Genomic DNA, 41,609 nt, shown 5'->3' with positions numbered 1-41,609 from the left:
CGGACAACCATTAGGTCGAGACCCCCCAACCCACACCGGGTTGGGGGGTCTCCCACATTAACCAACACAACACCGCTGCAGGCCTCCCCCAAGGGAGGCCTTCAGCCGTTAAAACCCCACTAACCCGAGAAGAACTCCGACAATTCCGAGATCAGCTTGTCCGGAGCCTTATTCGGGCCGTCATGGCCGAAGCCAGGCAGGATGGTGTAGCTGGATCCGGAGAGGACGTCGTGGATCTGCCCGCAGGCCACGCCGAAGTACGCGGGGCTCTTCTCCCCCACCACGATCAACGTTTCAAGGGGGAGGGCCAGGAACGGCTCGGCAGGCATATCGGCGGCAATGACCGCCTTGATTTCGCGGACACCACAAGTCATGAGCTCGCGCAGCTGCTTGCCCAGGGGAGTTCCTGCTGCAAGCTTGTTGGCCAGGGTCAGCATGGACAGCGGCATCCTCGCGAAGGCGCCGCCCGTCTCGACTCCCTTGATGAGAACGGCGAGGGCGCGATCATAGTCTCCTGCCGCCGTCGCGCGTTCATAGTCGTCCGTCCACTCAGCCTTGACGCTGTGGTTGACCGATACCGCGGGATCGTAGACGGCCAAGCGTTCCACGGGCAGCGTGCGCGCTGCGTGCAATGCCACGGCGCCGCCGAAACTGTGGCCGAACACATCCGTACTGGACGTGTGCTCCATGACGGTCTGGAGATCGCGGATGTCGGCTTCCAGGGTGTAGTCCTCGGCCTGCGGGGATGAATCGCCGCGCCCACGCCTGTTGAACGTGTGGACTGGCCGGCCGAGGGCGTCACTGAGTTTCTGGGCAAACCGCGTGTAGTCCGAGGCCGTCACCATCGAGGCGGGAACCACCACGACACCAGAGCCCGGCGATGCCTGCTCACCGCCGGTAGTGAATACTTCGAGGTGTCCGCCGTCGTGGGTCATGATGATGTCGCGCGTCATGTCACGAGCCTAGCCGAGCCACCTGACAGCACGCCGCATACCGGTCCCGTATGTGAATAAAGATAAGAAGTCAGCGTGTGAAGTAGTTCGAAATGTCCGTCACAAGCTCATTGACTGCCGCGGGAACCGAACCATGGAAACCTTTGGGGGAGACTTCCAGGGTGCTCCCGGGAACGGCCCTGTTCAGCCGGGCCGCGGTGACCTTGTAGAACTGCGGGCTCTTCTTGCCCACCATGAAATGGGTGTTCGAGGGCAGCACGGAGAAGTCCTGCGGCGTGTCTGCATCCTCGAACGCGGCCTTCAGCTCGCCCACTCCGGATGGCAGCAGCTGCCGGAACAACTTGTTCACCTTGGTGCGGGAAACCACGGCCATAAGACCAGCCAGGATGGGCTCCGGTACGCGTGCCAGCGCAGTCCCAGGCTCCATGCCGCGCCGCATCTTTGCCATGGCCCGGTTGATGTCGCCTTGGTTTACCGCCTCTGCGAAACCATCAACCCAGCCGGTGTCCATGCTCCCGTCGATATTTACCGCGGCATCGTAGACAGCAAGCTTGCCGGGTTCGTGCCGGGTTCCGGCGAACGCCTGCGCGGCGTTCAAGGCAACGGAACCGCCGAGGCTATGGCCAAGGATATTGCGGGCGCCGGTAGCGTCCATGATCGTACGGACGTCCTCGATTTCCGTTTCCATGGAGTAGTTGTGCGGCTGGTCTGTGGACTTTCCCCGGCCGCGGCGGTCGTACACGTCCACGGCCCAGCCATCGCCAAGGCCCTTCGCGAGGGCGACGGAGAAGGGTCGGTAGATCAGGGCCGTGAGAAACGCGCCGCCGATCAGCACCACCCTGCGCTCCCCGGGCGCGTCTTCGGCGCCGTAGCTGTACAAGGCGAGGCTGCCGCCGTCGTGCGTCTTGATTCCACGTTCCTTCACCGGAACATCTTAGGTGGCGTCAGCCCGTTCTTCCGGGAGGCGGTTCGCTGAAAGGAACCGCGCGATCCGTGCAGCCAGACGCCGTCCAGGCCGCAGCGGACCTTCGTGGAATTGCCGCGGCACCACTGCGAACTCGATCGCGGGAACGGCGCCGGCCAGTGCCCGCCCTGTCTCGCCGAAGTATGAAGGACTCCATCCACCACTGAGCATGAGGGTGGGCGTGGAAAGTTTCATGAAGTCGTGAAGGTGCGCGTCGGCGTCGAGGACCGCCCGCATTTCCACGACGGCGGTGGGCAGCAGGGAGCGCATCTCCAGTCCCAGCCTGGTTTGGGCCGACAGCACGCTCAAGGTGCGGAGGGCACGCAGCGGGAGGTAGGAGATGGGCCCGGCAGTACCCAATCCCTGCACCAGATGCGCCCACGCGTGGTCCAGTTGGCCCGCGGTAACTGCTTCCTCAAGCTCGGGCCGCCAACGGCTGCTCAGGTTGCCGGACAAGGACACCGCGGCGTCGTAGGTCACCAAGCGGTCGATGCTGATCTCCCGGGCTGCCTGCAGTGCCACGAAGCCGCCGTAGCTGTGCGCCACGACGTCGGTGGACCCGCTCTTCTCCATGACTGCCTGGAGGTCCGCAATCTCAGTCTCAACGGAGTAGCCCGCAGGTTGCGGGGCGGAATTGCCGCGGCCCCTCCTGTTGTAACTGTGGACCGGGCGCCCCAGCAGAACGCTCAAGGTCCGCGCAAAGGACCAGTACAGGGAATCGGTCACCAAAGTGCCATGGACAAGCACGACGCCGGCTGGTTCCGCGGGCGCTTGGGCGCCGGGAATCGAGGCAGCGGCCGCCGGCCTGAAGCTGTGCACCTCAAGCTGCCCGCCGCCGTCGTGCGTTTCAACCATCCATGTCTCCACTGTCCGAGTCTATGCTTTTCCCCCTTGGGTAAGTCCGGAAGTGGAGGTCGGTAATCAACGGTAAACTTAAGGATTGTGACTTCCGCAAACACCCCAGCCCCGAACACCTCCGCAGAACCCATCGACGCCAGCGAGCAGATGCGCATCCGCATGGACAAGCGCGCCAAGCTGATCGAGCGCGGCACGGAGGCCTATCCCGTGGGCGTAGAACGGACCCACTCCCTCGGCGAAATCCGCGAAAAGTACGCACACCTCGAAGCTGACGAGACGACGGGCGACATTGTCGGCGTCACCGGACGCGTGGTGTTTGTCCGCAACACCGGCAAGCTCTGCTTCGCTACCCTTCAGGAGGGCGGCGTGGATGGCAAGGGTGTGCGCCTGCAGGCCATGCTGAGCCTGGCGAATGTCGGCGAGGAAGCGCTGGCCGACTGGAAGGCCCTGGTGGACCTCGGCGACCACGTGTTCATCAAGGGCGAGGTCATTTCCTCCCGTCGCGGAGAGCTGTCCGTGATGGCCGATTCCTGGTCCATGGCGTCCAAGGCGCTGCGTCCGCTGCCCGTGCTGCATGCGGAGCTCAACGAGGAAACCCGCGTCCGCCAGCGCTACGTGGACCTCATGGTCCGCGATGAAGCCCGCGAGATGGTTTACAAGCGAGCGGCCATCACCCGGTCGGTCCGCGACACCCTTGACCGCCATGGGTACGTCGAGGTGGAAACGCCCATTCTGCAGCTGGTCCACGGCGGTGCAACGGCCCGTCCGTTCGAAACGCACATGAATGCTTTCGATCAGAAAATGACCCTTCGTATTGCCACCGAACTTTTCCTGAAGCGTGCGGTCGTGGGTGGAATTGACCGTGTCTACGACATGGGCAGGGTGTTCCGCAACGAGGGCGTGGACTCCACCCACAGCCCCGAATTCACCACGCTTGAATGCTATGAGGCGTGGGCGGACCAGTTCGTCATGGCTGAACGCATGAAGGAAATCATCCTGAATGTGGCTGACGTTGTGGGTACGCGTACCATCCAAACGGAAGCCGGTGAGATTAATCTCGACGGCGAATGGGCGTGGCTTGCGGTATACCCCGGTATTTCAGAAGCCGTGGGCGTGGAAATTACCCCGGACACCACTGTGGAGGAGTTGTTGGCGATCGCCGCCAAGCACGACGTCAAAGTGGACCCGAAATGGGATGCCGAGAAGATTGTGGTTGAACTCTTCGGCGAAATCGTCGAGCCCACGCTGCTCAACCCGACTTTTGTGTACGACTACCCGCCGTCGGCCCAGCCATTGGCCCGCCCGCACCGCGAGGACGGGCGTTTGATCGAGGCGTGGGACCTCATTATTGGCGGCATGGAGCGCGGCACGGCATTCTCCGAGTTGATTGACCCTGTCATTCAGCGTGAACGCCTCACGGAACAATCGCGCAGGTCCGCTGCCGGTGATGAAGAAGCCATGCAGCTCGATGAGGACTTCCTCCGTGCCCTCGAATACGGTGCGCCGCCCATGGGCGGAATCGGACTCGGCATCGACCGTTTGGTCATGTTGTTTACCGGGGCCGGTATCCGCGAAACCATTCTTTTCCCCTTGTTGAAGCCTGAAGGGCACTGATCATGGAGTACATCGCAGTCCTGGCGCCATCAGTGGTGGTCGGTTTGATTTTCTGGTTTGCCATGAAGTCCATCTTCAATGCGGACAAATCCGAGCGCCAGGCGGAAGCCCGCGCCCAGGAGGAAGCCAATATGAGAAATCAGGGCCCGGCTCCCGAAGGCCCAGCCGCTGAATAGCCGAAAATTGGGTTCCGCTAAGCAGCGGAATCTAATTGTGCTTTGACGCGCGCGCTTGCCGTGACAGATAATCAAGAAAGAAACCCGGGGAATTTCTGATTATCCAAACCCTCCGAATGAGAGGCAACTCATGGCACAGAAAGTAAAAATCATCCTCGTCGATGACCTGGATGAAGGGTCTGCGGACGAAACTGTCCGCTTTGGCCTCGACGGCGTGAGCTACGAGATGGACCTGTCCACAGCCAACGCGGCTTCCCTTCGGAAAGCCCTGGAGCCGTATGTAGCCAAAGCCCGGAAGACCTCCGGTCGGGCGACCCGTGGCCGCGCTACTGCAGCCCGCAACCAGGACTCCGCACAGATCCGGCAGTGGGCCCGTGACAACGGGTACACGGTCAACAGCCGCGGACGTATTCAGGCCGAAATTCAGGAAGCTTATCAAAAGGCCAATTCCTGATTCATCACTTCAATGCCCCGGCAGTTGCTGCCGGGGCATTCGTTGTTTAAGCGTGCTTTTTTCGTCCGGCGGCATCCGTGACTGGGAATTCTCTGTGATCCGCGCCCGGTGGAAAGTACCGGGGGTTCCATTGTGATCCCATTGAAGCCCGGGTGCATCCGCTCCGGCAGTTCGGCCCGGCATCCTCGCGGCCACCGGGCCGGCCTGCTACCGGGCCGGCCTGCGGAGGATGTCACCGCCGTCGTTCCCGGTCAAGGGTTCCAAACGGATTTATTCCGCAACAGCGTCATGTTTCCCCTGTGGCGAACACGCTCCAAAAGTCTTCTCCGGGCACGTAGCATCAAAGTACGTCGTAGCTAGGAGTGTGGCGAAATGTTTGAGAGATTTACGGACCGTGCCCGTCGCGTGGTCGTCCTTGCCCAAGAAGAGGCAAGGATGCTCAACCACAATTACATCGGTACCGAGCACATCCTCTTGGGTCTGATCCACGAGGGTGAAGGCGTTGCAGCCAAGGCGCTCGAGTCCCTGAGCATTTCGCTCGATGGCGTCCGCGAGCAAGTGCAGGAGATCATCGGCCAGGGCCAGCAAGCCCCGTCCGGTCACATCCCCTTCACGCCGCGCGCCAAGAAGGTGCTTGAGCTTTCGCTCCGCGAAGCACTGCAGCTCGGCCACAACTACATCGGTACCGAGCACATCCTGCTCGGCCTCATTCGTGAAGGCGAAGGCGTGGCCGCCCAGGTGCTGGTCAAGCTTGGCGCCGACCTGAACCGGGTCCGCCAGCAGGTTATCCAGCTGCTTTCCGGCTACCAGGGCAAGGAGACCGCAGGAAGCGGCTCCGGCCAGGGCCAGCCCGAAGGTACCCCGGCCGGTTCGGTGGTGCTGGACCAGTTCGGCCGCAACCTCACCCAGGCTGCCCGCGAAAACAAGCTCGATCCTGTGATCGGCCGCGAGCAGGAGATGGAACGCGTCATGCAGGTCCTCTCCCGCCGTACCAAGAACAACCCCGTGCTGATCGGTGAGCCCGGCGTTGGTAAGACAGCCGTCGTCGAAGGCCTCGCCCAGGCGATCGTCCGCGGCGATGTCCCGGAGACCATCAAGGACAAGCAGCTCTACACGCTGGACCTTGGTTCCCTGGTTGCCGGCTCCCGTTACCGCGGTGACTTCGAAGAGCGCCTGAAGAAGGTCCTCAAGGAGATCCGCACCCGCGGCGACATCATCCTGTTCATTGACGAGATCCACACCCTCGTCGGTGCAGGTGCCGCAGAAGGTGCAATCGATGCTGCGTCTATCCTGAAGCCGATGCTCGCCCGTGGCGAACTCCAGACCATTGGTGCCACCACCCTGGACGAGTACCGGAAGCACATCGAGAAGGATGCTGCCCTTGAGCGCCGCTTCCAGCCGATCCAGGTCAAGGAACCTTCCGTTGCGCACGCGATCGAGATCCTCAAGGGCTTGCGGGACCGTTACGAGGCACACCACCGCGTGACGATTACCGACGGCGCCCTGGCCTCGGCCGCGCAGCTCGCCGAACGCTACATCTCGGACCGCTTCCTGCCGGACAAGGCAATCGACCTCATCGATGAAGCCGGCGCACGCCTGCGCATCCGCCGCATGACCGCTCCGCCGGAGCTCAAGGCCATGGACGAGCGCATCGCCGACGTCAAGATGGAGAAGGAATCCGCCATCGACGCCCAGGACTTTGAGGGTGCTGCCTCGCTGCGCGACAAGGAGCAGAAGCTCATTGCCGAACGCGCGGAGAAGGAGCGCACCTGGAAGTCCGGCGGCATGGACGACATCTCCGAGGTTGACGAAGACCTGATCGCCGAGGTTCTCGCGAACTCCACCGGCATCCCGGTCTTCAAGCTCACCGAGGAAGAGTCTTCGCGGCTCCTCAAGATGGAAGACGAACTGCACAAGCGCGTCGTCGGCCAGGACGAGGCCATCAAGGCCCTGTCGCAGGCTATCCGCCGTACCCGTGCAGGCCTGAAGGACCCCAAGCGTCCTGGTGGCTCGTTCATCTTCGCCGGCCCCACCGGCGTCGGAAAGACCGAGCTCGCCAAGGCCCTGGCCGAGTTCCTGTTCGGTGAAGAGGACGCCCTCATCACGCTGGACATGTCCGAGTACTCCGAGAAGCACACGGTTTCCCGTCTCTTCGGTGCACCTCCGGGCTACGTTGGCTACGAAGAAGGCGGCCAGCTGACCGAGAAGGTCCGTCGTCGTCCGTTCTCCGTGGTGCTGTTCGACGAAGTTGAGAAGGCACACGCCGATCTCTTCAACTCGCTGCTGCAGATTCTGGAAGACGGCCGCCTGACCGACTCCCAGGGCCGCGTTGTGGACTTCAAGAACACCGTGATCATCATGACCACCAACCTGGGTACCCGCGACATCTCCAAGAGCGTCGCAACCGGCTTCCAGTCCGGCACGGACACCCAGACCGGCTACAACCGGATGCGTGCACGGGTTACCGAAGAGCTCAAGCAGCACTTCCGCCCCGAGTTCCTGAACCGTGTTGACGACGTCGTGGTGTTCCCGCAGCTGACGCAGGACGAGATCATCGAGATCGTGGACCTGTTCGTTACCCGACTGGAGCGCCGCCTCAAGGACAAGGACATGGGCATCGAGCTCACCAAGGCCGCCAAGGTCCTGCTCGCTACCCGTGGTTACGACCCCGCAATGGGTGCCCGGCCCCTGCGCCGCACCATCCAGCGCGAGATCGAGGACCAGTTGTCCGAGAAGATCCTGTTCGGCGACATCCACACCGGCGACATCGTTGTGGTGGACGTCGAGGGTGAAGGTGACGACGCCAAGTTCACGTTCGAAGGCAACGCCAAGCCGCGGATCCCGGAGATCGCTCCTACCGCGTAAGTTATCTGGCCTGGCCCAACGAAAGCCCCGTTCATTCCGAAAGGAGTGGGCGGGGCTTTCGCTTGCCCCAGGCCCACTTCCCATCCCCACCCCTAAAGTGGAGTTTTTGTACACCTATTGCGGCTAAGGTGGCTTGATAAGGGCATTATCTGTACAAAAACTCCAGTGGGGGAGGGGAGCTTGCGCGTTTTGATGGTGGCCCCCGGTACCAGGGGTGACGTTGCGCCCGTGGCGGGCCTCGGATGCCGCCTGCAGCACTTGGGCTATGAGGTCGCTATTGCCGCCAACCCTGCGTACGCTGCACTGGTTGTCGAGTCCGGCTGTGAATTCAGGCCGCTGCAGGGGGACTTGGCCCGGCTCATCAGGCGACCGGCTCCCGGGACGAAGCCGGAACCGGGCAACCTCGTGGAGTTCTGGCGCCAGCTGGGCCAGTACATGGAGAATGCCGCGATCGGCACGCTGGCCGCAGCCGAGGCCGGAGCCGACGTCATTCTGACGAACTCGGTAGCGCCCTACGCGTACGACGTTGCTGAAGCCTTCGGCATCCCAGCCATCGGGGCCCATCTGCAGCCCACGGAACCCAGCTCTGCCTACCCTCCGGTGATCATGAACTCGGCGCGAAGCCTTGGCCCGTGGGGCAACAGGCTTATTGGCGAGCGTGCTGCAGCAGGGCCGGCTCCCTACGACGGTCCCAGCAGGCGGCTTCGCAAGACCCTGGGGCTCGCAAAGGAAAGCCGTGCGGCGGGCGAGAGACGCAGAAGGACGGCACGGGCAATCACGCTCCACGGCATCAGTCCAACGGTGCTGCCGCGCCCTGCCGATTGGCACGATGGCTTGGTCATGGCCGGATACTGGTGGCCTGCAACGAGGCAGGACTGGCAGCCGCCGGAGGATTTGGTGGACTTCCTTGGGGATGGGCCACCGCCGGTCTTCGTGGGCTTCGGCAGCAGCGCCCACATTGACCCCGACTTCATCCTCGAGGCTACGCGGCGCGCCGGCACGCGGGCTGTGGTGCAGGGGGTGGAGGGGCCCCTTGGCGATGACGCTATCGGCGTCGGGGATGTTCCCCATGAGTGGCTGTTTCCGCGTATGGCCGCGGTGGTGCATCACGCGGGGGCTGGAACGACGGCGGCCGGGTTCCGGGCAGGTGTCCCTGCGGTAGCTGTCCCCGTGTACACCGACCAACCACTGTGGGCCTCTAGGATTGCCGCGCTCGGGGTTGGTCCCGGCCCACTTCCGCACAAGACGCTGACTCCGGAGCGCCTCGGCGAGGCTATTGCGAAAGCCGCCCACACGCCGTCGTACGGTGTGCGGGCAGAAGAAATGGCGGCAGCCGTCGCCGAAGAAGACGGGACCCTTCCCGTGGTCGAGGCGCTGCGGCGGGTTGAAACCCGCGCCAATATCTGAAAGTACTGTTTCACTGTAAGTGAACCAGGCTGTGATGACGAACACATTCGGTGTTGAATCGGAGCATGGACTCAGCTGATACCTCGGGCGCACAGCCCGAAACCCCCTTTCATGACCTGGACCACTACCTCGCCATCCCGCGGGTTGGTGGCCTGACCCTTAGCCCGGATGGAAAACGCCTGGTCACTACCGTGACGACGTTGGACACCAAAGGAACCGCGTTCACTACCGCCCTGTGGGAGCTGGACCCAGCAGGCCAAAGCCGTGCGCGCCGGATCACCCGCAGTTCCAAGGGCGAAACCGGTGCTGCCTTCGCGGCCAACGGCGACCTCTACTTCACTTCGGCCCGCCCGGACCCTGAAAGCCCCGACGCTGACCCCGTCAACGCGCTGTGGCTGCTCCCGTCCGACGGCGGTGAAGCGCGCGTGGTTCACTCGCGTCCCGGGGGCATCAGTTCGGTCATGACGGCCAAGAGCGCCGACGCAACGTTCATCAACGCAGAGGTCCTTGCCGGCTCAACCGACGAGGAAAACGATGAAGAACGCAGGAAGGCCCGCAAGGACAACAAGGTCTCGGCCATCCTGCACAGCGGCTACCCTGTCCGGTACTGGGATGCCGACCTCGGCCCTGCAGAGCCGCGCATCTTCGCAGTGGAGCCGGGGGAGGAGAAGGAGCCCGGCAAGCCGGCAACAGTGGATGCTGCCGCGCCGCTCACGTTGCGGAACCTGACATCCGGCGTCGGCGCCTCGCTTCGGGAAGCAAAAACCGTGGTGAGCCCCGACGGCAAAACCATCTACACCAGCATGGCCAAGGCGCTGGCCAAAGCCGATAGCCGTGAGGTCCTGGCTGCCATCGACGTGGCTACCGGTGCGGTCAAGGTGCTGCTCGACCATGAAGGGATGAGTTACTTCCCTGGCCCCGTCAGCCCGGACAACCGGACGCTGGTGGTGAAGAGCGAGAGCGACACAACGCCCACCCAGGCGCCCCAGGTGAAGCTGCACCTGCTGAACGTGGCGGGTGGCGAGACCGCTGACCTGGAGCCCCTGGCCCACCAGTGGGACCGATGGGCCACCGCGCTCGCATGGCTCCCCGACGGTTCGGCCATCCTCGCGAAAGCGGACGACGACGGCGCGTCGCCGGTTTTCCGGATCGACGTCGCCGACGGTGGTGTCACGCAGGTGACGCAGGACGGTGCGGCGTATACCGACGTCGTGGTGTCTCCCGACGGGAGCGCCGCGTATGCGCTTCGCAGCTCGTACGAGTTCCCTGCCGAAGCTGTGCGGATCGACCTCGCCACGGGAGAAGTGCTCCGCTTGCAGGCACCTGCGGAGCGGCCAGCGTACAAGGGCCGCCTTGAGCGCGTGGAGGCAACAGCCGACGACGGCGCGCGGGTACCTGCCTACCTCGCCCTTCCGGAGGGGGCCTCAGCGGAAGATCCGGCGCCACTCCTGCTCTGGATCCATGGTGGACCCTTGGGCTCGTGGAACGCCTGGACCTGGCGATGGAACCCCTGGCTGTTGGTGGCCAAGGGTTACGCGGTCCTGCTGCCGGATCCGGCCCTGTCTACCGGCTACGGGCAGGAATTCATCCAGCGCGGATGGGGTGAATGGGGAAAGAAGCCCTTTACCGACCTGATGGCCATTACTGATGCGGTGGTGTCGCGACCGGATATTGACGAAACGCGGACCGCGGCCATGGGTGGCTCGTTCGGTGGTTACATGGCGAACTGGGTGGCCGGGCAAACGGACCGATTCAAGGCGATTGTCACGCATGCCAGCCTGTGGGCGCTGGACCAGTTCGGGCCTACCACGGATGCTGCGCAGTACTGGCTCAAGGAAATGACCGCTGAGATGGCCATGGCGAATTCACCGCACCTGAATGTAGGCAACATCAAGACGCCCATGCTGGTGATCCACGGCGACAAGGATTACCGGGTGCCGATCGGCGAAGGCCTGCGGCTTTGGTACGAGCTCCTGTCCTCCTCGCAGTTGCCCGCGGATGACAACGGCCAGAGCCCTCACCGCTTCCTGTACTTCCCGGACGAGAACCACTGGATCCTGCAACCGCAGCACGCCAAGGTTTGGTACGGCGTCGTGGAGCACTTCCTGGCCAAGCAGGTCCTGGGCACGGAGGTGGCGCTCCCGGAAGAGTTGGGAGTGTAGCTGTGTCGGGAGGCTGACGGATCAGCCTCCCGACATCCGTCGGATGTCGGCGGCGTAGGAGTCGAGGACATCGAGTATTCCGCGGTGCTGCCAAACCCGCTTGCGGCCGTGGCCTGAAGTCTCGTTGAGCACGCCACGGCCACTGAGCGTGTCCAGTGCGCGAAGCGCCGCCATCTCGCCGAGACCGAGTTCGCTCATTAGGAACTTTGTGTTGACCGCGGGCTGCCCGATCAGTGCGGGCAGCACCTTCCAGGCCGCCGCGTCTGCCCGAAGACCAGCCAACTTTGCCCGGGACTCTTCGAGCTCGGCGACAAGGTCGTCTACAAGTCGTGATCCAGTAGTGGCCGCAATCCGGGCTGCTCCCGCGAACTGACGAACTATTGGTCCGGCGTCGCCCTCCCGGAATGCGCCAAGCGCGGCGAAGTAGCGTGCTGTGTCCACCAGAAGACCGGCGGAGATTGGCACAGCTGTGGAGCCGACCAGGCCCTTGTTGCGGAGAATCGACTGAGCCAGCGCCCTACCCGTCCTGCCGTTTCCATCGGGGAATGGGTGCACCGTTTCGAACTGCGCATGACTGACCGCCACCTGAACCAGTACGGAGACATCCTGGCGGTGGATGAACTTGACCAAATCCGTGATCGCCCCGTGAATACGGCCATGGTGCGGAGCGACGAACTCGGCCACTCGTGGTCCGGCTTGGCCAGGGCCGATCCACACCTGCTCTTCTCTGAAGCGACCAGCGCCTGCCGGATCGAAGCCGGGCTGGTGGAGCATCAGCGCCTTGTGCATCGCCAGTATGGAGTCTTCGCTGATATTGTCGGCCAGCCGAAGAGCTGCTTCCATGGCGCGGACATTTCCGACGACGGTCAGCGCGTTGGCCTTGTGGCCGGCGTCAATCTCGGCGAGGGCAAGTTGTTTCGCCGATGTGGTCAATTGCTCGATTTGCGAACTTGAGGCTGATTCCGTGCGCAAGAGGATCGCAGTCATGGGTCCAAGCGCGGGGTTGTCCGTGCCCAGCGTCTGTTGAGCGTGTTTGTCGAATTTCACGAGCTCACGAGTCGCGTCCTCGACATCCGCGGAATCTTCCCCGGAAATTTCGGGAGTCCAGTGCTCAATATTCGCCGTCAAGGCTGCTTGATAAGGGCCGGTCTGTCGCTCAACCTCGGCGCGCGAGAACATCGCGGGCGCGCGAGGCTGCCAGTCGAAAGTCTCGAAGGAGACAGGAGCAACCGGAATGCGTTGGGACGGAGACGTGGGCATGTTTCCACCATACCAACACTTAAGCCCATAAGTGTTGGTTAATTCCCGCCATACCAACACTTAGCGATATAAGTGTTGATTACCGTGAGCGGAACCCACACCTGCCTTCACGAAGCAGTGAGGGGTGGCCATCTCGTTAGGATGGGGGAGTGACTTCCTCCTTCAGCCTTCGCCCTGCCCGCACCAGCGACGTGGCGGCCATCAAGAGGCTCGTTGCCCCCCTGGCGGAGGAGCGGATCCTGATGGCCAAGGAGACAGTGGCCTATTACGAGAGCCTCCAGGAGTTCCGGATTGCCGAGTCCGACGCCGGCGAGGTCATTGGCTGCGGCGCGCTGCATGTGATGTGGGAGGACCTGGCCGAGATCCGCACGCTGGCAGCGGCTGATTCCTGGCGTGGGCGCGGTGTCGGCCACACCCTGGTGGAGAACCTCCTGGAGGAGGCGCGCGCCCTGGGCGTGAGCCGGGTATTCTGCCTCACCTTCGAGGTGGACTTCTTCAAGCGGCATGGATTCGAGGTCATGGAGGACCAGTCCGCGGTGGATCCGCAGGTGTACTCGGAGTTGCTGCGCTCGCACGATGAGGGCGTGGCGGAGTTCCTGGACCTTGCGCGGGTCAAGCCCAACACCTTGGGCAACACCCGCATGATCAAGCAGCTGTAGGCCTCCAAGGCCCTCGCCCGATTATGGGTGATTTAAAAACTCTTCTCGTATATCCAGTTGATGGATAAACTGATCACGGCTTGCTGGGGAAGCTTCCACTACTCGGTCAATGTGAGAGAAGATCATGCAGTCCCACGCGTCCATTTCAGATGTTTCAGAACTCCAACTCAGCGTCCGCGGTCCAGTGTTCACGCCTGCCGATCCCGGATTCGCCGCAGAAGTAGCGGCCTTCAACCTATCTACCCAGCACCAGCCGGACCTTGCTTTCGGCGCCCTCGATGCAGAGGACGTCGCGGCGGCGGTCCGTTGGGCTGCAGAACGTCGAATGCCGGTTTCCGTGCAATCCACGGGCCACGGTGCCACCAATGCCATTGAAGGTGGCCTGCTCATCAGTACGCGCCGCATGCTGGAGCTCAGCATAGATCCCCTCGAGAAGACTGCCCGTGTCGGAGCGGGCGTCCGTTGGAGGGCAGTGGTCGACCACGCCGCCACGTTCGGTTTGATGGGACTCTGCGGTTCAACCACCGACGTTGGCGTGGTGGGCTACACGCTGGGCGGCGGTTTGCCCATCCTTGGCCGCAAGTACGGCTTCGCTTCGGACCACGTGATTGCCTTTGAACTTGTCACCGCCGATGGCACCCAGCGTCGGGTAAGCAAAGACGAGAACTCCGAGCTGTTCTACCTCTTGAGGGGCGGAAAAGGGAACCTCGGCATTGTCACGGCCATGGAATTCCACCTCTTCCCCAGCTCGGACCTGTTCGCCGGCGGCCTGTACTACGACGGCGAGCACGCCCCGGCCGTTCTCGAGCAGTTCAGCGAATGGGTGCCCGGGCTGCCCAAGGAGGCATCGGCGTCGTTGGCTTTCCTTCGCCTGCCGGACATGGACATCGTCCCCGAGCCGTTGCGCGGAAAGTTCGTAGTGCACCTTCGGTATGCCTACCAGGGCGATGCCGAGGTGGCCACGCGGCTGCTGGAACCCATGCGCCGGAGCGCTCCCTTCATGATGGACGGCACCGGCCCCTTGGATTCAACCCAAATGGACATGGTCCATCAGGACCCTGAGCAGCCCGTGCCTGTGCGGGAGCGGGGATTCCTGTTGGATCGCTTGGACCAGGATGCCAGGGACGCCATTCTTCGGCATTTCGGCCCCGGCGTCCCAAGCCCCGTGCTCATGGCGGAAATCCGTCTCCTTGGTGGAGCCCTGGCCGTCTGCGCTGACGGTGAAGACATGGTGGGAGCGCGCGATGCAGCGTTCAGCTTCTTCATGGCCGGCATGGTCGTCCCGCCCGTGGCGGAGCTGCTTCCAGGAGTGTTCGACGCCGTCCGCGAGGACCTGCGTCCGGCCTCCAGCGGCGGGACTTTCGTCAACCTGCATGGACACTTTGTGGACGCCGAGGACAGGGAACGGCCCTGGGAGCCAAGTGTCCGTGAGCGTCTGCGCAAGGCGAAAGCCGAGTTGGATCCGCAGAATATGTTCAGTTTTGGGCACGTTGTAGGGCTGCCGGTCATTGATCAGACCGTCCTGCTGGAAGACGTTGCCACTGCCGGCGGCGACGCCGTGCTGAACAGCTGAAGGGGATGCGGGCGATGGACCACAGGGTCACATTTCCGGATTTCTCCGCGTTCCAGATCGATCTTCCCTACGGGCCGTGGCCGAATGATGCTTCCTGGTCGGGCGACCGGCACAGCGACCCGGATCTCTACTCGGCTTTCTGGCCCGAGTTCCCGGTGCGGCAGGAGGGCGGCGAAGTGACGCAACCGGCCGGCGAGGAGTAGCCCGGAAGCGCGCTGCACTTAGGTCGCGGATACATTCCACGACAGATCTGATTATCTGTCGTAGAATGTATCCATGAAAGGACGAAGCCAGCTCCTGGATCGGCTTCCACACGGGGCCGCCTTTAGCGTTAAGGAGGCGAGTCATTACGGCGTGCCCAAAGCAAGCCTCTACCGGCTGCGCGATTCGGGACTAATTGATCAGATCGGGCCAGGTCTCTACGTGACGGCGGAAGGTCTGGATGCGGACCTCGACTTGGTTGAGGCTGCGCACAAGGCGCCCTTGGCTACTCTGTGCCTGAACAGTGCGCTGGCACGTCATGGTCTGATCGACGAGATTCCGTCATCCATCGATTTGGCGATCCCTCGAGGAAAAACTCCGCCCCAGGTGTTGGCGCCGGTAAATTGGCATATCTTCGACCTGGCGACGTTCGAGGTAGGGCGAACAGCCGTGCCTATCGACGGTGCGGACAGCGCAAGTATCGGAATCTACTCCCCTGAGCGTTCAATAGTCGATGCGTTTCGCCTCCGTGCTACCGCTGGCTACGAAACCGGCATTGAAGCTCTTCGCAACTGGCTGAAGCGTCCAGACTCCCACCCGGCGCGACTGATGCAAGTGGCATCTGTTGTTCCCCGATCCAGCGGACCGCTTCGCCGCGCGTTGGAGGTCCTTCTATGACCGCCTCCAAGATTTACAATCAACTGCAGGCCCTCGCGCGCGACCGGGCTCGCCCCTTTGATGAAATTCTGGTCTTTTACGCCCTTGAGCGATTCCTGTACCGCCTCGGGGGCACACCCTATGCCAGGGATTTCTGCCTCAAAGGCGGAGTCCTCCTGGCTGCCCATTCACTTCGTCGGCCCACCCGTGACATCGATATCCAGGCGCTCGACTTTGAGCTGGACGTCGCCCACGTCACCAATGTAGTGGCAGCGGTCGCGGCTGTGGACACTGAGGACGGTCTTTCGTTTCACGCCGGATCTCTGGACATCGAGCAGATCCGTGATGAGGACGAGTACACGGGCCTTAGGGTTACGCTGCCGACGACGCTTCATAGGGCAAAACCCACAATCAAGCTGGACATCAGCACTGGGGACCCAATCTGGCCCGCTCCCGAGCAAATCGAACTTCCGTTACTACTGGGCGGTTCAGTGAAGATGCAAGGCCATCCTCTTGTAACGGTAATTGCTGAGAAAACGGTCACCATGCTGCAAAGAGGCACAACCAGCACCAGATGGCGCGACCTTCTGGATGTTGCGGCCCTGTCAGATAGATACTCTTTTGCGGCAGCACACCTGAGGGAGGCAGCGCGGCAAGTTGCTCAGCACCGAAGTGTAGAGCTGGAACCTCTCCGCGCTCTCCTCAGCGGCTACGGGCAGATTGGGCAAGCCAAGTGGGCTGCCTGGCGCGCAAAAAACAGGGCGGAAGACCTATGCGCGAAAGACCTCGATGATCAGGTCGAACGCGTCCTGGCTTTCATGGATCCAATTTTCGATGGAACCGCGGAAGAGCACCACGTGTGGAGCCCTGATCAGAGATCTTGGGCATAGCTCAGGCGACGACGGCAGGGAAGCTTCGTCCCCGGCACCGTGACCCAGTTCGCTGAGCGCAAGCGGCCGGCGAGGAGTAGCCCGGAAGGCCTACCGGGGCTGCGGCCCCGGTAGTAGGGTCAGAGCACCAGCCACACCACGCCAGGAGCATCCAATGAAAAAGCTCATTAATGATCCACGGGCCGTGGTGGACGAGTCCGTTGAAGGGTTCGGCATGGCGCATGCCGACATCGTGGACGTCCACCCCGAGCCGAAGTTCGTCGTCCGGAAAGGTGCACCGGTACAGGGCAAGGTCGCCCTCGTCTCCGGCGGAGGCAGCGGCCACGAGCCCCTGCACGCGGGTTTCGTCGGGCTCGGCATGCTCGACGCCGCTGTCCCCGGCGCAGTCTTCACCTCGCCAACTCCTGACCAGATCATTCCGGCCACCGTCGCCGTCGACTCAGGTGCCGGCGTCGTCCATATCGTGAAGAACTACACCGGCGATGTCCTGAACTTTGAAACCGCGGCCGAGATGGCGCAGGCCGAAGGCGTCCGCGTGCGTTCCGTCCTGGTCAACGACGACGTCGCCGTGGAGGACTCGCTGTACACGGCCGGACGCCGCGGCGTCGGCGGAACTGTGCTGGTGGAGAAGATCGCCGGTGCTGCAGCGGAACGCGGAGACGATCTTGACGCCGTCACGGCCATCGCCGAAAGGGTGGTGGCCAACGTGCGGACAATGGGCGTGGCCCTGTCCGGATGCACGGTGCCGCACGCGGGAACGCCGAGTTTCGAACTCGCCGACGACGAAATCGAAATCGGCATCGGTATCCACGGAGAGCCGGGCCGCCACAGGATCGCCCTGGAAAACGCCGATGCCATCACCGACCGGCTGCTGGAGCCCGTGCTGGAGGACCTTGGCCTGAGCGCCGGCGACAAGGTGCTGCTGTTGGTCAACGGCATGGGTGGGACCCCGCAAAGCGAGCTGTACATTGTGTACCGGCGGGCTGCGCAGGTCTTGACCGAGCGTGGCGTCACAGTGGAGCGCTCGTTGGTGGGCAACTACGTGACGTCGCTGGAGATGCAGGGCTGCTCAGTGTCGGTACTCCGCTTGGACGACGAGATGACGGGGCTCTGGGATGCTCCCGTCCACACTGCCGCGCTGCGGTGGGGAGCCTGAGCATGGGCCTGGACGTCACGTGGGCGCAGGAGTGGCTGAGGTTGTCCGCCAAGGCAATGGCTGAGCACAGGGTCGAGCTGATTGAGCTGGACCGCGCCATCGGGGATTCCGATCACGGCGAGAACATGGACCGGGGTTTCCAGGCCGTGCTGCATAAGCTCGATGAAAGCCCGCCGGAAACTCCGGGTGCCGCGTTGAAGGCCGCGGCCATGGCGCTCATGTCAAAAGTGGGTGGAGCTGCCGGACCGCTTTACGGAACGGCCTACCTGCGGGCGGCCACGTCGTTGGGGGAGGCGGTCGACGTCGACTCCGAGGCGCTCGCGGCAGCCCTCGCCGCGGCGCGGGACGGGGTTGTGGCGCGTGGCAAGGCCGAGCCTGGCGACAAGACAATGATCGACGCCTGGACACCGGCGGTGGAGGCGGCAATGAAGGCGGCATCCGACGGCGGAGAACCCTCGGCCGTGCTGGAAGCGGCCGCGAAAGCCGCGGAGGAAGGTGCCGAGACGACGGATCCCCTGGTGGCTCGTAAGGGACGGGCCAGCTACCTCGGCGACCGTAGTGCCGGCCACCGCGACCCGGGGGCGGCATCAACCGCGCTGCTGCTGCGCGCTGCGGCCGAAGCAGCGGCCGGATCCGGCGGTACGGGAGCGGCCGGATGACGGTTGGGATTGTGGTGGTGTCGCACAGCAGCAAGATCGCTGAAGGAGCCGTTGAACTCGCCGCCCAGATGGCGCCCGACGTCGGACTCGTCGCCGCCGGGGGGACTGACGACGACCGGATCGGGACCAGCCTGGAGAAGGTGCTGGCCGCCGTCGAACAGTCGCTGGTCGACTCCGGTGGCGACGGCGTGGTGGTGCTGACGGACCTGGGCTCGGCGGTAATGACTGCTGAGTCCGCGATGGAGTTCGCCAGCAATCCCGACGCCGTGCGGCTGGCCGACGCACCCTTGGTGGAGGGGCTCGTGGCGGCTGCGGTTGCCGCGCAGGGTGGTGCCGGCGTCGAGGATGTGCGCAAGGCTGCCGAGGCGGCTGGCAGCGCCAGCAGTCCCGAAGCGGCCAAGCGCACTGACTTGCCGGACCCGTACGGTCAGGATGACCCGGACGCGAGCGGCGACTTCGAACTCATCAACCCCATGGGCATGCACGCGCGGCCGGCCGCGAAGATCGCCGGCGGCCTGTCGGGGCTGGACGCTGAGGTAACGGTGAACGGCGTCGACGGCATGTCCATCATGGCGCTCATGGCGCTGGCCGCCGGGCAAGGCTCCAGCCTCCACGTCGAGGCGCGGGGCAAGGACGCATCCAAGGCCGTGGAGTACGTGGGGCGGTTGGTCAAGGAAGGCTTCGGGGAGCTCTAGGATGAACCGATTTTGGCCCAAATATTGCTAAGTACACTGATTAGTGATGTGGTAGAGGTACAAGGTTCCTACGACGAAAGAGGTGCGACATGGGTGCTGACGACAAGTTGGAGAACACTGGCGAGAAGCTTGGCGGCAAGGCCAAGGAAGCTGCCGGAAAGCTGACGGACGACAAGGGCCTCGAAGCTGAAGGCAAAGGCGACCAGGTCAAGGCTGACCTGAAGAACGCCGGCGAAAAGGTGAAGGACGCCTTCAAGAAGGACTAGGAATGTGGACAGGGCCGCTGCACTTGCAGCGGCCCTGTCGCGTTGTGTGAACTTCTTGTGCGAAGCACTGCTCCCGCGGTGCGCTGATTGATGGAGGATCGTCGTGAACATAGTGGTAAAGCTGTTTGGACTCGCCGTGAGCCTCGGCGCCGGTGCGCTCGCCAACAAGACGTTGGAGGGGCTCTGGGAAAAGAAGACCGGCAAGCCCGCGCCCAAGGACGGCACGGACCTCGACGACTCCTTGCCAGGTGTCCTGGTGTTCGCCGTTGTGTCCGCCGCTGTTGGCGCAGTGGTTCACGTACTCACCCAGCGGGGCACCAAGAGTGCCCTGGCCCGCATGCAAAAGACGGCTGACGAGGTCTGAACCATGGCTATAGCTAAATTCCCCAACGTAGTTCTTGATTGCCCCGACGCGGCCGCCTTGGCCGCCTTCTACGGCGAACTTTTCGGCTGGGAAGTCAAAGGCAAGGAAGACTGGTACGAGATCCGCCCCAGTGACGGCAGCAACTGCATCTCCTTCCAGCAGGTGGAGGTGTACCAGGCTCCTGTATGGCCCGGGCAGACCATCCCGCAGCAAATGCACCTGGACATGGTGGTGGAGGACCTGGACAAGGGCGAGGAGGCTGTGCTGGCCCTTGGCGCGACCAAGGCCGACCACCAGCCGGGCGAAACATTCCGGGTTTTCCTTGACCCGGCCGGCCACCCCTTCTGCCTCTGCCTCAGCTAGCCGCTTGGGTCGGCCGGCCCGCTGGGCCGGTCAGCCCTGCTGGGCTGCCCACTCTTCCACCCGGCGGTTGCTTTCTTCCTCGGAAAGGTCTTCAACGCGGGTCATGATGGACCAGCGAACGCCGAAGGGATCACGGATGCTGGCGTAGCGGTCACCTGAAACAAAGGTGGTCAGCGGCTCGCGGACGGTGGCGCCGGCTTGCTCCGCCTTTCGGACCAAACCATCCGCGTCCGCGCAGTACAGGCCCATGGAGTAGCAGTCGTCTTCACCGTCCGGTGCCGGTACCAGGTGATACTCCGGGTTCGGTTCGCCGAGCTGGAGGTGGCCGTTTCCGAAGTCCAGCTCCGCGTGCACCACCACTCCGCCCATGTCGGTCTGGCCCACAACGCGGGCTCCGAAGACGTCGCGGTAGAACGCTATGGCTTCCCGGGCGTTGGGCACGGCGAGGAAGGGCGTGAGGCTGGTCAGCCCGTTGGGGACGCCGCGGGTGGTGTACTGCCCATCGGCTGCCGTGGTTGATTCTGTGCTTGTAGTATCGGTCATGGCTACGACGCTACGCTCCGGCCATGCAGTGCGCCTTGCAGATTCGCGACAGTTTTGGAGGTCTGTTGGAGAGCTCCTTCAAGGGAATCCTGTACCCGGCGCGGTTGCCGACCTTCCATAGGCTTCCGGCCCCCGACGCGGTCGCGGAGCTCGTGGAGTGGTTCTGGATCCCCGAATGGGACATCGAGCCTGGCCGTTCATCCCGGCAGCACGTGATCGCCTACCCCGCCTCCAACCTCGTGGTCCAAGGCGGGGGAGTCGGACTTTCCGGACCGGCAACCCGCGCGGGTTTCCGTGACCTGAGCGGCAAAGGCTGGGCTGTGGGTGCCTTGCTCCGGCCTGCTGCAGTGCCGCTGTTCACGGATAACCCCGAGGCCTTGCGCGACCAGGAAGTCGCCTTACCGCTGGATGACCTGCATGCTGCGGTTTCGGCCGCCATGGACCCGCTTCCCGCCGCGGCAACGCCCGACGACGGCGCTCGCCGGGAGCGTGCAGTGGCCGCCTTTGCTGCGTGGCTGGCTTCCAGGGATGTTGTTCCCACAGAGGAGGCGTTGCTCGCCAACCGCATGGTGGACGTGATCGCCTCGGACCGCGAGGTACTCCTGATCGAGGATGCCGCACGGCGCTTGGCGGTATCTTCCAGGACCTTGCAACGGGTTGCGAAGAAGTACGTGGGGCTCAGCCCGTCGGCGCTCATTCGGCGTCGACGATTGCAGGACGCCGCCGAGCGCGCAAGGTCCGATCCAACAGCGGACCTTGCGGCGATCGCCGTCGAACTTGGCTACGCGGACCATGCGCACCTGACGAACGACTTCCGGAAGTACCTGGGCTTTACGCCGAGTACGTATCGGAGGATTGTTGATGGCTAGCGGATCTCTTCGGGTTCGCCGGAGTCGGGTTCGCTGAAGTGCCTGCCGAAGGCGGTGTCTGACGCCGGTGTCCTTCGGATCGTTACGCTGCGCCTGTCCGAACGACTGAAGGAATGCCTTGCACGCTCCATAGATTGCCTGGAGCGGCGCAGGAGTGCGGGCAATGACTGACGAGGTTAACAGGATCCGGCCTGCATTCCGCGCCACCATGTCCCTGGCGACACACTTGGCGATGCTGATCGTGGACGCGACGTTAAGGTCAATGATCCACAGTTCCTGCGCCAGGTCCGTCTCGATGAACGGGCCACCCACTCCAATGTCCGACCATGACGGTATCGAAGCCGTTGCTAAGGAATTGCCGGGCCAACTCGTAGCCGATGCCGGAGGAGGCGCCGGTGACGAGGGCGACAGGGTTGGCTGTTGGATGCCGCGACCAACAGCTGACTTACTATGTACCTCCAGGGGCAGGACGGTCTTGAAACTCGACCGCCAAAATCGCCCGGGACAGAGTGACCGCACGGTCCGCCAACACCTCAAGTTCGGTGTCGGTGCAATCAGTGGGAGCCCAGCGCGTAGCTCCCTCGAGGAGCGTGACCACCACCCTCACATGCTCCGCCGGCTCCGGGCACCCCATGTCACGCGCGGCTGCCTCATACATTTGCTCGTGTAGTGCCACCCAATCGTCCACCTGTGCCCGTAGATCCTTGGGCAGCACCTCTGCCATCCTGTCTGTGGCGACGAGCAAATCCCAGAGGTTGCTTTCGGGAAGCCGCACCTGGCGTGTGAAGTGAAGCCTGACCATCGCATCCCAGAACTCTTCCGCATTGCGCGCCGGTGCAACGGCTTCGAGCAGGGCGACGCCGAACCTGTGGAAGTGCCAGCGCAGGGATTCGGCGACGATTTCGTCCCGGCCATCGGGGAAGTGGGAGTAGAGGCTGGGAGGCTTGATATTTACGGCATTCGCAATGGTCCGCATCGAGACGGAGTTGAAACCGTTGGCAATGGCGAGCTGCAGGAAGGCCTCAAGGATGTTCTGGCGGCCAGCCTTCTGGCCTGTCCAATTCCATTCCTCCAGCCGCGATTCGAAGGCCTGGGTGGCAGCTTCATAGGACGTCACGCTCATAATCGGTCATCCTAACAGTCGTTAGGTAAATGGAAGCCGAAGTCTTCCCTAACGTCTGTTAGTTAGGTATTCTGAAAGTGGCACGGAGCACATGCACCGGCCATCCGAATGGTTTGAGCGGAAGAGCACGCAATGGTCACCCAAAACACGAGCGTGGGGGCCGCTCGGAACAACAACGTCATCCTCGGAAGCGGTCTTTCGGGAATGGTCGCCGCGTATATCGCCGCACGGGCGCTGGAGGACGACGCTTCACACGATAAGAACTGGAGTGCGGAACGGGCGTTCCGTCCCAAGCTGCCGAGGTGGCGGCCACGAAGGACCACGCCTGAAGGACCTGGCCCGGCATTGGCGTCCTGAACCGAATACCCAGAGAGAACCTCCCATGTCAGCAGAAGTATTGTCATCGTGGCCCTACGAGACACCACGCGAAACCAACCGCCTCCGGGAGATCTTCCTGATGCAACCCCATGCCGACCTCAGTGGTATCCGTCCGATGGTGGCCCGCTCGTGGTACCGGAGCCGGGCAGCGGGCGTCGACGCGTTTGCCGACCGCGGGTTCTACGACGAAGGGCGGGTTGACGAGTACACCATCGCGGCGGCCGGCACGCACCTGCGGAAACTGGATGAGGTGGCCGCCGACCTGGGCGGTTATGTGAACATCACCGCCCCCAACGGTGTGCTTGTCAAAGCCAGTTTCCTCCGGGACGACGGATTCCCCGCCGGCTACTCCCTTCTGGAGGAGAGCTGCGGCAGCAACGGCGAAGGCCTGGCGCTCGAAGAAGGGCGTGGTGTGTGGCTGGCCCCGGAAGAACATTTCCGTGAGGACATGAGGGGCAATTGGTGCTTTGCGTCCTTGGTACGCGACCCGTTCCATAACCGGGTGAGGGCCGTGATCGGATTGACGCTCCCGGCAAACAGGGTCAGCACACTGGAACCGTCATCAACACTGCTCATGCTGGAAGGTGTTGCTTCGCGGATTGAGCGGGACATCGAGGTCCGTACCTCCTCAAAAGAGCGGGCATTGCTCAGTGAGTACCTCAGGGTCTCCCGCCGAAGGGGCAACCGGGCGGTCATCGCCGTCGACGGTAAAAACGCGCTCCAGAACGCCTCGGCGACGGCGACGCTGGTGGACAGCGATTTTTCGGTTGTTTGCGGCTACGCCAAGGCGGTCATGTCCTCCGGCCGTGACATGAACTGCGAAGTCATGCTGCAAGGGCCAGGGCTTTCGACCTTGGAGATAGCGCCTGTGTCGCTTTCATCGGCCAACGTGGGAGCAATCGTGGTGGTCCGGCCGCACGCACCCGCCAAAGAGCGGTCGAATGCTGCCTCAGGTGCTGCCATAGCGCTGGAGTCAGCACCAAAGGGGACCGCGGAGCGGTTGTTGAAGCACGTGGATGGCACCAGCACTGAGTTCAAGCGCACCCTCAACCTGGCCCAGAAAGCCGTGGACCAGGACAGGTCCGTGGTGATGTTCGGTGAAGTCGGCAGCGGAAAGTTGCGGTTGGCCGGTGCCATCGCCGCCCTGCGGGGTGGGCAGATGGTGGTGGACGCCCGCAACGGAGACCTCAGGAACACCTCGCTCCGGGACATCCTGCACAGGGTGGCCACCGAGCTTCCCTCAACATTGATCGTGGAGCACGCCGATGAGCTCTCCCAGAACGAAGCCAGCGAGATCGCCCGCAACCTTCGGGGCATCGCCGCCACCAGGCTGATTTTCACCATCACGCGCCCCACGGAGGCCACCCTCCTGCTTTCCGAAGCCTTCGATGTCCTGGAGATTTCCGTGGCGCCCTTGCGCAACAGGCGCGAGGATATCCCCCAACTGGCCAACGCCATCGCGAAAGAGCTGGGGGAGCGGAAGCTGTCCCGGCGGCTCATCACCACCCTGACCCACGCTGATTGGCCCCGAAACATCGACCAGCTGCGCGCGGTGGTTTCCAACGCCGTCGAACGTGCAGAAGGTGCGGAGGTCACCCTGGACGACCTGCCGCAGGGTTTCCACCGCGTGCTGACCAAGGGCAGGCTGTCCCGCCTGGAGGACGCGGAACTCAGCGAACTGCGTACGGCGCTCCAGGAAGCGGGCGGCAACCGCAGCCTTGCTGCCGAAACCCTGCAGATCGGCCGTTCCACACTGTACCGGCGCATGGACTACTTCCGCAGCCGCGGCTTCGACCTCTGATTCAACGCAGCAGCAGCCGACCTCCCAAGGGGTCGGCTGCTGTGCGCTGCCCACCAACTGAAGAGGCCCGACGGCGGGTGGCCGCTTTGCGCGTCCGGGGCCCAGACACCCAGGCGCTGGGACAGTGTCCCACCGAGGTGTCTCGATCTGGCACGGATGGCCGCCCCGATATCGCGTTGTACTGGAAATCACCCGACACCGGCACCCGTCCCAAGGAGTTTCCGGCAGGACCGAGGGTACCAACACGAACAGGACGACTGACTATGACCCGCGATGCCCAGGGAACCATTCTTGTGGCCCCTCACCATTTCCCGGACCTGGACCGTGAGCACGCGCTCGCGGAGGAGTTCGGTTACACACTCAACCCCGCGGCGGACACTGACGCCTTCCGCGACGGGCTGGCCGAAGCCGATATTGTGATGATCACTCCCTACGCCAAGCTCACTGCGGCGGACTTCCCGCTGATGGCCAAGTGCCGTGCAGTCATCCGGTACGGGATCGGCTACGACAACATCGACGTCGCCGCGGCCACCGAGGCGGGCATCCCGGTCTCGATCGTTCCCGGCACGGCGTCGGAGGAAGTTGCCTCCCACGCCTTCGCGATGGGCCTGGCGCTGGCCCGCCGCCTGCCCGCCGGCAACGCAGCGATCAACAACCTCGGCTGGGCCGGAACCATCGGCTACGACACCCCTGTCCTCTCCGAGCTGGAGGTAGGCGTCCTGGGCATGGGACGCATCGGCCAGCACGTAGCCCGCATGTACTCGGCCGTCGGCGCCCGGGTCCGCGCCTACGATCCCTTCGTGACGGACAGCTTCGTGGAGATGGCCGGGCTGGAACACATCCTGGAGAATTCCGACGTCGTTTCCCTCCACCTGCCGCTGAACGACGAGACGGCGAACCTCATTTCCACCGGAGTCCTCGCCAGGATGCGCAAAGGTACCGTGATCGTCAACGTATCCCGCGGCGGACTCATCGACGAGGCCGCGCTCGCCGAGGCCCTGACCTCGGATCACATCGCAGGCGCCGGCATCGACACCTTCGCCCAGGAACCGCTCGCCGCTGACCACCCCCTGCGCACGGCGCCCAACGCCATCCTCACCCCGCACATTGCCTGGCGTTCCAACCGGTCGACGGGCGCCCTGCAGGACGGCGCTGTGGAGCGGGTCCGCCTCGCGCTGACCGGCCAGCCACTCATCGACCTCGTGAACTGAAACGACCTGTGAACTGAAGAGACTGGAGAAACCCGACTTGGCAACCACCAATCATCTTGAAGACCTCGCTGCTTTACAGAACCCTGTAGAAGATCCGCACCTGCGCCGTGGACCGCGTGGTTTCCCGCTGCTTCCCGGCGGCTACGGCCGCTCAACGTACTACACCGGCGCTCCGAGCCCCTACGCCATCAAGGGTGAGGGCTACCGGGTGTGGGACGACCGCGGGCGTGAACTGATCGACGCGAACAACAACTTCACCTCGCTGATCCACGGCAACGCCCACCCGGAAATCACCGAGGCCGCCACCAAGGCCCTTACCACCGGGGCGAGCTGGGGCATCCCGAACCTAAACGAATGGGAACTTGCCGAACTCCTGCTCGGCCGCCTTCCGGAGTTGGACCAGGTCCGCTTCGCGAATTCCGGCACCGAGGCCGTCATGTCCGCGATCCGCATCGCCCGTGCGTCGACGGGGCGCGAGCGCGTTATCGTCACCAAAGGTGGTTACCACGGAACGTCCGAGGTTGCCCTGGTCCCGGGCGGGCCGTCCTACCAGCGCGGCGTGACCCGCGGCGTGATCGACGACGTCACTGCGGTGCCGCTGAACGACGTCGAATTCCTGCGCCAGGCGGTTGAAGCCGCTCCGGACGCCTATGCCGCCATCATCCTGGACCTGCTGCCCAACCGTGCCGGCCTGCTCACCATCAACGAGGAATTCGTCCGGACCGCCCGGGAGCTGGCTACCCGCTACGGCATTGTGCTGATCATCGACGAGGTCATCAGCCTCCGACTTGGCTACAGCGGCTTCAGCGGTGAGTACGGGGTTTCCCCGGATTTGCTGACCACTGGAAAGCTCATCGGCGGCGGATTCCCCGTCGGTGCGGTCTGCGGCAGGGCCGAGCTCATGGCTGAAGTGGACCCCACCCGTCCGGGCAGCCTGCCCCACGGCGGAACGTTCTCCGGCAACCCGGTCAGCATGGCCGCCGGTTCCGTTGCCCTGCGCCTCTACACCGAGGACGAGGTCAAGCGACTGAATCATCTGGGCGACACCGCCCGCGAAACGGTCAACGCCAGGATTGCCGACGCCGGCTGGGAGATCCGTGGCCACGGCTCGCTCCTCCGCGCGGTTCCTGCCGGTGCGGAGAAAGTGGACGAGCACACCCAGCACAAGCTGTGGTGGGCCTCCTACGAGCGCGGACTGCTCGGCTCCCCGGCCAACCTGCTCTCCCTGTCCACGCCCATGGACGAAAAGGTGGTGGCCGACATTACCGACCGCTTGGCCGACGCTGTCCTGGCAGTCGCCTCGGAGGCTCCCACTACGGAAGGTGCCAAGTAACCATGAAGATCGTTTCCTACGAACACGAATCCGGTATCCGCGGCGGCGTCCTGATCGAAGACACCGTCTATGACCTGGAACTGCTCCTGCAGGGTTCCCGCCAGGCAGTGCACGGAGCCACCACGTCCGTCCGGGAATTCCTGGAACTTTACGGCGACCGGCTGGAGGCCATCTCCGCCGAGGTCAGCGTCTTGGCCGGACAGGATCCGGAAGCACACGTTGGTGCCCGGGCCGATGTCCGCCTGGCCACTCCGGTGCCCAATCCCTCCAAGGTGCTCTGCATTGGCCTGAACTACAAGGACCATGTTGCCGAGACCGGCCGCGCGTTCCCGGATTACCCTGACGTCTTCGCCAAGTTCGCCTCCACCATGGTTGGGCCCGAGGACGAAATCGGCGGTGCAAAGGTCAGCGAAAACCTCGACTTCGAGGGAGAACTGGCAGTAGTCATCGGGCGCAAGGCCAGTGAAGTCACGGAAGAAGAAGCGCTGAACTATGTGGCCGCACTTGCCCCGCTGAACGATGTCACGGCCCGCGACCTGCAGTACCGCGGCACCCAGTGGTTGGCAGGCAAAGCCGTGGACGGGTCAACCCCGTGGGGTCCTGCCCTGGTCACCCTGGACGAAGTGGGCGATCCCCAGAACCTGGACCTCGCAACCCGCGTGAACGGCATCGAAGTGCAGCGCTCCAACACGAGCTACCAGATCTTCCCGATCGCGCGGATCATCTCCTACCTCTCAAGCTTCCTCACCCTGGAACCCGGCGACGTCATTGCCACAGGAACCCCGCAGGGCATCGGTGCCAAGCGGAACCCGCCTGTCTGGCTGGAACCGGGAGACACCGTGGAAATCGAAATCGACAAGGTAGGTCTGCTCCGCAACACCGTGGGCAAGCCCCAGCTCTAACCCCCTGCAAGCTCTACGAAAGTAATGAAGACCATGAGTGATGTACAAACACAACCAGGCGAGGCACGATACCGCATCGCCGTCGACACCGGCGGTACCTTTACCGACGTCGTGGTCGGTTCCAACAGCGGCGACATGGCAGTCGGCAAGGCGCTGACCACCTACGACCGCGTGTTCACCGGCTTCGAAGCCTCGGTCCGCCGCGCGGCCGAGTCCGTTGGCTGGAGCGGCGACGATGTTCTCCGCAATGCCGACGTCATCGTCTACGGCACCACCCACGCCACCAACGCAGTGCTCACCGGCAAAGTTGCCAAGACGGCGCTGCTGACCACGGACGGTTTCGCCGACACGCTGCTGCTCCGCGAAGGTGGCCGCCGTGACGCCTTCGATTCCAAGGCTGCCTACCCACCGCCTTACATTCCCCGTCACCTGACTTTTGAAATCACCGAGCGCATCTCTGCCGAGGGTGACGTCCTGGTGGAGCTGGACGAAGAGCAGGTCCGCGAAGTCCTCGGTTCCTTCAAGGAACAGGGCATCGAAGCCGTTGCGGTCTCCTTCCTTTGGTCCATCATCAACGACGCCCACGAGAAGCGGGTTGCCGAGCTGATCCAGGAGATCCTTCCCGGCGTTCCGTACACGCTCTCCAACGCGGCCAACCCCACCATCCGCGAATACCGACGCTCCTCGGCAGCCTCGATCGACGCTTCCCTGAAGCCGCTCATGGCCGACCACCTGGGTAAGCTGCGCTCGGACCTGCAGGAATACGGCTTCGCCGGCGACCTCCTGGTAGTGACCTCCGAAGGTGCCGTGCTCGACGTCGCCGATGTCCTTGACCGTCCCGTCCTGCTGCTGAACTCCGGCCCGTCCATGGCACCGCTGGTGGGTGCGGCAGCAGCCCCGGACCACGACACCGTGGTTGTCTGCGACATGGGCGGCACCACCTTCGATGTGTCGCTGGTGGAGAACGGCGTGGTCCGCCACACCCGCGAAGCCTGGCTGGGGGAGCCGTTCGTCGGGCACCTCACCGGCTTGTCTTCCGTTGCGGTTTCCAGCATCGGCGCTGGTGGCGGCAGCATCGCCTGGATCGACGGCGGTGGCCTCCTTCGCGTGGGCCCGCAGAGTGCGCGCAGCACTCCCGGTCCCGCAGCGTACGGCCGCGGCGGCGAAGAACCAACCGTCACCGACGCCTGCGTGGCGCTTGGCTACCTCGATACGGAGGGCTTCGAAGGCGGGTTTACCTTGAACCGCGAGGCCGCCGTCAAGGCCATCGATACCCGCATCGCCGGGCCTTTGAAGATGGACACCCTGCAGGCCGCCCAGGCCATCCTGGATGTCTCCGCCAACCACATGGCTACCGCCATCCGGCAGTCTGCCCTGGAACAGGGCGTTGACCCCCGGGGTGCGCTTATTGTTGCCGGCGGCGGCGCAGGCGCCATGGTCGCAGCGATCATTGGCAGGCTCCTGGAAGCGGACACCGTCCTGATCCCGGCGACTGCCGGCGTCCTGGCCGCGTACGGTGCCCACCGTGCCCCAATCGCCACCGAGTTCCTCTCCCCGCTGCACAACGACACCCGCAGTTTCGACGCCGGTTCGGCCTCCCGCGCCGTGGAGGACCTGACAGCCAAGGCTGAGCTCTTCGTGAAGCGCTTCGACGGCGTAGGCGAAGCGCCCAAGGTCACCTACTTCGTGGATGCCCGGTACCCCGGCCAGGCCTGGGACCTCCGCGTCTACCTCGACGCCGCCCCGGACACCTCCGGTGACGCGGCAGGCATCATCGAGCGCGCCTTCCACGAAGAGCACGACCGCCGCAACGGCACCCACGATCCGGACAGCCGCGTGGAGATCATCACCTGGGGCGTCCGCGTGGAAATCCCGCGTCCGGAGCACATCAGGTCCGAAGGCGAACTCAGCCGGACCGCGGAAATCCACCGCACTGACAGCATTGTCTTTGGCGGCGAACCCTTCAGCACCCAGCGCTACCGCGGCGTGACGCTCGCTCCGCGCGACAAGATCGTGGGACCGGCCGTCATCGACCAGCCCACCACCACCATCGTCGTACCACCGGAGTGGGACGCGACGCTCGATGAACGATCCAACATCTACCTCACCCGTAAGGAGGCGTAACCGTGACCCGCGAATTCGATCCCGTAAAGCTCTCGGTCCTTGCCAACGCATTCGACGGCATTGTCCGCGAGATGACCAGCGGACTGCTCCGCTCCGCCCGCTCTTCCGTGATCAACACGGCCCGCGACTTCTCCTGTGCCGTGCTGACCGCGGACAACCAGTTGCTTGCCGCGGCTGAAGGTGTTCCCGTGCACGTCTTCGGTGCCGGCCCGCTGGGCGAGGACATGGTGGAACTCCACAAGGACATCCGCGAAGGCGACGCGTTCCTGCACAACGACCCCTACATGGGTAACTCACACGCAGCAGACCACGTGATCCTGGTGCCCATCTTCATCCAGGGCCGCCACCTCTTCACCGCCGTGACCAAGGCCCACCAGGCCGACTGCGGCAACTCGCTTCCCACCACGTTCTTCGCCACCGCGCGGGACGTGTACGAGGAAGGCGCGTTGATCTTCCCCTGCGTGCGGATCCAGCGCGACTACACGGACATCGACGACATCATCCGCATGTGCCGGTCCCGCATCCGTGTTCCGGACCAGTGGTACGGCGACTACCTGGCCTCCGTCGGCGCCTCGCGCATCGCCGAGCGCCGCATCCATGAACTCGCCGAGAAGTTCGGCGTGGATGACCTGGTGGACTTCGTGGACGCCTGGTTCGACTACTCCGAGCGCCTCACCGCCAGCGCGATCGAGAAGCTGCCCGAGTACGTCCTCCACGGCGCGTCCGCTCACGATCCGTTCCCCGGAACCGGCCCGGAGGGCGTGCAGCTGCAGGCAACCCTCGAGGTGAAGCCCAAGCAGGGCAAGGTGGTGATCGACCTGCGCGACAACCCGGACAACCTGCCCAACGGCCTGAACCTCACCAAGGCAACTGCCACCGGCGCCGCCCTGGCCGGCATCCTTTCCGGCATCCCGGAGAATCTGCCGAGCAATGCGGGAACCTTCCGTCGCGTCGAGGTGCTGCTGCGGGACGGCTGCGCCGTCGGTGTTCCCAAGCACCCGTACTCTTGTTCCTCCGGCACCACGAACCTCGCTGACCGCGTGGTCAACATCGTCCAGGCCGCTTTCTCCCAGATCGACGACGGCTACGGCACCGCCGAGGGTGCGGCCGGCCAGGCACCCGCCAAGTCGGTCATCTCAGGAACGGACGAACGCAATGGCAACCCCTACGTCAACCAGATCCTGGTAGGCGGCGTCGGTGGTCCGGCGACCCCCTATGTAGACGGCTGGCCCACCTACCAGCGTCCCGTATGCGGCGCCCTGCTGTACCACGACAGCGTGGAAGTGGACGAGCAGCGCTACCCGATCCTGGTCCACGAGCGCACCTTGGTTGCCGACTCCGGCGGAGCCGGCCGCCAGCGTGGCGGACTCGCCACACGCGTCACCATGGAGCCCCGCGGCGAGAGCGTCACCCTTACCTATGGCATCGAAGGCAAGATCAACCCGCCGAAGGGTGTCCGCGGTGGCCACGACGGAGCGGAACCGTCCGCGTGGGTGGAGGACCTCAAGACCGGCGAACGCCGCGAAATTCCCGTAGTGGGCCGCTACGACCTGCAGTCGGGCGAGAAGGTCGTTTCCATCACCCCCGGCGGCGGCGGATACGGCGACCCGCTCGAACGCGACGTGCTGGCCGTCCTGGACGACTACCGCGAGTCCCGGGTGACCCTTGAGGCCGCGGCAGCCCACTACGGCGTGGTCATCACCGACGGTGCCATCGACGAGGCAGCCACGGCGAAGACCCGCGAGGAACGCCTGGCCGGCTAAACCGCAGCTATCGCAACCCATCCCGGGGCGGGGTATAGTCCTCGCCCCGGGATGTTCCAACAATCATTAAACGGAGATTCACATGGAACCCATTCGAGTCGGCATTATCGGCGTCGGAAACGTCCTCAACCAATACCTGGACAAGATCGGCGTCCACCCTGACGTGGACATCGTGGCGCTCGCGGATGTGAATCCCGAGGCCGTGCGGAAGCGCGCCGCCGAGTATGAAGTTCCCAAAGCACTCACTCCGGACGAGTTGCTCGCGGATGAGGACGTGGAGCTGGTCCTGAACCTCACACCGCCCAAGCTCCACGCGCCGGTCACGCTCCAGGCGATCGCGGCCGGCAAGCACGTCCTTTCCGAGAAGCCCTTCGCCACGTCCCTTGAGGAAGCGAAGCAGATCCTGGACGCGGCGCGGGAGGCCGGCGTCAAAGTGGGCTCCGCGCCCACCACCTTCCTGGGTTCCGGCATGCAGACCAGCCGCAAGCTCATCGACGACGGCTGGATCGGTGAGCCCGTTGCAGCTTTCGCTTCCTTCGCGTGCAGGGGCTACGAGCACTGGCACCCGAACGTGGACCCGTTCTACAGCCCCGGCGCAGGCCCCATGCTGGACATCGGACCGTACCTCATCACCAACCTGGTGAACTTCTTCGGCCCCGTTTCCCGCGTCTCCGCAACCACGCCGCGTTCGTCCGAGACCCGTCCCCGCCCCGGCAAGGACGGTGAAGTCATCCAGATCCAGACCCCCACGCATGTCACGGGCACCCTCGACTTCGAGTCCGGCGCCTCTGCCACAGTGATCGTCAGCTGGGATATCTGGAACCACAACCTGCCGCACCTGGAGATCTACGGCACCGGTGGTTCCTTGGCGGCACCGAACCCGGACCACTTCTCCGGCGCTCCCGTGCTGCGGCGCGGTGAGCCGGGCGACCTCGCGCTGGACATGACGCCTCCGGGCGGCGGCGACTGGCGCGAAACGCCCATCACCCACCGCGACGATGCCTACCGCGGCATCGGCCTGGCCGAGTTCGGCTACGCCATCCGCAACGGCGTGGAACCCCGGACGGGCGGCGACTTCGCCTACCACGTGCTGGAAGTCCTCCTCGCCTTCGAGGCCTCCTCGGAGCAGGGCAAGCACATCGCGATCGAAAGCACCTGCGAGCGGCCCCGGCCGCTGCCCTCCGTGGGACCGCAGGAGCCTTACCGCTTCGACTAAGACAAGCGAAAACAAACAGCAGCCGACGGCGGTACGCACTTACCGCCGTCGGCTGCTGTTTGCGTGTCCGGGCACGTGGCCCGCGTCCCAAACTGGGACACAACTTTGCTTCCCCGCGGTGAAAACCTGATGTTCGGGCGAATCGGTTTGCAAATGCCGACGCACCTACGAATTTAGGAGAACGCATGACTAGCACAGCCGCTGCTGATATCGGCACCGAGGTCAATATCGCAGCCGATAAAAAGGCCGTCCGCCGCCGCACTGTCGCACAAGCGATCGTCGAGTATTTGCAGGTCCAGTACAGCGAACTCGACGGCGAACAACGCCGCCTGATCGCCGGCATGTACGGCATCTTCGGGCACGGCAACTCCGTGGGCCTGGCCCAGGGCATCGACGAGTACGGTGTGGACTTCCCGCACTTCCAGGGCAAGAACGAACAGTCCATGGTCCACGCGGCCATCGGCTTCGCCAAGGCCTCCAACCGTGCCGCCACCCTGGCCTGCACCGCTTCCGCCGGTCCGGGATCCACCAACATGGTTTCCGGTGCCGCCACAGCCACCACCAACCGCCTGCCCGTGCTGCTTTTCCCCGCGGACATCATCAACAACCGCTTCGGCGATCCCGTGCTGCAGCAGATCGAGCACCCGGTGGAACGCGACGTGTCCGCCAACGACTGCTTCCGTCCTGTCAGCCGCTACTTCGACCGCATCACGCACCCCGCCCAGTTGCTGTCCACGCTCCCGGAGGCAATGCGCGTCCTCACCGATCCCGTGGAAACCGGTGCCGTGGTGGTTTGTCTGCCGCAGGACATCCAGGGCGCGGAGTTCGACTTCCCGGAGTCCTTCTTCACCCCGCGCGTCTGGCACATCCGCCGTCGTCCGGCTGTTGAGGACGAGCTTCGTGACGCCGCGGAAATCATCCGCAACGCCAAGCGTCCGCTGCTGATCGCCGGTGGCGGCGTCCGCTACTCCAAGGCACAGGAAGAACTGGCGCGCTTCAGCTCCGAGTTCGGCATCCCGGTCTCCGAGACCTACGCGGGCAAGGGAAGCGGACCCAGCACCGACCTCAACCTCGGTGCGCTGGGCGTGACCGGAACCGTGGGTGCCAATGAGATCGCCGACGGCGCGGACTGCGTCATTACCGTTGGCTCGCGCCTGCAGGACTTCATCACCGCCTCGCATTCGCTGTTCCAGAACCCGGACGTGAAGTTCGTGAACCTCAACGTGGGTTCGTTCGACGCCCACAAGATGGGCTCGTTCCCCGTCATCGGCGATGCCAGGCTCAACCTGGCCGGCCTGCGTGAGCGGCTCACCGCCGTCGGGTACTCGACGTCGGACGAGTTCCGCAGCGACATCGCGGACGCACGCAAGGCCACGCTGGAAGTGCGCAAGCACGACCTCCAGGCCTTCCCGGGCGAACTGATGAGCCAGGCCCAGGTGATCGACGTGCTCAACAAGCGCACCACCAGCCAGGACGCCCTGATCCTGGGTTCCGGCGGCGTGGTCGAAGGTATCCACAAGGCCTGGGACCCGTCCAACGGCACCGAAATCCACTTTGAGTACGCCAACTCCTGCATGGGCCACGAGATCCCCGCAGGCCTGGGTTACCGGATCGCCCGCGATGACGCGCCGGGCGAGGTGTATGTCCTGATCGGTGACGGCACCTACTTCATGCAGCCCACGGAACTGGTCACGGCCGTCCAGGAACGCAAGAAGATCATCACGATCGTGATCGACAACCGCGGCCACCAGTGCATTTGGCCGCTGCAGGTTGCCAAGGGCGGTCCGGGCCGCGAATTCGGCACCCAGTACCGGGAACGCAGCAAGGAGTCCGGCCGTTTGGACGGGGCAGTACTCGAGTTCGACATCGCCGCCAACGCGGCCAGCATGGGCTGTGCGGCATGGTCGACGACGACGGTCGAGGAGTTCTCTGCCGCCCTCACCGAGGCGCAGGAGGCCGAGGGTCCCGCAGTGATCGTCGCCCGGGTGGAGCCGTGGCGCTACCTTTCCGGCAACGGCGCCTTTTGGGACGTTGGAGCTCCGATGACCTCGGAGCGGCCCGCCACCCTGGAGGGTGCTGCCAAGCACCTCAAGGGCCGTGAGCGGCAGCGCTTCTACGCTGCCACCACCGCACCTGACGCACGCTAGGCGCACCGGGCGGGACCGCTCCATCCAGCGGTCCCGCCCGTTTCTTTTACGGGATTTACTGACCAAGGAGCAATCATTATGAGCACATTTGCCGTTACTGATCCGGCTACCGGAACCATCTACGCCGAGTACCCAGCGGCCACTGACGCAGAGGTGGCAGCTGGGCTCAGCGCCGCCCAACAGACCTACCAGGAGTGGTCCCGCACCACTACAGTCGCCGAGCGCGCTGCCCTGGCCAAACGCCTCGCGGAGCTGTTTGTCGAGCGCAAGGACAAGCTTGCGGCAATCATCAACCGCGAGATGGGCAAACCCCTCCACCAAGCCGTTGGCGAAGCCGAGTTTTCCGGTACCATCGCTGCGGCCTTCGCGGAGCACGCCGAAGAATGGCTCGCCGATGAGCAACTGGAGGTAGCCGACGGGCTGCGGAGCTTCTTCCGCTACCAGGGCCTCGGTGTGATCCTGGGCATCATGCCGTGGAACTACCCGTATTACCAGGTGGCCCGGTTCGCGATTCCCAACATCATCCTGGGCAATACCGTCATTGTCCGGCACGCCAGCCAGTGTCCGGAGTCGGCGCTGGCGTTGGAAGAGCTCTTCCGCGATGCAGGCTTCCCGGAGGGTGCCTACGTCAACCTGTTCGCCACCCACCAGCAGATCTCCACCATGATCGCGGACGACCGGGTGCAGGGTGTCTCGCTCACCGGCTCCGAGCAGGTGGGAGCGATCGTGGCTGAACAGGCCGGACGTGCGCTGAAGAAGTGCGTGCTGGAGCTCGGCGGCGCCGATGTGTTCCTGGTCCTGGACACGGACAACGTGGACCTTGCCGTGAAGAAGGCCGTGATGGGCCGCATGGGCAACACGGGCCAGTCCTGCAACGGTTCCAAGAGGATCGTGGTGCTGGACAAGTATTTCGACGAGTTCTCCGGGAAGTTCAAGGCAGCCATCGCCGGACAGTCCTACGAGAACGGCGATTTCGGACCGATGTCCTCCGATTCGGCCACAAAGTTCCTGGCTTCCCAGGTGCAGGGTGCCCTTGACCAAGGCGCAGAGATCCTGGTTGGGAACAATGAGCCCCAGGGCAACGTGTTCACCCCGACAGTGATCACGAACATCACGCCGGCCATGGACGTCTACAGCGAGGAACTCTTCGGCCCTGTTGCGCAGCTGTACAAGGTCAGCAGCGACGAGGAAGCCATCAAGCTGGCCAACTCCTCGCCGTACGGCCTGGGTTCGGTAGTGATTTGCGACGACGTTGAGCGCGCCGAGCGCGTCGGAAACCAGCTCGACGTCGGCATGGTCTTCGTGGGTGCCTACGACCTTAGCGGTGCGGACGTGCCCTTCGGTGGCGTCAAGAAGTCCGGTTACGGACGTGAGCTGGGCAAGGTGGGCATGCTGGAGTTCGCGAACAAGAAGCTGTTCCGCTTCGCGAAGTAGGTTACAGCGACTAAGTTTCAGCGCAGCAAAAGGAGGCCGGATCACGCGATCCGGCCTCCATCTTTGTCGCAGGAGCCTAGGCCCCGTACGTGGTGATCCCTGTGACTTCCGGGACCTCCACCCAAGCGGAAGACTCTGCGCTGCGCAGGGAGGCATCCACCAGTTCCGATGCCGACCAACCGTCGGCCACAGAAGGTCCAAGCTGCTTGCCTTCGGCCACCGAACGCAGGAACAGGGCAGCCTCGATGGTCTTGAGGTCGTTGAAGCCGATGCCGGGACCGGCGTTGGGCTGGAAGCGCCCGAATTCGCCGAAGGAGGGCGGGGTCATGATGGTCCGGTATCCGCTGCGGTCCGTTGCGACTTCCAGCTGGTTCATGCGCTCGAAGTTCCAGCGGATGGATCCTTCGGTGCCGTAAACCTCCACGATGTATTCAGCGTGCGGGCCGATCGCGACGCGGGTTGTCTCGAACATGCCCACTGCACCGCCCTCGAAGCGGGCGAGCATGGCCGTGTAGTCCTCGTTCTCCACCTCCCGGGTCACATCCGAGGCCTCACCCTTGTTGAAGGAATTCGACGACGTTCCGGCTGGCAGCGGACGTTCCTTGATGAACGTTTCCGTCACCGCGTTGACCGAGGTGATGCGGCCTACCAGGAACTGGGCCAGGTCGAAACCGTGGCTCAGGATGTCGCCCAATACGCCGGACCCTGCGCGCGCTTGCTCGTACCGCCATGTGAACACCTGCTTCGGGTCCGAGGCGTAGCTGGTCAGCAGGCGGATCTGCACGTTGGTCACCTTGCCCAGCGCCCCGGAACGGATCAACCGTCGTGCCTCAGCGATGGCCGGTGCATGCCGGTAATTGAAGCCCACCGACGTGATAAGTCCGGCGCCCTCAGCGCCCTGGGCAATCTCGCGGGATTCCTGGGCGCTGCGGCCCATCGGCTTCTCGATCCAAAAGTGCTTGCCGGCCTCGATGGTGGCCAAAGCGATTTCGTGATGCAGGAAGTTGGGGGAGCAGATCGAGACGACATCGACGTCCGGGTTCTCCAGTACTTTGCGGTAGTCGGTAGCCGTTTCCCTGTAACCGAGCGCGTCCTCGGCATGGTGACGGCCGGCGTCGTCCGGGTCTGCGGCGATGACAAGCTCGGGGTGGCGCGGCAGTTCGGGGAAGAACTGTTTGGTGGCGAGGTAGGCGCGGGAATGCAGGCGCCCCATCCACCCCACCGAGATGAGGCCAACGCCAATGCGGTTCTGGTCTTCCAAAGTGGACTCCTTAGTTTGTTCCGCTCTTCGGCGGTGCTGTGCCGCACAGAGCGTCGGCATCTGCGGATCAGCCTATGAACGCAAGGAGTGTGCGCGGTGTCTCAATCTGAGACATCCGGCGAAGGCCTCCGGCTGTTTGAGTAGAACGTACTAGTCCAGTAACGCCAAGAAAGAGGAGCCCGTCGACGATGATGGACCGCAGCACGTGGAATCGGACGGAACCCTTGCGGGTACTCGTCACAGGCGCGACGTCCGGCGTCGGCGAAGCGACCGCAAAGCTGTTCGCAGCGCGGGATGCGCGGGTGGCCCTTTTGGGGCGACGCGCCGGAGAGCTGCAGCGCGTCGTGGAGGAGATCGACGGCGGTGCTCACCAAGTGGTTACGGACGTCGCTGACGCCGAATCGGTCCGAAATGGGGTCCGGGGTGCCATCCACGCCCTCGGTGGACTCGACGTTGCAGTCAACGCCGCGGGGGTTGCCGGCTACGCGGCACTGGAGGACCTGGATGATCGCCGCTGGCGTGAAGTACTGGACACCAACCTCTCCGGCACCTTCTACGTCGCCCGGGAAGCGGGGCTGCACATGCGCAGGTCCGGGGGAGGGGCAATCGTGAACGTCGCCTCGGACCTTGCCACCATGGGTGTCGCCGGGCTGGCCCATTACTGCGCCGCCAAAGCTGGCGTCGTGGGACTCACCAAGGCGCTCGCCTTGGAACTGGCGCCCGTTGTCCGGGTCAATGCCGTGTGCCCGGGCCCCATCGATACCCCCATGTTGCGGTCAGGTCTGGAATCCGAGGTGGACCCCGTCCTGGCCCTGCAGCAGAAGGAAAGCACCGTGCCGCTGAACCGCCTCGCTGATCCGGAAGAAGTAGCGGCAGCCATCTACTTCCTGGCGGTGGACGGCACCTTCGCCACTGGCACCAGCATGGCGTTCGACGGCGGCACGTCAGCCGCGTAGCAGCCTCACCCAAGACTTCACAACACGAACAAACCAAGGAGTTCCGAAAGATATGCCTGAGTCGAACTACAACGATCTCCGCAGTGCGCACTGGTTCGCGCCGCACGACCTCACGGGATTCGTGCACCGTACTGCCATCCAGGCCGAAGGCTTCTCGCGCTTCGCCATCAAGGACCGGCCGGTCATTGGCATCGCAAACTCCTGGTCGGAGCTGGTCAACTGCAACATCCACTTTAAGCTGCTTGCCGAGGCCGTGAAGCGCGGCGTCCTGATGGCCGGCGGTTTGCCGCTGGAGTTCCCCACCATCTCCTTGGGCGAAAGCCTGATGAAGCCCTCGGCCATGCAGTTCCGCAACCTGATGGCCATGGACGTTGAGGAGTCCATCCGCGCGTACCCGCTGGATGCGATCGTGCTGCTGGGTGGTTGTGACAAGACGGTTCCAGCACAGCTCATGGGAGCGGCCAGCGCGGACATTCCCACCATCATGCTGACGGGCGGCCCGCAGGAACCGGCGTACTTCCGGGGCAAGCAGCTGGGCGTTGGCACGGACACGTGGAAGTACGCGGACGAACTGCGCGCGGGCAAGATCACCGAGGCGGACTTCGATGAACTTGAGTCCTCTGCCAAGCCCTCCGCCGGCCACTGCAGCGAAATGGGCACGGCCTCCACCATGACATCGCTCGTTGAAGCGCTGGGTATGTGCCTTCCCGGCACTGCGTCCATTCCCGCCGTCGATTCACGCCGCGGGCAGGCGGCGGAAGCCACAGGCCGCCGGGCAGTGGAAATGGCCTTGTCGGGCCCGAAGCCCAGCGAGATCCTGACCAAGGAGGCGTTCGACAACGCCATCACCTTGCTCATGGCCGTGGGTGGCTCGACCAACGCAGTGGTTCATCTTTTGGCTCTGGCCCGCAGGGTCGGCTACGAACTGCAGTTGGACCGCTTCCACGAGATTTCCCAGCGCACCCCACGGATCGTGAATGTCCGGCCATCCGGCGAGTATCTGGTGCAGCAGCTCTTTCAGGTGGGCGGCATCTCCACCGTTCTCAAGGAACTGACGCCACTGTTGAACAAGGATGCAATCACGGTCACCGGTGAGTCCCTCGAAAAGGGCTACCGTAACGCACCCGAGCCCGACGGCGTCGTCGTCAGTAAGCTCGAGACGCCCTTTGACGCCTCAGGAGGCATCGCCGTCGTGCGTGGTTCCCTGGCCCCCAACGGTGCCGTGATCAAGCGCAGCGCCGCCTCCAAGGACCTGCTGCAGCACAAGGGCTCGGCGATTGTCTTTGACGACATTTACGATCTCGGACGGCGGATCGACGATCCTGACCTGGACATCACCGAGGACTCGGTCCTGGTGCTGCGCAACAGCGGTCCCGTCGGCGCTCCCGGCATGCCGGAGTGGGGCATGCTGCCCATCCCGCAGAAGCTGCTGCGCCGCGGCATCCGCGACATTGTGCGCATCTCCGACGCCCGCATGAGCGGCACCGCATTTGGCACAACCGTGCTACATGTCTCGCCCGAAGCTGCGGTGGGTGGTCCGCTGGCGATCGTCCGCGACGGCGATCCGATCGTGCTGGATGTCGAGAACCAGCGGCTGGACCTGGACCTCCCCGAGGAAGAGATCGAAGCCAGGCTTGCGGAACTCAAACTGCCCGAGCCAAAGTACCGCCGCGGCTACGGGCGCCTGTTCATCGACCACGTGAACCAGGCGCATGAAGGTTGCGACTTCGACTTCCTCAAGGGCCTGCCGGATGAGGAGCCCCAGCGGTTGCCGTACGGCCTGATGAGTGGATGGCAGGGCGGCTGGTAGGAGGCCGCTGGCACCCCATACAGACATCAAGGGCCGCTCCCGTGGGAGCGGCCCTTCAAAAAAGGAGAAGATATGCCACGACCCAAAGTGATTGTTATTGTCCAGGAGGGCCGTCCGGTGCCTCCCGTGGAGCGGTTGAAGGACGAAGCCGACGTGGTGGTGGTCCGGACGGGCGAAGAGTTCCGGGCTGCACTGCCTGGGACGGAGATCCTGTTCCTCAACGATTTCCGGACCAAGCTGCTGCGCGAAGTGGGCCCGGGTGCCCTCCGTTGGATCCACACGTCCAGCATCGGCGTGGACAGCCTGATGACCGAGGAGATCATCAACAGCGACATCGTGGTCAGCAACTCCCGGGGTGTCTGCGAACGCCCCATCGCGGAGTGGGTCCTGGGTGTGCTGTTGATGTTCACCAAGGACCTGCGCCGTACCATCGAGCTGCAGCAGGCGCGGACGTGGCAGCACCGGGAGACCGAGCCGCTGCTGGGCCGCAAGGTGCTGGTGGTTGGGCCAGGTCCGGTGGGACGGGAGACCGTGCTGTTGCT

At 64.0% G+C, this 41,609-nt stretch carries 38 protein-coding genes and 2 pseudogenes (1 of these 40 cut by a window edge); 31 read left to right on the top strand and 9 right to left on the bottom strand.

Annotated elements, in window-relative coordinates:
- Positions 1-119 precede the first annotated feature (119 nt).
- The 3 genes from FDP28_RS19130 to FDP28_RS19120 form a co-directional block, all read right to left on the bottom strand.
- Complete coding sequence (locus tag FDP28_RS19130) at positions 120-953, bottom strand: alpha/beta fold hydrolase (RefSeq protein WP_144663189.1); 834 nt, start codon at positions 951-953, stop codon at positions 120-122.
- A gap of 70 nt (positions 954-1,023) precedes the next feature.
- Entirely contained in the window at positions 1,024-1,878 is an 855-nt protein-coding gene (locus FDP28_RS19125; protein WP_144663188.1) for an alpha/beta fold hydrolase, read from the bottom strand.
- 9 nt (positions 1,879-1,887) lie between these two features.
- Positions 1,888-2,784 carry an alpha/beta fold hydrolase gene (locus FDP28_RS19120; protein ID WP_144663187.1) on the bottom strand — a complete coding sequence of 299 codons (897 nt, stop codon included), beginning with the start codon at positions 2,782-2,784 and terminating at the stop codon, positions 1,888-1,890.
- Between the two features lie 75 nt (positions 2,785-2,859).
- Between FDP28_RS19120 and lysS the strand changes: the two genes are divergently transcribed.
- The 6 genes from lysS to FDP28_RS19095 all read left to right on the top strand — a co-directional run bounded on the left by lysS (position 2,860) and on the right by FDP28_RS19095 (position 11,453).
- Positions 2,860-4,389 (top strand): lysine--tRNA ligase, encoded by a 1,530-nt coding sequence (lysS, locus tag FDP28_RS19115; protein ID WP_144663186.1) that lies wholly within the window; start codon positions 2,860-2,862, stop codon positions 4,387-4,389.
- Positions 4,390-4,391: 2 nt separating this feature from the next.
- On the top strand, positions 4,392-4,565 hold the full coding sequence (locus tag FDP28_RS20635; protein ID WP_186313720.1) for a hypothetical protein: 174 nt from the start codon (positions 4,392-4,394) through the stop codon (positions 4,563-4,565).
- A 130-nt stretch (positions 4,566-4,695) separates the two neighbouring features.
- The gene (locus FDP28_RS19110; protein ID WP_144663185.1) at positions 4,696-5,019 is read left to right on the top strand and encodes a histone-like nucleoid-structuring protein Lsr2; all 324 of its coding nucleotides are present in this window, start codon (positions 4,696-4,698) and stop codon (positions 5,017-5,019) included.
- Positions 5,020-5,391: 372 nt separating this feature from the next.
- A complete protein-coding gene (locus FDP28_RS19105) occupies positions 5,392-7,884 on the top strand; it encodes an ATP-dependent Clp protease ATP-binding subunit (protein ID WP_144663184.1) in 2,493 nt (830 codons plus the stop codon).
- A 180-nt stretch (positions 7,885-8,064) separates the two neighbouring features.
- On the top strand, positions 8,065-9,291 hold the full coding sequence (locus FDP28_RS19100; RefSeq protein WP_144663183.1) for a glycosyltransferase: 1,227 nt from the start codon (positions 8,065-8,067) through the stop codon (positions 9,289-9,291).
- Between the two features lie 65 nt (positions 9,292-9,356).
- Positions 9,357-11,453 carry a S9 family peptidase gene (locus FDP28_RS19095; protein ID WP_186313719.1) on the top strand — a complete coding sequence of 699 codons (2,097 nt, stop codon included), beginning with the start codon at positions 9,357-9,359 and terminating at the stop codon, positions 11,451-11,453.
- A gap of 21 nt (positions 11,454-11,474) precedes the next feature.
- Here the strand turns inward: FDP28_RS19095 and FDP28_RS19090 are convergent, their stop codons facing one another.
- Complete coding sequence (locus FDP28_RS19090; RefSeq protein ID WP_144663181.1) at positions 11,475-12,713, bottom strand: Fic family protein; 1,239 nt, start codon at positions 12,711-12,713, stop codon at positions 11,475-11,477.
- A gap of 149 nt (positions 12,714-12,862) precedes the next feature.
- Here FDP28_RS19090 and FDP28_RS19085 point away from each other — a divergent pair, with 149 nt between their 5' ends.
- The 11 genes from FDP28_RS19085 to FDP28_RS19035 all read left to right on the top strand — a co-directional run bounded on the left by FDP28_RS19085 (position 12,863) and on the right by FDP28_RS19035 (position 20,196).
- Positions 12,863-13,372: an amino-acid N-acetyltransferase gene (locus FDP28_RS19085; protein ID WP_144663180.1), complete on the top strand. Its 510-nt coding sequence runs from the start codon at positions 12,863-12,865 to the stop codon at positions 13,370-13,372.
- 124 nt (positions 13,373-13,496) lie between these two features.
- Entirely contained in the window at positions 13,497-14,945 is a 1,449-nt protein-coding gene (locus FDP28_RS19080; RefSeq protein WP_144663179.1) for an FAD-binding oxidoreductase, read from the top strand.
- A gap of 14 nt (positions 14,946-14,959) precedes the next feature.
- On the top strand, positions 14,960-15,148 hold the full coding sequence (locus FDP28_RS19075) for a hypothetical protein (RefSeq protein ID WP_144663178.1): 189 nt from the start codon (positions 14,960-14,962) through the stop codon (positions 15,146-15,148).
- 73 nt (positions 15,149-15,221) lie between these two features.
- Entirely contained in the window at positions 15,222-15,824 is a 603-nt protein-coding gene (locus FDP28_RS19070) for a type IV toxin-antitoxin system AbiEi family antitoxin domain-containing protein (RefSeq protein WP_144663177.1), read from the top strand.
- On the top strand, positions 15,821-16,693 hold the full coding sequence (locus FDP28_RS19065; protein WP_144663176.1) for a nucleotidyl transferase AbiEii/AbiGii toxin family protein: 873 nt from the start codon (positions 15,821-15,823) through the stop codon (positions 16,691-16,693). The genes FDP28_RS19070 and FDP28_RS19065 overlap by 4 nt, the downstream gene beginning before the upstream one ends.
- A 154-nt stretch (positions 16,694-16,847) precedes the next feature.
- Positions 16,848-17,849 (top strand): dihydroxyacetone kinase subunit DhaK, encoded by a 1,002-nt coding sequence (dhaK, locus tag FDP28_RS19060; protein WP_144663175.1) that lies wholly within the window; start codon positions 16,848-16,850, stop codon positions 17,847-17,849.
- 2 nt (positions 17,850-17,851) lie between these two features.
- Positions 17,852-18,508, top strand: coding sequence for a dihydroxyacetone kinase subunit DhaL (gene dhaL, locus FDP28_RS19055; RefSeq protein WP_144663174.1), 657 nt, complete (start codon positions 17,852-17,854; stop codon positions 18,506-18,508).
- A complete protein-coding gene (dhaM, locus tag FDP28_RS19050) occupies positions 18,505-19,203 on the top strand; it encodes a dihydroxyacetone kinase phosphoryl donor subunit DhaM (protein ID WP_144663173.1) in 699 nt (232 codons plus the stop codon). Before dhaL ends, dhaM begins: the two co-directional genes overlap by 4 nt.
- An 89-nt stretch (positions 19,204-19,292) precedes the next feature.
- Positions 19,293-19,469 carry a CsbD family protein gene (locus FDP28_RS19045; RefSeq protein ID WP_144663172.1) on the top strand — a complete coding sequence of 59 codons (177 nt, stop codon included), beginning with the start codon at positions 19,293-19,295 and terminating at the stop codon, positions 19,467-19,469.
- Between the two features lie 103 nt (positions 19,470-19,572).
- Positions 19,573-19,833: a DUF4235 domain-containing protein gene (locus FDP28_RS19040; RefSeq protein WP_144663171.1), complete on the top strand. Its 261-nt coding sequence runs from the start codon at positions 19,573-19,575 to the stop codon at positions 19,831-19,833.
- A 3-nt stretch (positions 19,834-19,836) separates the two neighbouring features.
- Complete coding sequence (locus FDP28_RS19035; RefSeq protein ID WP_144663170.1) at positions 19,837-20,196, top strand: VOC family protein; 360 nt, start codon at positions 19,837-19,839, stop codon at positions 20,194-20,196.
- 30 nt (positions 20,197-20,226) lie between these two features.
- Here FDP28_RS19035 and FDP28_RS19030 read toward each other — a convergent pair whose 3' ends face one another.
- Positions 20,227-20,739, bottom strand: coding sequence for a VOC family protein (locus FDP28_RS19030; RefSeq protein ID WP_144663169.1), 513 nt, complete (start codon positions 20,737-20,739; stop codon positions 20,227-20,229).
- Between the two features lie 65 nt (positions 20,740-20,804).
- Between FDP28_RS19030 and FDP28_RS19025 the strand changes: the two genes are divergently transcribed.
- Positions 20,805-21,608: an AraC family transcriptional regulator gene (locus tag FDP28_RS19025; protein ID WP_144663192.1), complete on the top strand. Its 804-nt coding sequence runs from the start codon at positions 20,805-20,807 to the stop codon at positions 21,606-21,608.
- A 69-nt stretch (positions 21,609-21,677) separates the two neighbouring features.
- On the opposite strand, the pseudogene FDP28_RS21020 reads toward FDP28_RS19025, so the two are convergent.
- The 3 genes and pseudogenes from FDP28_RS21020 to FDP28_RS19015 form a co-directional block, all read right to left on the bottom strand.
- A pseudogene (locus FDP28_RS21020) lies at positions 21,678-21,920 on the bottom strand (SDR family NAD(P)-dependent oxidoreductase); the annotation flags it as partial.
- A pseudogene (locus FDP28_RS20695) lies at positions 21,868-22,005 on the bottom strand (hypothetical protein); the annotation flags it as partial. The pseudogenes FDP28_RS21020 and FDP28_RS20695, both read right to left, overlap by 53 nt.
- Before the next feature lie 51 nt (positions 22,006-22,056).
- Positions 22,057-22,731, bottom strand: coding sequence for a TetR/AcrR family transcriptional regulator (locus FDP28_RS19015; RefSeq protein ID WP_144663168.1), 675 nt, complete (start codon positions 22,729-22,731; stop codon positions 22,057-22,059).
- 132 nt (positions 22,732-22,863) lie between these two features.
- Between FDP28_RS19015 and FDP28_RS19010 the strand changes: the two genes are divergently transcribed.
- The 10 genes from FDP28_RS19010 to FDP28_RS18965 all read left to right on the top strand — a co-directional run bounded on the left by FDP28_RS19010 (position 22,864) and on the right by FDP28_RS18965 (position 37,040).
- Positions 22,864-23,088, top strand: a complete 225-nt coding sequence (locus tag FDP28_RS19010) for an NAD(P)/FAD-dependent oxidoreductase (RefSeq protein ID WP_186313718.1) — start codon at positions 22,864-22,866, stop codon at positions 23,086-23,088.
- Between the two features lie 25 nt (positions 23,089-23,113).
- Positions 23,114-24,910: a sigma-54-dependent Fis family transcriptional regulator gene (locus FDP28_RS19005; protein ID WP_144663167.1), complete on the top strand. Its 1,797-nt coding sequence runs from the start codon at positions 23,114-23,116 to the stop codon at positions 24,908-24,910.
- Between the two features lie 263 nt (positions 24,911-25,173).
- On the top strand, positions 25,174-26,121 hold the full coding sequence (locus tag FDP28_RS19000) for a C-terminal binding protein (RefSeq protein WP_144663166.1): 948 nt from the start codon (positions 25,174-25,176) through the stop codon (positions 26,119-26,121).
- Between the two features lie 37 nt (positions 26,122-26,158).
- Complete coding sequence (locus FDP28_RS18995) at positions 26,159-27,454, top strand: aspartate aminotransferase family protein (RefSeq protein ID WP_144663165.1); 1,296 nt, start codon at positions 26,159-26,161, stop codon at positions 27,452-27,454.
- 2 nt (positions 27,455-27,456) lie between these two features.
- Positions 27,457-28,356, top strand: coding sequence for a fumarylacetoacetate hydrolase family protein (locus FDP28_RS18990; RefSeq protein WP_144663164.1), 900 nt, complete (start codon positions 27,457-27,459; stop codon positions 28,354-28,356).
- Positions 28,357-28,389: 33 nt separating this feature from the next.
- A complete protein-coding gene (locus FDP28_RS18985) occupies positions 28,390-30,480 on the top strand; it encodes a hydantoinase/oxoprolinase family protein (RefSeq protein WP_144663163.1) in 2,091 nt (696 codons plus the stop codon).
- A gap of 2 nt (positions 30,481-30,482) precedes the next feature.
- Positions 30,483-32,243: a hydantoinase B/oxoprolinase family protein gene (locus tag FDP28_RS18980; RefSeq protein WP_144663162.1), complete on the top strand. Its 1,761-nt coding sequence runs from the start codon at positions 30,483-30,485 to the stop codon at positions 32,241-32,243.
- A gap of 82 nt (positions 32,244-32,325) precedes the next feature.
- Positions 32,326-33,459: a Gfo/Idh/MocA family protein gene (locus tag FDP28_RS18975; protein WP_144663161.1), complete on the top strand. Its 1,134-nt coding sequence runs from the start codon at positions 32,326-32,328 to the stop codon at positions 33,457-33,459.
- 185 nt (positions 33,460-33,644) lie between these two features.
- Positions 33,645-35,606: a 3D-(3,5/4)-trihydroxycyclohexane-1,2-dione acylhydrolase (decyclizing) gene (gene iolD, locus FDP28_RS18970; RefSeq protein ID WP_144663160.1), complete on the top strand. Its 1,962-nt coding sequence runs from the start codon at positions 33,645-33,647 to the stop codon at positions 35,604-35,606.
- A 78-nt stretch (positions 35,607-35,684) separates the two neighbouring features.
- The gene (locus FDP28_RS18965) at positions 35,685-37,040 is read left to right on the top strand and encodes an aldehyde dehydrogenase family protein (RefSeq protein ID WP_144663159.1); all 1,356 of its coding nucleotides are present in this window, start codon (positions 35,685-35,687) and stop codon (positions 37,038-37,040) included.
- Positions 37,041-37,116: 76 nt separating this feature from the next.
- Here FDP28_RS18965 and FDP28_RS18960 read toward each other — a convergent pair whose 3' ends face one another.
- Positions 37,117-38,301, bottom strand: a complete 1,185-nt coding sequence (locus FDP28_RS18960) for a Gfo/Idh/MocA family protein (protein ID WP_144663158.1) — start codon at positions 38,299-38,301, stop codon at positions 37,117-37,119.
- 188 nt (positions 38,302-38,489) lie between these two features.
- Between FDP28_RS18960 and FDP28_RS18955 the strand changes: the two genes are divergently transcribed.
- From FDP28_RS18955 to FDP28_RS18945, 3 genes are all read left to right on the top strand, one after another.
- The gene (locus tag FDP28_RS18955; protein WP_144663157.1) at positions 38,490-39,257 is read left to right on the top strand and encodes an SDR family NAD(P)-dependent oxidoreductase; all 768 of its coding nucleotides are present in this window, start codon (positions 38,490-38,492) and stop codon (positions 39,255-39,257) included.
- A 52-nt stretch (positions 39,258-39,309) separates the two neighbouring features.
- Positions 39,310-41,067 (top strand): IlvD/Edd family dehydratase, encoded by a 1,758-nt coding sequence (locus tag FDP28_RS18950; protein WP_144663156.1) that lies wholly within the window; start codon positions 39,310-39,312, stop codon positions 41,065-41,067.
- Positions 41,068-41,139: 72 nt separating this feature from the next.
- Positions 41,140-41,609: the beginning of a D-2-hydroxyacid dehydrogenase gene (locus FDP28_RS18945; RefSeq protein ID WP_144663155.1), read on the top strand. The gene runs 544 nt beyond the window's last position; 470 of the gene's 1,014 nt are visible here — the first part of the coding sequence; it begins with the start codon at positions 41,140-41,142; the stop codon falls past the right edge of the window.

The sequence above is a fragment of the Paenarthrobacter nicotinovorans genome, from assembly GCF_007670255.1.
GTDB classification, from domain to species: domain Bacteria; phylum Actinomycetota; class Actinomycetes; order Actinomycetales; family Micrococcaceae; genus Arthrobacter; species Arthrobacter nicotinovorans_B.
The sequence above is the reverse complement of the archived record's forward strand: the minus strand, read 5'-3'. Positions and strand labels throughout refer to the sequence as shown.

Excerpts from the sequence above, each read along its gene's own strand:
- FDP28_RS19035 (WP_144663170.1), top strand. The coding sequence starts at position 19,837 with ATGGCTATAGCTAAATTCCCCAACGTAGTTCTTGATTGCCCCGACGCG.
- FDP28_RS18955 (WP_144663157.1), top strand. The coding sequence starts at position 38,490 with ATGATGGACCGCAGCACGTGGAATCGGACGGAACCCTTGCGGGTACTC.
- FDP28_RS19105 (WP_144663184.1), top strand. The coding sequence starts at position 5,392 with ATGTTTGAGAGATTTACGGACCGTGCCCGTCGCGTGGTCGTCCTTGCC.
- FDP28_RS19015 (WP_144663168.1), bottom strand. The coding sequence starts at position 22,731 with ATGAGCGTGACGTCCTATGAAGCTGCCACCCAGGCCTTCGAATCGCGG.
- FDP28_RS20635 (WP_186313720.1), top strand. The coding sequence starts at position 4,392 with ATGGAGTACATCGCAGTCCTGGCGCCATCAGTGGTGGTCGGTTTGATT.
- dhaM (WP_144663173.1), top strand. The coding sequence starts at position 18,505 with ATGACGGTTGGGATTGTGGTGGTGTCGCACAGCAGCAAGATCGCTGAA.
- FDP28_RS19110 (WP_144663185.1), top strand. The coding sequence starts at position 4,696 with ATGGCACAGAAAGTAAAAATCATCCTCGTCGATGACCTGGATGAAGGG.
- FDP28_RS18990 (WP_144663164.1), top strand. The coding sequence starts at position 27,457 with ATGAAGATCGTTTCCTACGAACACGAATCCGGTATCCGCGGCGGCGTC.
- FDP28_RS19075 (WP_144663178.1), top strand. The coding sequence starts at position 14,960 with ATGGACCACAGGGTCACATTTCCGGATTTCTCCGCGTTCCAGATCGAT.
- iolD (WP_144663160.1), top strand. The coding sequence starts at position 33,645 with ATGACTAGCACAGCCGCTGCTGATATCGGCACCGAGGTCAATATCGCA.
- FDP28_RS18965 (WP_144663159.1), top strand. The coding sequence starts at position 35,685 with ATGAGCACATTTGCCGTTACTGATCCGGCTACCGGAACCATCTACGCC.
- dhaK (WP_144663175.1), top strand. The coding sequence starts at position 16,848 with ATGAAAAAGCTCATTAATGATCCACGGGCCGTGGTGGACGAGTCCGTT.
- FDP28_RS19065 (WP_144663176.1), top strand. The coding sequence starts at position 15,821 with ATGACCGCCTCCAAGATTTACAATCAACTGCAGGCCCTCGCGCGCGAC.
- FDP28_RS18975 (WP_144663161.1), top strand. The coding sequence starts at position 32,326 with ATGGAACCCATTCGAGTCGGCATTATCGGCGTCGGAAACGTCCTCAAC.
- FDP28_RS19130 (WP_144663189.1), bottom strand. The coding sequence starts at position 953 with ATGACGCGCGACATCATCATGACCCACGACGGCGGACACCTCGAAGTA.
- FDP28_RS18950 (WP_144663156.1), top strand. The coding sequence starts at position 39,310 with ATGCCTGAGTCGAACTACAACGATCTCCGCAGTGCGCACTGGTTCGCG.
- FDP28_RS19000 (WP_144663166.1), top strand. The coding sequence starts at position 25,174 with ATGACCCGCGATGCCCAGGGAACCATTCTTGTGGCCCCTCACCATTTC.
- FDP28_RS19080 (WP_144663179.1), top strand. The coding sequence starts at position 13,497 with ATGCAGTCCCACGCGTCCATTTCAGATGTTTCAGAACTCCAACTCAGC.
- FDP28_RS19010 (WP_186313718.1), top strand. The coding sequence starts at position 22,864 with ATGGTCACCCAAAACACGAGCGTGGGGGCCGCTCGGAACAACAACGTC.
- FDP28_RS19005 (WP_144663167.1), top strand. The coding sequence starts at position 23,114 with ATGTCAGCAGAAGTATTGTCATCGTGGCCCTACGAGACACCACGCGAA.
- FDP28_RS19030 (WP_144663169.1), bottom strand. The coding sequence starts at position 20,739 with ATGACCGATACTACAAGCACAGAATCAACCACGGCAGCCGATGGGCAG.
- FDP28_RS18985 (WP_144663163.1), top strand. The coding sequence starts at position 28,390 with ATGAGTGATGTACAAACACAACCAGGCGAGGCACGATACCGCATCGCC.
- FDP28_RS19095 (WP_186313719.1), top strand. The coding sequence starts at position 9,357 with ATGGACTCAGCTGATACCTCGGGCGCACAGCCCGAAACCCCCTTTCAT.
- FDP28_RS19090 (WP_144663181.1), bottom strand. The coding sequence starts at position 12,713 with ATGCCCACGTCTCCGTCCCAACGCATTCCGGTTGCTCCTGTCTCCTTC.
- dhaL (WP_144663174.1), top strand. The coding sequence starts at position 17,852 with ATGGGCCTGGACGTCACGTGGGCGCAGGAGTGGCTGAGGTTGTCCGCC.
- FDP28_RS19045 (WP_144663172.1), top strand. The coding sequence starts at position 19,293 with ATGGGTGCTGACGACAAGTTGGAGAACACTGGCGAGAAGCTTGGCGGC.
- FDP28_RS19070 (WP_144663177.1), top strand. The coding sequence starts at position 15,222 with ATGAAAGGACGAAGCCAGCTCCTGGATCGGCTTCCACACGGGGCCGCC.